This window comes from Bradyrhizobium lablabi (assembly GCF_018129385.1).
GTDB lineage: Bacteria > Pseudomonadota > Alphaproteobacteria > Rhizobiales > Xanthobacteraceae > Bradyrhizobium > Bradyrhizobium lablabi_C.
The window spans coordinates 1-56947 of sequence record NZ_JAFCLN010000027.1; the positions used below are offsets into that span (position 1 = coordinate 1).

General features: G+C 63.6%; 53 protein-coding genes, 1 tRNA gene, 1 other RNA gene and 1 pseudogene (1 of these 56 cut by a window edge). 36 read left to right on the plus strand and 20 right to left on the minus strand.

The genetic code is table 11. The features are described from left to right. The first annotated feature begins 437 nt into the window (after positions 1–437). The 4 genes from JQ628_RS31670 (at position 438) to JQ628_RS31685 (ending at position 4998) form a co-directional block, all read left to right on the plus strand. Entirely contained in the window at positions 438–1451 is a 1014-nt protein-coding gene (locus tag JQ628_RS31670; RefSeq protein ID WP_212229755.1) for a zinc-dependent alcohol dehydrogenase family protein, read from the plus strand. A gap of 236 nt (positions 1452–1687) precedes the next feature. Continuing rightward, entirely contained in the window at positions 1688–2710 is a 1023-nt protein-coding gene (locus JQ628_RS31675) for an alpha/beta hydrolase (protein ID WP_212229763.1), read from the plus strand. A gap of 210 nt (positions 2711–2920) precedes the next feature. After that, positions 2921–4315: a selenium-binding family protein gene (locus tag JQ628_RS31680; protein WP_212229765.1), complete on the plus strand. Its 1395-nt coding sequence runs from the start codon at positions 2921–2923 to the stop codon at positions 4313–4315. Between the two features lie 38 nt (positions 4316–4353). Then, positions 4354–4998: a hypothetical protein gene (locus tag JQ628_RS31685; RefSeq protein ID WP_349628148.1), complete on the plus strand. Its 645-nt coding sequence runs from the start codon at positions 4354–4356 to the stop codon at positions 4996–4998. Here the strand turns inward: JQ628_RS31685 and JQ628_RS31690 are convergent. Beyond that, positions 4981–5712: an endonuclease/exonuclease/phosphatase family protein gene (locus tag JQ628_RS31690; protein WP_249128668.1), complete on the minus strand. Its 732-nt coding sequence runs from the start codon at positions 5710–5712 to the stop codon at positions 4981–4983. The two genes, JQ628_RS31685 and JQ628_RS31690, sit on opposite strands and share 18 nt — an antisense overlap. A gap of 17 nt (positions 5713–5729) precedes the next feature. Continuing rightward, positions 5730–7766, minus strand: coding sequence for a VTT domain-containing protein (locus JQ628_RS31695; RefSeq protein ID WP_349628149.1), 2037 nt, complete (start codon positions 7764–7766; stop codon positions 5730–5732). A 242-nt stretch (positions 7767–8008) separates the two neighbouring features. On the opposite strand from JQ628_RS31695, the gene JQ628_RS31700 reads away from it, so the two are divergent. The 6 genes from JQ628_RS31700 to JQ628_RS31725 all read left to right on the plus strand — a co-directional run bounded on the left by JQ628_RS31700 (position 8009) and on the right by JQ628_RS31725 (position 13565). Next, positions 8009–9073, plus strand: a complete 1065-nt coding sequence (locus tag JQ628_RS31700) for a ketopantoate reductase family protein (RefSeq protein ID WP_212229769.1) — start codon at positions 8009–8011, stop codon at positions 9071–9073. A gap of 140 nt (positions 9074–9213) precedes the next feature. Beyond that, positions 9214–9909, plus strand: coding sequence for a hypothetical protein (locus JQ628_RS31705; RefSeq protein ID WP_212229771.1), 696 nt, complete (start codon positions 9214–9216; stop codon positions 9907–9909). Between the two features lie 49 nt (positions 9910–9958). Next, positions 9959–11038, plus strand: coding sequence for a M48 family metalloprotease (locus JQ628_RS31710; protein WP_212229773.1), 1080 nt, complete (start codon positions 9959–9961; stop codon positions 11036–11038). A 95-nt stretch (positions 11039–11133) separates the two neighbouring features. After that, a complete protein-coding gene (locus JQ628_RS31715; protein WP_212229775.1) occupies positions 11134–12861 on the plus strand; it encodes an ATP-dependent Clp protease adaptor ClpS in 1728 nt (575 codons plus the stop codon). A gap of 69 nt (positions 12862–12930) precedes the next feature. Then, positions 12931–13167: an antitoxin gene (locus JQ628_RS31720; RefSeq protein ID WP_212229959.1), complete on the plus strand. Its 237-nt coding sequence runs from the start codon at positions 12931–12933 to the stop codon at positions 13165–13167. Beyond that, on the plus strand, positions 13164–13565 hold the full coding sequence (locus JQ628_RS31725; protein ID WP_212229777.1) for a type II toxin-antitoxin system VapC family toxin: 402 nt from the start codon (positions 13164–13166) through the stop codon (positions 13563–13565). The genes JQ628_RS31720 and JQ628_RS31725 overlap by 4 nt, the downstream gene beginning before the upstream one ends. A 60-nt stretch (positions 13566–13625) precedes the next feature. On the opposite strand, the gene JQ628_RS31730 is transcribed toward JQ628_RS31725, so the two are convergent. Next, positions 13626–14231, minus strand: coding sequence for a hypothetical protein (locus JQ628_RS31730; protein ID WP_212229778.1), 606 nt, complete (start codon positions 14229–14231; stop codon positions 13626–13628). Between the two features lie 175 nt (positions 14232–14406). Between JQ628_RS31730 and JQ628_RS31735 the strand changes: the two genes are divergently transcribed. Both JQ628_RS31735 and JQ628_RS31740 read left to right on the plus strand, forming a co-directional pair. Further along, the gene (locus JQ628_RS31735; RefSeq protein WP_212229780.1) at positions 14407–14868 is read left to right on the plus strand and encodes a hypothetical protein; all 462 of its coding nucleotides are present in this window, start codon (positions 14407–14409) and stop codon (positions 14866–14868) included. After that, the gene (locus JQ628_RS31740) at positions 14865–15056 is read left to right on the plus strand and encodes a hypothetical protein (RefSeq protein ID WP_212229782.1); all 192 of its coding nucleotides are present in this window, start codon (positions 14865–14867) and stop codon (positions 15054–15056) included. The genes JQ628_RS31735 and JQ628_RS31740 overlap by 4 nt, the downstream gene beginning before the upstream one ends. Before the next feature lie 146 nt (positions 15057–15202). Here JQ628_RS31740 and JQ628_RS31745 read toward each other — a convergent pair. After that, positions 15203–15279: transfer RNA gene (locus JQ628_RS31745), tRNA-Arg, on the minus strand. A gap of 236 nt (positions 15280–15515) precedes the next feature. Next, positions 15516–17006, minus strand: a complete 1491-nt coding sequence (locus JQ628_RS31750) for an ATP-binding protein (RefSeq protein WP_212229784.1) — start codon at positions 17004–17006, stop codon at positions 15516–15518. Positions 17007–17376: 370 nt separating this feature from the next. On the opposite strand from JQ628_RS31750, the gene rpmH reads away from it, so the two are divergent. The 11 genes from rpmH (at position 17377) to JQ628_RS31805 (ending at position 27676) form a co-directional block, all read left to right on the plus strand. Further along, positions 17377–17511, plus strand: coding sequence for a 50S ribosomal protein L34 (gene rpmH, locus JQ628_RS31755; RefSeq protein WP_008542748.1), 135 nt, complete (start codon positions 17377–17379; stop codon positions 17509–17511). Between the two features lie 28 nt (positions 17512–17539). Beyond that, entirely contained in the window at positions 17540–17968 is a 429-nt protein-coding gene (gene rnpA / locus JQ628_RS31760; RefSeq protein ID WP_212229786.1) for a ribonuclease P protein component, read from the plus strand. Then, a complete protein-coding gene (gene yidC, locus JQ628_RS31765; protein WP_212229788.1) occupies positions 17965–19848 on the plus strand; it encodes a membrane protein insertase YidC in 1884 nt (627 codons plus the stop codon). Before rnpA ends, yidC begins: the two co-directional genes overlap by 4 nt. A gap of 142 nt (positions 19849–19990) precedes the next feature. Next, positions 19991–20644: a ribosome biogenesis GTP-binding protein YihA/YsxC gene (gene yihA / locus JQ628_RS31770; RefSeq protein WP_212229790.1), complete on the plus strand. Its 654-nt coding sequence runs from the start codon at positions 19991–19993 to the stop codon at positions 20642–20644. Continuing rightward, a complete protein-coding gene (locus JQ628_RS31775; protein WP_212229792.1) occupies positions 20641–21009 on the plus strand; it encodes a DUF423 domain-containing protein in 369 nt (122 codons plus the stop codon). Before yihA ends, JQ628_RS31775 begins: the two co-directional genes overlap by 4 nt. A 216-nt stretch (positions 21010–21225) precedes the next feature. After that, a complete protein-coding gene (gene argB, locus JQ628_RS31780) occupies positions 21226–22116 on the plus strand; it encodes an acetylglutamate kinase (RefSeq protein WP_212229794.1) in 891 nt (296 codons plus the stop codon). A gap of 67 nt (positions 22117–22183) precedes the next feature. Next, on the plus strand, positions 22184–23197 hold the full coding sequence (locus tag JQ628_RS31785) for a DUF1036 domain-containing protein (RefSeq protein ID WP_212229796.1): 1014 nt from the start codon (positions 22184–22186) through the stop codon (positions 23195–23197). 142 nt (positions 23198–23339) lie between these two features. Further along, positions 23340–24026, plus strand: a complete 687-nt coding sequence (locus tag JQ628_RS31790; RefSeq protein WP_212229798.1) for a pyrimidine 5'-nucleotidase — start codon at positions 23340–23342, stop codon at positions 24024–24026. A gap of 75 nt (positions 24027–24101) precedes the next feature. Beyond that, complete coding sequence (dapD, locus tag JQ628_RS31795; RefSeq protein ID WP_212229799.1) at positions 24102–24947, plus strand: 2,3,4,5-tetrahydropyridine-2,6-dicarboxylate N-succinyltransferase; 846 nt, start codon at positions 24102–24104, stop codon at positions 24945–24947. A 264-nt stretch (positions 24948–25211) separates the two neighbouring features. Next, positions 25212–25844 carry a DUF805 domain-containing protein gene (locus JQ628_RS31800; protein WP_212229802.1) on the plus strand — a complete coding sequence of 211 codons (633 nt, stop codon included), beginning with the start codon at positions 25212–25214 and terminating at the stop codon, positions 25842–25844. 263 nt (positions 25845–26107) lie between these two features. Next, on the plus strand, positions 26108–27676 hold the full coding sequence (locus tag JQ628_RS31805) for a winged helix-turn-helix domain-containing tetratricopeptide repeat protein (RefSeq protein WP_212229809.1): 1569 nt from the start codon (positions 26108–26110) through the stop codon (positions 27674–27676). Positions 27677–27856: 180 nt separating this feature from the next. On the opposite strand, the gene JQ628_RS31810 is transcribed toward JQ628_RS31805, so the two are convergent. After that, positions 27857–28279: a GFA family protein gene (locus tag JQ628_RS31810; protein WP_212229811.1), complete on the minus strand. Its 423-nt coding sequence runs from the start codon at positions 28277–28279 to the stop codon at positions 27857–27859. 25 nt (positions 28280–28304) lie between these two features. Further along, positions 28305–29081 (minus strand): methanethiol S-methyltransferase, encoded by a 777-nt coding sequence (gene mddA / locus JQ628_RS31815; protein ID WP_212229813.1) that lies wholly within the window; start codon positions 29079–29081, stop codon positions 28305–28307. Positions 29082–29222: 141 nt separating this feature from the next. On the opposite strand from mddA, the gene JQ628_RS31820 reads away from it, so the two are divergent. From JQ628_RS31820 to dapE, 3 genes are all read left to right on the plus strand, one after another. Then, complete coding sequence (locus tag JQ628_RS31820; protein ID WP_212229815.1) at positions 29223–30776, plus strand: winged helix-turn-helix domain-containing tetratricopeptide repeat protein; 1554 nt, start codon at positions 29223–29225, stop codon at positions 30774–30776. Positions 30777–30838: 62 nt separating this feature from the next. Then, positions 30839–31480 (plus strand): DUF805 domain-containing protein, encoded by a 642-nt coding sequence (locus JQ628_RS31825; RefSeq protein WP_283815858.1) that lies wholly within the window; start codon positions 30839–30841, stop codon positions 31478–31480. Next, positions 31477–32631 (plus strand): succinyl-diaminopimelate desuccinylase, encoded by a 1155-nt coding sequence (dapE, locus tag JQ628_RS31830; protein ID WP_212229825.1) that lies wholly within the window; start codon positions 31477–31479, stop codon positions 32629–32631. The genes JQ628_RS31825 and dapE overlap by 4 nt, the downstream gene beginning before the upstream one ends. 121 nt (positions 32632–32752) lie before the next feature. On the opposite strand, the gene JQ628_RS31835 is transcribed toward dapE, so the two are convergent. The 4 genes from JQ628_RS31835 to def form a co-directional block, all read right to left on the minus strand. Next, a complete protein-coding gene (locus JQ628_RS31835; RefSeq protein WP_212229827.1) occupies positions 32753–33055 on the minus strand; it encodes a GIY-YIG nuclease family protein in 303 nt (100 codons plus the stop codon). 154 nt (positions 33056–33209) lie between these two features. Further along, positions 33210–33947, minus strand: a complete 738-nt coding sequence (gene truA / locus JQ628_RS31840) for a tRNA pseudouridine(38-40) synthase TruA (RefSeq protein ID WP_212229853.1) — start codon at positions 33945–33947, stop codon at positions 33210–33212. Further along, positions 33947–34882 carry a methionyl-tRNA formyltransferase gene (gene fmt, locus JQ628_RS31845; RefSeq protein ID WP_212229855.1) on the minus strand — a complete coding sequence of 312 codons (936 nt, stop codon included), beginning with the start codon at positions 34880–34882 and terminating at the stop codon, positions 33947–33949. The genes truA and fmt overlap by 1 nt, the downstream gene beginning before the upstream one ends. Positions 34883–35035: 153 nt before the next feature. Beyond that, positions 35036–35563 carry a peptide deformylase gene (gene def / locus JQ628_RS31850; RefSeq protein WP_212229857.1) on the minus strand — a complete coding sequence of 176 codons (528 nt, stop codon included), beginning with the start codon at positions 35561–35563 and terminating at the stop codon, positions 35036–35038. A gap of 186 nt (positions 35564–35749) precedes the next feature. On the opposite strand from def, the gene JQ628_RS31855 reads away from it, so the two are divergent. The 3 genes and pseudogenes from JQ628_RS31855 to JQ628_RS31865 all read left to right on the plus strand — a co-directional run bounded on the left by JQ628_RS31855 (position 35750) and on the right by JQ628_RS31865 (position 38815). Next, the gene (locus JQ628_RS31855) at positions 35750–36988 is read left to right on the plus strand and encodes a DNA recombination protein RmuC (RefSeq protein WP_212229859.1); all 1239 of its coding nucleotides are present in this window, start codon (positions 35750–35752) and stop codon (positions 36986–36988) included. A gap of 86 nt (positions 36989–37074) precedes the next feature. After that, a pseudogene (locus JQ628_RS31860) lies at positions 37075–37374 on the plus strand (GIY-YIG nuclease family protein); the annotation flags it as partial. Positions 37375–37453: 79 nt separating this feature from the next. Then, complete coding sequence (locus JQ628_RS31865; protein WP_212229861.1) at positions 37454–38815, plus strand: AmpG family muropeptide MFS transporter; 1362 nt, start codon at positions 37454–37456, stop codon at positions 38813–38815. A 165-nt stretch (positions 38816–38980) separates the two neighbouring features. Here JQ628_RS31865 and JQ628_RS31870 read toward each other — a convergent pair whose 3' ends face one another. The 5 genes from JQ628_RS31870 to ffs all read right to left on the minus strand — a co-directional run bounded on the left by JQ628_RS31870 (position 38981) and on the right by ffs (position 42407). Beyond that, positions 38981–39412, minus strand: coding sequence for a hypothetical protein (locus tag JQ628_RS31870; protein WP_212229863.1), 432 nt, complete (start codon positions 39410–39412; stop codon positions 38981–38983). A gap of 24 nt (positions 39413–39436) precedes the next feature. Next, the gene (gene recR, locus JQ628_RS31875) at positions 39437–40039 is read right to left on the minus strand and encodes a recombination mediator RecR (protein WP_212229865.1); all 603 of its coding nucleotides are present in this window, start codon (positions 40037–40039) and stop codon (positions 39437–39439) included. 2 nt (positions 40040–40041) lie between these two features. Beyond that, a complete protein-coding gene (locus JQ628_RS31880; protein WP_212229867.1) occupies positions 40042–40362 on the minus strand; it encodes a YbaB/EbfC family nucleoid-associated protein in 321 nt (106 codons plus the stop codon). Between the two features lie 17 nt (positions 40363–40379). After that, positions 40380–42209, minus strand: a complete 1830-nt coding sequence (locus JQ628_RS31885) for a DNA polymerase III subunit gamma/tau (protein WP_212229869.1) — start codon at positions 42207–42209, stop codon at positions 40380–40382. Positions 42210–42310: 101 nt separating this feature from the next. Further along, positions 42311–42407: signal recognition particle sRNA small type (gene ffs / locus JQ628_RS31890), an RNA gene on the minus strand. Between the two features lie 182 nt (positions 42408–42589). On the opposite strand from ffs, the gene JQ628_RS31895 reads away from it, so the two are divergent. The 4 genes from JQ628_RS31895 (at position 42590) to JQ628_RS31910 (ending at position 45566) form a co-directional block, all read left to right on the plus strand. Beyond that, positions 42590–43009 carry an HIT domain-containing protein gene (locus JQ628_RS31895; RefSeq protein WP_212229872.1) on the plus strand — a complete coding sequence of 140 codons (420 nt, stop codon included), beginning with the start codon at positions 42590–42592 and terminating at the stop codon, positions 43007–43009. A gap of 10 nt (positions 43010–43019) precedes the next feature. Continuing rightward, positions 43020–43970 carry an NAD(+) diphosphatase gene (nudC, locus tag JQ628_RS31900; RefSeq protein ID WP_212229874.1) on the plus strand — a complete coding sequence of 317 codons (951 nt, stop codon included), beginning with the start codon at positions 43020–43022 and terminating at the stop codon, positions 43968–43970. 45 nt (positions 43971–44015) lie between these two features. After that, complete coding sequence (locus JQ628_RS31905; protein ID WP_433996179.1) at positions 44016–44993, plus strand: sugar kinase; 978 nt, start codon at positions 44016–44018, stop codon at positions 44991–44993. A 66-nt stretch (positions 44994–45059) separates the two neighbouring features. Beyond that, complete coding sequence (locus tag JQ628_RS31910; RefSeq protein ID WP_212229876.1) at positions 45060–45566, plus strand: Lrp/AsnC family transcriptional regulator; 507 nt, start codon at positions 45060–45062, stop codon at positions 45564–45566. Positions 45567–45717: 151 nt separating this feature from the next. On the opposite strand, the gene JQ628_RS31915 is transcribed toward JQ628_RS31910, so the two are convergent. From JQ628_RS31915 to JQ628_RS31930, 4 genes are all read right to left on the minus strand, one after another. Continuing rightward, the gene (locus JQ628_RS31915; protein ID WP_212229884.1) at positions 45718–47217 is read right to left on the minus strand and encodes a phosphomannomutase/phosphoglucomutase; all 1500 of its coding nucleotides are present in this window, start codon (positions 47215–47217) and stop codon (positions 45718–45720) included. Between the two features lie 123 nt (positions 47218–47340). After that, on the minus strand, positions 47341–47856 hold the full coding sequence (locus JQ628_RS31920; protein ID WP_212229886.1) for a TIGR02281 family clan AA aspartic protease: 516 nt from the start codon (positions 47854–47856) through the stop codon (positions 47341–47343). 336 nt (positions 47857–48192) lie between these two features. After that, entirely contained in the window at positions 48193–50667 is a 2475-nt protein-coding gene (gene hrpB, locus JQ628_RS31925; RefSeq protein ID WP_212229888.1) for an ATP-dependent helicase HrpB, read from the minus strand. Positions 50668–50787: 120 nt separating this feature from the next. Then, positions 50788–52107 (minus strand): UDP-glucose dehydrogenase family protein, encoded by a 1320-nt coding sequence (locus tag JQ628_RS31930; protein ID WP_212229890.1) that lies wholly within the window; start codon positions 52105–52107, stop codon positions 50788–50790. Positions 52108–52275: 168 nt separating this feature from the next. Here JQ628_RS31930 and JQ628_RS31935 point away from each other — a divergent pair, with 168 nt between their 5' ends. The 3 genes from JQ628_RS31935 to JQ628_RS31945 all read left to right on the plus strand — a co-directional run. Then, complete coding sequence (locus JQ628_RS31935; RefSeq protein WP_212229899.1) at positions 52276–53334, plus strand: acyltransferase family protein; 1059 nt, start codon at positions 52276–52278, stop codon at positions 53332–53334. A gap of 239 nt (positions 53335–53573) precedes the next feature. Beyond that, entirely contained in the window at positions 53574–56651 is a 3078-nt protein-coding gene (gene polA / locus JQ628_RS31940) for a DNA polymerase I (protein WP_212229907.1), read from the plus strand. 45 nt (positions 56652–56696) lie between these two features. Beyond that, a protein-coding gene (locus tag JQ628_RS31945; RefSeq protein ID WP_212229909.1) for a LysE family translocator crosses the window boundary here: on the plus strand, positions 56697–56947 show its beginning. 382 nt of this gene lie beyond the right edge of the window; only the first 251 of its 633 coding nucleotides appear in the window; the start codon lies at positions 56697–56699; its stop codon lies off the right edge, out of view.

The following is a 56947-nucleotide window of genomic DNA, read 5'->3' on the forward strand; positions in this document are numbered from 1 at the left end:
ACTTCGCCGTACGCCCTTGCTCAGTCGTCTGCTGAACAAGCGCGTCCACCGCATCCCATCCCAACGTTTGGTGGCGATGGCCAACGCCCCTCCTCGGGGATGAGGTGACGAAACTTATATTTCGGGTTTTCCGAATTAGCAAGTGAAATATTTTTGCACGGCGGTCTGGACAGGTTTTTGCTGATTTGCCCGTCGTGTTGAATTTGTCACACCACCGGCTCTCTCCCCTCATGGTGAGGAGGCGCGCAAGCGCCGTTTCGAACCATGCAGGCCCTGTCTCGTCCGCGGCCGTCCTTCGAGACGCGCGCAAGAGCGCGCTCCTCAGGATGAGGGCGGAGGGTGTGGCTCCCCAACACATGGCTGACTGCTTACCCGTCAACCACAAATCCGCTAGCCTGCATTCAAATGACGCGTGTGCGCCGCAGGGAGAAAACAAATTGAAAGCCTGGGAATTACAGGGACCCGCCGGATTCGACGACATGAAGCTGGTGGAAAAGCCTGTGCCGGTGCCGGGTCCCGGCCAGGTGCTGGTGAAGCTGAAGGCAGCGACGATCAATTACCGCGATTTGCTGACGGTGAAGGGCGGCTACGGTTCGCGGCAAAAGTTTCCGCTGATTCCACTGTCCGATGGCGCGGGCGTAGTCGAAAGCGTCGGCGCCGGCGTGGCGGCCTTCAAGCCTGGTGATCGGGTGACCGGCAGCTTTTTCGAGGGCTGGTTGGGGGGCGAGCCGAGCGAAGCCAAAATGCGCAGCAATCTCGGCGGCGCGCTCGACGGCGTGCTGTGCGAATACCGGGTATGGCCGGCGGCCGCGGTGGTACGTACGCCCGAACATCTGCGCGATGTCGAAGCGGCCTCGTTGCCGTGCGCCGGGCTGACGGCGTGGAGCGCGGTGGTGAAGCTGGGCAACATCAGGCCGGGACAGACGGTGCTGACGCAGGGCTCGGGCGGCGTTTCGCTGTTCGCGCTGCAATTTGCAAAGATGAGCGGCGCGCGCGTGATCGCGACGTCATCCAGCGATGCCAAGATCGAGCGGCTGAAGCAGCTCGGCGCCGACATCACCATCAACTACAAGACCAATCCGGAATGGGGCAAACTCGTGCGGCAGCAGACCGGCATCGGCGTCGACCTCGTCGTCGAAGTCGGCGGCGTCGGCACGCTGAACGAATCGATCCGCGCCGTCAGGATCGGCGGCACCATCGCCTTCATCGGCGTGCTGGCGGGCAAGCCCGATTCCGAATCCCGCCTGCCGCTGATGGTGATGCAGCAGCAGCGGCTGCAGGGCGTCACCGTCGGCTCGGTCGAGGATCTTCAGGCAATGGCAAACGCGATCGCCGCCAACCGGATGAGGCCGGTAGTGGACCGGACGTTTGCGTTCGAGGAGGCAAAGGCCGCATTCGCCCACATGGCGAGCGGTGCGCATTTCGGGAAGGTCGCGATCGAGATCGGGTGAGGCACCGCTCGCCGTCAAGAACTTGATCGTCAGGAACCGGCCGCCGGAGACAGCCGCCCGCGACCACTCAGCCGACGGCGGGTTTCGGATCGTATCCATGCGCGTTGTGCTTCTGTTCGAACTCGTGATGCGATCACGGCTGCGTCGGGTGGGTTCGCCCGCCCTCTTCTCGCCGCCATTCTCTCTCAAGGAACGAGCCGGGGCGTTCAACATGACAGTGTTCCCGAAGGTTCCATGTGATCGTCCAACGTTTGCTGCAACATGCGACGAATGTATCCCGCCGTGGGTTCCTGCGCGGGCTTGCCTCCACAGGCAGCGTGCTCACGCTTGGCGGATGCGCCGGTATGGCCGCGACAGGCACGAGCTTCGATGGTTCGTCGCTCGCAGGTGATCCCTCATTAATCGTCGCAACCACACGCAAGCGGGTGAACGGCGGGCGAGCCAAGCCCTGGTTCGGTCCGGAGCGGGCTTCTGCAATGACTGTTGCGCGGGCGAAGCTGGTGCCGCCCGGCGATGGCCGCCTCACTCTCACCGCCGTCGGACTTGGCGATTGGAGCCTTGATGCAGTTGAGCCCGTGCCGGGCGAGGTCAGCGACCTCTTGGCGCAAGCCGGCGGCGGAGGCGACATCCTGATCTACGTGCACGGTTTCAAGCAGACCTTCGAAACGGCGGCGCTCGATGCCGCGCGCCTCTCCGATGGCATCAGGTTCCGCGGCCGGACGGTGGTGTTCTCGTGGCCCTCCAAGGCCGGGCTGTTCGACTACGCTTATGACCGCGACAGCGCGATGTGGTCGCGCGATCAATTCGAGCGCATGCTCAATTCCATCGTCGCGGCGCCGGGCGGCGGTCGAGTCCACATCGTTGCGCACAGCATGGGAACCATGCTGACGCTCGAAGGCCTGCGTCAGTTCCATGCGCGATATGGCGACAGCGTCGCGGACAGGATCGGCTCCGTGGTGTTCGCCGCGCCCGACATCGACATGGACGTGTTCTCGGCCTCGATCACCCGCATCGGTCCCCTCACCCGCAAGATCACCGTCATCGCCGCGACGAACGATCGCGCGCTGGCGCTGTCGGGGAAACTCGCCGGGGGAATGACGCGGGTTGGCGCCGCCGAGAAGGCCGCCATCGAACGGCTCGGGGTGCGCGTGACCGACGCTTCCGAGGAAGGTTGGGGGATCATCAACCACGATCTGTTTTTGTCGAATGCGGAGGTGCGGCGGACCATACGCCGCTCGATCGATACGACGGCCGCGTGAGCTAGCCGCGGCCTTACTTGAGCAGTGCCAGCAACTTGCAGAGCCGGCGGGCGCAAATCGCCGACACGGCAATTTTTCCTCCGCGATACCCCGCGTTCGGCTAAGATCGTGCCGGGGAAGACTGCCCGATGAAATGCTCCGCGGCCTTTGCAGCTACTTTGGGGCGACCGCGGTTCTCGTTGTTCGACGGATCAAAACCGGGAGCACCGCATGGCAAACTGGAAACCCGACCCCAGCTTCTACCCTTCCCCGCGCATGGCTGCGAAGGCCGCGCCGGAAACCGTGGCTTACGTCGCCGCGTTCGATCCGGACCGCAAGACGCCCGACGCGATCGCGGTTGTCGATGTCGATCCTGCGTCAAGTTCCTATTCAAAGATCATACATACGACGGCGATGCCGAATGCCGGCGATGAGTTGCATCATTTCGGCTGGAACGCCTGCTCCTCCTGCCTGTGTCCCAATGCGCCGCATCCGCATGTCGAGCGCCGCTATCTGGTGGTGCCGGGCTTGCGATCCTCGCGCATTCACATCCTCGACACGAAGCCCGACCCGCGGGCGCCCAAAATCGTCAAGGTGATCGAGCCGGAGGAGGTCGCCGACAAGGCGGGCTACACGCGTCCGCACACGGTGCATTGTGGCCCGGAAGGAATTTACGTCGCCGCGCTCGGCAACCGCGAGGGCAAGGGACCGGGCGGCATCTTCCTGATGGATCACGAGAGCTTTGACGTGCGCGGCCAGTGGGAGATGGACCGCGGCCCGCAATATTTCGCCTATGACGCCTGGTGGCATCTTGGCCACGACACGCTGGTCACCAGCGAGTGGGGTACGCCCGACACGTTCGAGAACGGGCTGATCCCGGAGGTTTTGCTTGGCGCCAGATACGGCCGGCGGCTGCATTTCTGGGATCTGCACAAGCGCAAGCACCTACAGACGATCGACTTCGGCGACAAATATCAGCTCGTCTTTGAGCTGCGGCCGGCGCACAACCCGATCAATGCCTATGGCTTCGTCAACTGCGTGATCAGCCTGGAGAATCTCTCATCCTCGATCTGGACCTGGTACCGCGACGGCGACAAATGGGCGGTGAAGAAAGTGATCGAGATCCCGGCCGAACCCGCCAGCGAGGATGATCTTCCTCCCGTGCTCAAGGGGTTCAAGGCCTGCCCGCCGCTGGTCACCGACATCGACCTGTCGATGGACGACAGGTTCCTCTATGTCGCGTGCTGGGGCACCGGCGACCTCCAGCAATACGACGTCTCCGATCCGTTCAAGCCAAAACTGACCGGCAAGGTGCGCATCGGCGGCATCGTGTCGAAGGCAACGCATCCCGGCGCCAAGAACGGCGGACTCAGCGGCGGGCCGCAGATGGTGGAGATCAGCCGCGACGGGAGGCGCGTCTACTTCACCAATTCGCTGTACGGCGCCATCGATCCGCAATTCTACCCTGATGGCATCGAGGGATGGATGGTCAAGCTCGATGCCGATCCGAAGGGCGGTATCGCCTTCGATCCAAAGTTCTTTGTCGATTGGCCGGCCTCGCACCGGCCGCACCAGGTGCGCCTCGAGGGCGGTGACTGCTCGTCGGACTCCTATTGCTATCCGTGAGCAAACGGCGCCGACGTGAACGCACACGGCCTTGACCGGTGAGTGCCCAGAACGAAGTCTGGCCAATTGTCTGGCCCTGGCTCGCACTCGCCGGCCTTGGGGCGTTTCACGGCCTCAACCCCGCGATGGGCTGGCTGTTCGCCGTTGCGCTGGGGCTTCATCGCCACAGCCGGCGCATGGTGTGGCTTTCGCCGCTGCCCATTGCATTGGGCCACGCGTTCTCGATTGCGGTTCTGGCCGGCGCCTTCGTGCTGGCGGGCCTTGCGATCGACCTGCGTGCCGTCCGCATCGGCGCCGGCCTGATCCTGATCGGCTGGGCACTTTATTATTGGCGCTACGGGCACCGGCATCGCGTGCGCACCGGCATGCAGGCGGGACTGGCGGGGCTTGCCGTGTGGTCGTTCCTCATGGCCAGCGCGCACGGCGCCGGCCTGATGCTATGGCCGGTGCTGATGCCGCTTTGTTTTTCGGGAGGGCCGGAGCCATTTGCCGGCGGCGCATTACCGACTGCCCTGCTCGCGATTGCGGTTCACACCGTGGCAATGCTGATCGTCACCACGGCGATTGCGGTCGCGGTGTATGAATGGATCGGACTCGAAGTCCTCCGCCGCGCGTGGCTCAACGTTGATCTCATCTGGACGCTGGCGATCTTCCTGGCCGGCGGCCTATTGCTGTTCGGCTGAATCCGCTGGGCGCGGAGCAATGCTGCCGTTGCAACGAGGGACGGGGCCGGCAACCCGGGAAAACGCGATGTCGGCGATGACGGGCAGATGGTCCGAATAGGCCCTCGCCTCCCTGTCGGTCCATGCCTTCAGGATGTCGCCGCGCTCGGTGACGTAAATGCGATCGAGCCGAAGGATCGGCAGCCGCGACGGAAACGTGCGCAGCCGCGTACGCACCGGGCAGCGGCCAGCCAGCGCACGCCGCACGGTTTTCACCCAGAACCAGTCGTTGAAGTCGCCGACCACGATCGTGCAGGGATTATCGACCAGTTCGGCGATCGCCCGCGCCTGCGCATGGCGCTCGTGGACGGAGAGGCCCAGATGCGTGGCCACGACAGTGACCTCACCGATCGGCGTATCGATGCGCGCGGTGATCGCGCGGCGCGGCTCCCGTTCCTGATAGGAGACGTCCGTGATCACCGGCTTGGCCGCGAATGGAAATTTGCTGAGCAGCACCTGGCCGTAGCCGCCATCCCGGGTGACGATCGATCGCGCTTCGGCGCGATGCTGGCCCACCACTTCGGCGAGTTTCGCAAAGGGATCGTCGGTGCGGCCGCGCGAATCGACCTCCTGCAAGGCGACGACATCGGGCGACCATTTTTCGATTGTAGCGCTGACGCCTTCGAGATCGAAGTCGGGATTGAGATGGAACGTGCCATGCACGTTCCACGTCATGACACGGATCGTTTCCATCACCGGCCGCGCCCCGCGAGCCATGTCACGACAAACTGCGCACCGAGGCAGACGCCGATCCAGGCCACGATGATCAGGCCCAGCAGCAGCGCGCTCGACCAGGATGCGTTGCGGGCAAAATCCGCGATCTGCGCGCCGAGCGCCGCCATCGTGATGATGCCGGGCGACATTCCGAGCAGGGTGCCGACCATAAAATCGCGCAGGCTCAACTGACTTGCTCCAGCGAGCACGTTGACGAGCGAGAACGGGGCGATCGGCACCATCCGGATCAGCGCGACGGCGACGATTCCCTTGCCGACGATGCGGTTTTGAACACGCAGCGCGCGCTTGCCCAGCAGCGATTGCAGCCGCCGGTGTCCGAGAAAACGGCCGATCATGAACAACAGCAGCGAACTGAGCGTGACGCCGGCGATGGCGCTTACAAAGCCGAGCCAGGGGCCGAGCGCCGCCGCGGTGGCGGCAATGAGCACCAGCACGGGAAACACCACCAGCCCGCCCAGTACGAACGCCGCTACCGCATACAGCGGGGCAAATTGCGATTGCGCCTCGCGCGAGAAGACGCCGGTCATAAAGCCGATATCGGCGTAGGATTTCAGGCCGGTATATTGCCACGCCAACGCGAGGCCGACGAGCGATGCGACGATCGCAGATATCGCCAGCACGGTCCGCACCGTCCACATCTTCTTCGCCGCATGCGTGAGATTGAGCGGCCGCTTCGGGTCGGCGATCGGCTGCACGATTTCGGTCATGGCGCGGATCGAGGCGTTTTCCGGCTCGATCGGAAGGAGCGTTTTGGCGGCGCCGGATGCGGCGTGGCGATCGACGAAGCCGAGCAGATCATGCTCGTCGGCTGCGATCTCCTGCTCGTCAACCCCGCAAAAATGGCCGATCAGCCGGCGGCGGACGCCGCGGATGAATTCGCGGTGCTGTTCGGAGGCGGCCTCGAAAGCGAGATCGCATTCGGAATCGGCGCCCATTGAGCGGTTATTGATGTTGGCCGAACCTATCCGCAAGAAATCGTCGTCGACCATCATGACCTTGCTGTGGACCATGATAGCGGCCGGGCCGGACTCTGGTTCAGTCGTCGAAGGATAGAGAATACGCAACCTGTCGGTTACGCCGGCGGACACGAACGGCACGACAAAGCCGCCACGGCCGCCCTGCATGGCTTGCGATTCAAACCAGGACGAATGCGACCGTGGCGTGACGATCAGAACTTTCAGCGAGGGCACGTCGACCATCCGCTGCGCGAGCGTGCGCGCGATGTCCGCGGCGCTGGTGAACTGGTTCTCGATGTAGATCAGCCGGTTTGCCTTTCCGATCGAGGCTTTGAACAGCCGGAAAATTTCGGTTACCGCGGGCCGGGCAACGGTTGCCACCTCGGTTCTGGCGATGCCGGTCGTGACGTCGCGCGCCTGAACCGCAACCGAGGCCGGCCAGCGATCCCCGCGGGCCGGCTCGCCATGCAGCGGCGTGCAGCCTGCGGCTTCCCACCTTGCGCGGACGATCTCGCCCAGCGCGACCGCCGCCTCGCCGTCGACCATGCATTGAACGTCGTGAAAGGGCGCATAGGGCGCGCCGTGGTGATCGATACGGAGCGGATGGCTGGCGCGATGCTCGCTGGTGTCCCAGCGGCGCACCGTAAGATCGAGGCCGCCCGAAAAAGCCACCGCATTGTCGATGACGACGATCTTCTGGTGCTGCGCCGAGCCGAGCGGAAGGCTGTCATCGAGGCAGAAGCGGATGCGCCCATCGCTTCCTGCGGTGAACTTGTCCAGTGAATTCCATTCGCGTTCGGCGGCATAGAGCGCTGCGAAATTCCAGGACAGGATGTTGATGCGCAACGCGGGCTTGGCCGCGAGCAGCGCCTTGAGAAACGGCCCGAGCGCGATGGGAAATCCGTCGTCAGCCTGACCTGAAGAACCCACCAGGCATGTTTCGCTATGGATGTCCCATCCGATGATTTCCACCTGCCGCTCCGCGAGCAGGAGCGCTGCCCTCAGCGCCGCAAAATATTCGGCAGCATCGTTCAGCACCGCGATGCGGTTTGCCTTGCATCTTCGCCAGACGGTGTCGCCGGGGATGAGGATGGGTGACGTCGTGAGCAGTGATCGCCTGGATGTCCGGGTTGGCCAGCGTTAGCCGGGGAGTTTTCCTCAACGCGCCGCCCTACTCCCGGTTCCTTTTCTGGTATACCAGATGTTGTCATGCCAGCCGACATGCGATAGACACGCCCGCCTTTTAGGGAAATCCAGACATCGTCTGTGAAAGAGAGAGCATGGCGCGCAACATTCTGATCCTTGGGGCCTCGTACGGCTCCCTGCTGGGGACCAAGCTTCTGATGGCCGGTCACAAGGTGACCCTGGTCTGCCGCAAGAAGACGGCCGAGCTCATCAACCGCGACGGCACCGAGGTTCGCATCAAGCTGCGCGACGAGGCGGTGCACCGCGCGATCTTTTCGCGGGACTTGCCGGGCAAGCTGGACGCCACCGAGCCCGGCAATGTCGACATCAAGCGCTACGATCTGGTGGCGCTCGCGATGCAGGAGCCGCAATACACCAACCATACGGTGCGCGTGCTGATGGTGAAGATCGCGGCCGCCGGCCTGCCGTGCCTCTCCATCATGAACATGCCGCCGCTGCCGTATCTGAAGCGGATCCCTTCGCTGGCCGACATGGATCTCGAGGAAGCCTATACCAACGCCTCGGTGTGGGAGCGCTTCAAGCCGGGACTGGTGACGCTCTGCTCGCCCGATCCGCAGGCGTTCCGGCCGCCGGAAGAGGCGGCGAACGTCCTGCATGTGGGCTTGCCGACCAATTTCAAGGCGTCGGCCTTCGAGGACGAAAAACACAACGCGCTGCTGCGCGAGCTGGAAGCCGATATCGACGCGGTGAAGCTCGACGGTCAGGACGTTCCAGTGAAGCTGAAGGTGTTCTCTTCGCTGTTCGTGCCGCTGGCAAAGTGGTCGATGCTGCTGACCGGCAATTATCGCTGCATCACGCCGCACGAGCCGCAGTCGATCCGCGACGCCGTGCACGGCGACCTCAAACAGTCGCAGGCGATCTACGACCATGTTGACGGCATCGCCCGGCAGCTCGGCGCCGACCCGCAGGACCAGGTGCCGTTCGAGAAATACGCCAAGGCGGCGCAGAGCCTGCTCAAGCCGTCATCGGCGGCCCGCGCGGTGGCGAGCGGCGCGCCCTTCATCGAACGCGTGGATTTGCTGGTGAAGCTGATCTCGCATCAACTCGGCACGCCGAACGCCGAGATCGACCGCACGGTCGACATCGTCGACCAGAAGCTGAACGAGAAGATCGTGCAGGGCGGCTCGGGGGCGAACTGAGCATCGCGACCACGCCGCCGAAGTCGCTGCGCCTTCCTTGCACCAGATCAGGAGCCGCCGACCCTTGATCCTGCTTGCACGCCGGGGTTGCGTGTGCTCTGTCCAGCGCTGGCGATCTATGCCGTTTCCGGAGGCTCGGGATGGGATTGTTCGACTGGCTGAAGCCCAAGACACAAAAGCACGGGCCGACTCCGGAGGGGCTTTACGGGGCATTGCCTAAGGGCGCGCATTGGGTGGGCGGGGCCGACCCTGCGGGAGCCCCCGATAAATTCGTCCCCGAGTCCGACGCCTACGTGTTCGATATCGCGGAATGGAGATGGGACACGCAGCTTTGGATCAAAGCTGCAACCGGTTCAGGCGGCAATCCGGCGGGGTTCGGTCTCGTTGTCGCATTATCCGACGGCAGCAATACCGATGCCGTCGAGCTTTGGCAGAGCGGCAGTCGGGGGCCGGTTTTGAAGGAACGCCAGGAATGGACCATTCCTCCTGGCCATCCGACGCGGGAAATGGCGTTGGTCTCGCATGGCGAACAAACCACTCAGCTGCTCCGCAAGCTGGAGCAATGCTTCGGCTATCAGCCGATGACTCATCCGGCCTTGCCCGACAAGAGCGCGGTGATCTGCCAGTTGCTCATGTTGCGGGGGATGGTCGTCCCTGCCGGGGGGCGCTTCACCGCGCGAATGAAGGTTGTGCTTCCGGAGCAGAATGGCTGGGCTTACGCCGAATTTTTCCTGAACATCAATTCTGTCCGCAAACAGATCTGGCTATCGGAAAAATCCAGCGAGTATCGGATTGCAATATTGACGCGGATTTCCGGCGCCGGCGGGGCGGCATGAGTATCCTCTTGCCGAAGCGAACCGGGTTTCGGTTATCCCGTCATTCCCCATGAGACGCCTCGTCCTCAAGGCCATCTTGCGTCTTGGTCGCTACGCAGTCCTTCCCATCGTGGCGGTAGCCGGCGCAGTTTTCGTCGTTTGGCTGATGGCCATCGACCGCTATACGATTCTTGCGCTGGCGACGGCGCCGATCGTTCTCTCCGCAACGCCGGCCGCCATCGCACTTGCGCTTGGAATCCTGTTGCTGCCTTCCCGGAAGGATCGGAGCTTCAAGGCCGACGAAGCGGCTGCTCCGGGCTTGTGGTCGATCTGGAAAGAGCTCGATCACGCGTTTGCCCGGCCGGACCGCACGCTCGTGATCGATGCCAATTTCAACGCGTCGATCCAGGAAGAGAGCCGCTACGCCGGGCTGTTCAGGCGACATGTCACGATGACCGTCGGCCTGCCGCTGCTGATCATTCTGGACGAACGCGCGATCCGCGCCGTCATCGCCCATGAGGTTGCGCATGCACGGCTTCAGCATACGTCGGGAGGCAGCAACCTGTTCGACTTCATCGCGGCGTCGGAGAACGTTCTTTACTACGCCGACCCGGATCGGACGATCACGGGGCGCATCGCCGATGCTCTCCTCCACTCCCTGCTGGAATGGCTTTGGAAGGAATACCTCACGCTGTCACGCGAGAACGAGCTTCAAGCCGATGGAGGCGCGGCGGAGCAGGTCGGACGTGACGAGATGGCACGCGCACTCGTGCTTATGGAGGGCTGCGGCGCACGTCTGTCAGATCTCGTGTACACGCCTTTGGAGAAGGAGATGCTGGGCGCAATCAGGGCGCCGACGCCGCCGCTTCAGCGAATTTTCCGTCATCTGGCAGATATCCGGGCGCCCGACCAACTTCCGGCGGCTGCGGCCGCCGGAAGCCAGAAGCATGAGCAGGAGCCGGACTCGACGCATCCGCCTTTGGGCAAGCGGCTGGCCAACCTCGGATTCAGCGACATCCCGCCATTAGACAAGGTGGAGAGCTCCGCTATCGACCAGCTTCTCTCGCCGGAGGCCGCCAAAGAGCTGCGCACGCGCTTCGACGACGAGTGGGGCAAGAAGGTGGCGCAGTTGGTCGGCGTCGGGGTGTGATGGCCAGCTCGCGGCGTGTCTGGATGCCGAGCGCTTGACTCGGCTTGCCGACCATGTTCTCTTTTTGTTCTTTGGAGTAATACAAGGGTCTTTTCATGCACGAAATTCATGCTGATGCCGGCTCCATCAAGCTGATTATTCATGATGACGAAGATACCCCGATAGAGTTCGTCAGGCTGCTTCTGTGCACAGTGTTCGGCAAGTCGGAGCGGGAAGCCTTCGAATTCACCGCGCGGCTCGAGGACGGAGCGGAGAAAGTCGTCTGCGGTCCTTATCCTGCACCGGTCGCCAGCGCGCTTCTGGAAGCGGCACGCCAGAGTATCGATGCGGCCGGACACGGTTTGCTGATCACGAGCGAGGCGGTGACGGCGAAAGGCGGTTGCGATCTTTGCGGTGAGCCGACGACGAACAAGGAAATCGAGCTTCCCGGCACCGCGGCATGCCTGTGCGACAATTGCCTGTTTGTTGTCAGGCAGGCGTCGGAGGAGATAACGGGCGACCGGTTCAAATTCGTCTGCGTGGCACTGGACTGGCACTTTGCCGGAATTCCGCAGAACCAGCTGGTGACGCGATCCCGGCAATTTCCCGGCCACATGCGCGCCGACGTCCAGGTCGCGATCGACAAATTGTTCGCCTCGCCGCTGCACTTCTTCGGCATTCACGAAGAGTACCGCTACGAGACGCTGGCATTCGCAGCCTTGTGGAAGCAGGGCCGCAACGCGCCCACCATTGCAGCGCCGCAATATCACGACGTGGATATCGGCGAAGCGCAGCCGGTGAAATGCCTGCATAATGGATTGTGGCTCTGCCGCGCCGGCGAGCTCCGCTACGCGATACTGGTATCCTCCCATCGGGAATACGAGCGCGAGGCCGCCCTGCGCATCGAGATGGCAGTACCTGTTGGCGCCGAGGGAGATGCGCTCGTGCAACGCTCGTTCGCCGAGTTGGAAGCCGCGGTGCACGCCGCCCGCTCATACCGCGGCAAGATCCTCTCGCTGGAAGGCGGAGCCGAATATCGGGGCCGCTCGCGGGGAATCACGGTGCACCGGCTGCTGACGGTCGGACGCGACGAGGTGGTCCTACCCGGACAGACACTGAAGCTGCTCGATCGCAATGCGGTGGACTTCGTCTGCAACCGCGAGGCGCTGCGCAAGCTCGGCCAGTCGACGCGCAAGGGCATTTTGCTCTACGGGCCGCCCGGCACCGGCAAGACGCACACGATCCGCTACCTCGCCACCAATCTGCCCGGGCATACGACACTGATCATCACCGCCGAGCAGATCGGCCTGCTCGGCGCCTACATGAATCTGGCGCGGCTGCTACAGCCGACGATGGTGGTGATCGAGGACGTCGATCTGATTGCGCGCGACCGCGAAGAGATGGGCTCCTGCGAAGAGCCGCTGCTCAACAAGCTGCTCAACGAGATGGACGGGCTGAAGGAAGACGCCGACATCCTGTTCGTGCTCACCACCAACCGGCCGGGGCAGCTCGAGAGTGCGCTGGCCGGCCGGCCCGGCCGCATCGACCAGGCGATCGAGGTGCCGCTGCCCGACGAGGTCGGCCGCAGCAAGCTTGTTCGGCTCTACGGCAAGGGCCTATCTCTGAATGCAACGCTCATCGAAGAAACCGTGCGCCGCACCGGCGGCGTCAGCGCCGCCTTCATCAAGGAGTTGATGCGGCGTATCGCGCAAGCCAGCATTTTGCGGGACGGCGGTTCGACGGTCGAAGTGGCCGATCTCGACGAGGCGCTCGACGACATGCTGTTCACCGGCGGCAGGCTTAACGTCAAGCTGCTCGGCGGCGCGCAGAAAATGGCGGATTAACGGTTGAAGTCGGCTTGCAAGATGGGCCTGAATGGCATATGTGTGCGGCATATGCCATTGGAGAGCGGCATGTCGGAACAGAGGCACGTCAGATTATTTCGCAATGGGCGCAACCAGGCAGTCCGCATTCCCGTCGAATTCGAACTGCCGGGCAATGAAGCCATCATGCACCGGGACGGCGATCGCTTGGTGATCGAACCGGTGCGCAAGCGCGGACTGGTTGCTCTTCTCAAATCGATGCAGCCTCTGGCCGAAGAGTTTCCCGAGATCGACGATCCCCCGCCGGCGCGGGAGCGGGCGCTTTGACGCGCTACTTGCTCGACACCAACATCATTTCCGATCTGATCCGGAATCCGCAGGGCAAGGCCGCGAAACGAATCGCCAGGATTGGCGAGGACAACATCTGCACCAGCATCATCGTGGCGGCCGAGTTGCGCTACGGATGCGCAAAGAGCGGCTCGAAGCGATTACTCGATGCGGTCGAGGATCTGCTGGGCGAGATCGAGGTGCTGCCGTTCGATGTTCCCGCCGATGTCGAATATGGCGCCATCCGCACGGAGCTGGAAACAGCAGGAATGCCAATCGGCGGCAACGATCTGTTGATTGCCGCCCACGCCCTCACGGCCGGCGCGACGGTGGTGACCGCCAATGCGGACGAGTTCAAACGTATCCAGGGCCTGAAGGTCGAGAACTGGCTTGCTTAAGGCAAAGCCGGCTGCGCCAGCCTTTCGCGGCGAGCGCGTCCGGTGCAAGATGTGACCGGCTCAGGACGCCAGTTCGAAGTCGAACGCGCCTTCGCCGAGAACCTTTCGCAAGTGTTCGATCCGCCGCCGAGCCAGGGTTACGGATTCGGTCGGGCCGGGAATATAAAAAGGCCGGCCTTCGCATCCAAACTCGAAGACCGCATCGCTTGCGTCGGCGTTCGCATCGCCAAATATCCGCTCCACCGCGGCGAAGTCCCGGTGCGGCGCGAAACCAATCGAATGCGACCAAGCGACAAGATCGCGCAACAGCTTGCGGGCGTAGCCGGGATCGACGGCAACAACCGGCGATGCGGCATCGGCCGCATCCATGTACATCTCGAAGACTTTGCCCTCGATCGATTCGAACATCACATCCTTGACGCCGAGACAGAATACGTCGAGCAGGAACGAGGCCAGTTCGAGCCGGTAAGGGTTAGCGCCTCGCGCCAGAACCAAAGTCCCCATGCCATCGTCGAATACCGATTCGGTAAGGAAGCAATACTGGACAGGCAATTGGGCTGCGTGAAGCACGCGGGCGGGCAAGCTGCTCTCCAACGCCTCTTCGCGTCGCTTCCGCGCCAGTGCCTGGGCTTTCTTCGCGCGCTTCAACGCCATGTTCACCGCCATCGCCCGCTCCCTTTGTGATTCGGAGTGATTCGGTACTTGCGTATGGTAGGAACAACAATTCGGCTGGTAGAGTGGCAAAGTGCAAGAATTCTGGGGGCAACGCCCTCATCGAATTTGAAAAGCGGCATATGTTCCGGCGATTCCACCGTGAACCCAATCGTTTGAGTTGGCGGCGATGAGCGTTTCGGCCGACGCCCTCTACAAAATGTCCGACGTCGCGTTGCTGGCGGCTTATGTCGAGGCGCGGCAACAGTTCGTCGAAAGGAAGTTCGCGCGTGATACGCAGCGGGCGCGACTGGACTGGCTCAGGGCAAAAATGTTCGTCGGCAGCCCGGGCGGGGTCACCGAGCGCAACATGGCGATCGACGTTTCCGAGGAAATCGCGCGCAAGGGCCAGGAGCTGCGCGAGATGACGCGAGAGCTCGATCTGCTGAAGGTCGATGTCGACGTCATCGGGATCGTCATTCGATCCCGCGGCACGACGGCACCGGTCGCCACCCAAGCGGAAGATGGAGTTCACGGCGACGCCGAGCGAAGGCCATTGAGGCGCCTGAGGCATCCTTTGGACGTCAGAGCTCTATGGCCGTCGCATGGGAGCAGGTATCGAGTTGGCTATCTGCGGAAACGGTCTGGGTGACCGAGCCGACGGAGCGCCACGCCGCTGTTCTAGGCAAACTCCTGGCGCTTCCCGGCATCTACGGGAATCTGGTTCCGGATGTACATCTTGCAGCGCTCGCCATCGAGCACAGGCTCACCTTGTGTTTCACCGATGGAGGCTTTGCACGATTCCCGAGCCTGACCTGGCTCAATCCCATTGCTGCGTGAGTGCGGCCCGCCGAAGACCGAGGACGCTTCAATGCCGCTTCGAGGCACACGCTCTTACAACCGGGGAGGTCAGGTCGGCGTGACCCTGCCGCTCCATATTACGGTTCGCGGAGCAGTGCTCCCGGTTTTGTGCTGGATGGCGGAAGTGGCGCGCCCGAAAGGATTCGAACCTCTGACCCCCAGATTCGTAGTCTGGTGCTCTATCCAGCTGAGCTACGGGCGCGTTTTCACGAGGGTAGCGGGCTTGAACGCCCGATGCATCCGATAAAAGGGTCGGAAGACGTCGCGAAAGAGGGCCCTAGCTACCGGCTTCCGGGCTGGTTTGCAAGGTCTGGGTGGCGGCAAAATGCCCATTCGAGGGATACCGGGTGCGTGCGGCGGGCCCGGTAAAATCTCATTCAAATCGCTTCGGGATTCCGCCTTCATCGCTGCGCGATGCCCCGGAATGACGACTGGGCCTTACGCCCGTTGTCGCTCGTTCCGGACGCTCAAAAGTTCCACCGGGCGGTCGGGGATCACGATGCGGAAGGTGGCGCCGATGGTGCCTTCGACGAGCTGGATGCCCCCGCCATGGGCGCGGACCAATTCGGCCGCGATCGCAAGGCCAAGGCCGCTGCCGCCGGGGCGGCCGGAGCTCTGGAACGCCTCGAACAGGTGCTCGCGCGCCTTGGCCGGAACGCCCGGGCCGGTGTCGGCGACTTCCAGGATCGCGACCGAGCCTTCGCGGCGGCCGGTGATGCGGATCTGGAGCGTGGCGGCATCGCTTTTCGGACGGCTCTCCAGCGCCTGTACCGCGTTGCGCACGAGGTTGAGCAGCACGCGGAAAAGCTGGTCGGGATCGGCATCGACGGTCAGCCCGCGCTCGATCGCACTGACCCAGGTGATGGAAGCATCCGCCGCGAGCCCTGCGGATTCGCGCACTTCGGCGGCCACCGGCTCGACCAGCATCATGCGGCGGTCCGGCGAGGCCTCCTGCGCGCGGCCGTAGGACAGCGTCGACTGGCAGAAGTCGATCGCGCGCTCGAGCGAGCGCATCAGCTTTGGCGCAAAGCGCTGCACCCTGGGATCGGGCACGCTGGCGAGCTGGTCGGACAATAGCTGCGAGGACGCCAGCAAATTGCGCAGATCGTGATTGATCTTGGAGACGGCAAGACCAAGCGCCGCGAGCCGGCTCTTCTGCGACAGCATCGAGACAAGGTCGCGCTGCATGTCCGACAATTCGCGCTCGGCGACGCCGATCTCGTCGCCGCGCTGGCTCGGCACGATGATGTGCGCCGAACTCTCCGGGTTTTCGTGGAAGCCGACGAGACTCGCAGTGAGGCGCCGCATCGGCCGCACGAACAGATAATGCAGGGCGAGATAGACGAGCGCGGAGGTGATGCCCGCGATCAGCAGGGAGACCACCAGCACATTGCGGGAAAAGCGATACATCGCCTGCCGCAGCGGCTGCTCGTCGATCACGACTTCGATGAATTGTGCGCTGCCCGGCGCCGGCCCGACGACGCGGATCGCCTGATTGCCGCGCTCCAGCATCACCTCGAACGCGTCCATGATCGCCGACCACGCGCTCATGTCGCGCAGATCGATGTCGCGGTCGATCTTCGGCGGCAGGTCGGCGCTGGCGAGCATGCGGCGCTGCTGGCCCATCTTGATCGCGACGGCGCGCGCACCAATTGAAGTGAGGATCTGCCGCGACAGCGATTCGGGCACCATGCCGAGCGGCGCGGCATCCAGCACCAGCGCGGCGGTGTTGGCCGCAGCGAGGCGGTCGTTGAGACGGTTGACGTGGAAGTTGGCGATGGCGGGCACATAGATCAGCATCCCGGCGATCATCGCCAGCGGGATGGTCAGGAGCAGCAGCTTGCCGGACAGGCCAAGCCGGTGCGGCGCCCTGACGGACGGGTTTGGCCGCGGCGCTTCACCGGACGGCTGATTGTCGTTCTCTGACACGATATCTGCCCTTGATATCCTGATTCAGAGGATGCGGTTGGCCCCCGAACCGGTCAAATTACGGATCGCTAATGTGCGTCCGAAGCCTGATCTAGTGCGGCGTCAGGCCAGCCGCCATGTTCGCCGATTAAAACAACTGTTAATCAGCGTATTGGACACAATTGCGCCCTTTCGAAGAAGCGGAACTGAGGCAACCCGCAACGTTGACGAAAACGGGGCGCTCCCGTATAAGCCGCGCCAATTGTCCGCGATGGCCCGGTTTGACCGGGGGCGGCTCATTTGGGGCCGGAACCGGCCCGTTTGGGTGGCCAGCATCACCGGACTTCATCTCAATTCAGCGGCAGATTGCCTTCTCAGCGGAGTACGACCCGTGAAGCGGACTTATCAACCCAGCAAACTGGTGCGCAAGCGCCGCCACGGCTTCCGCGCCCGCCTGGCCACCGCCGGCGGCCGCAAGGTGCTGGCCGCGCGCCGCGCGCGGGGCCGCAAGCGTCTGAGCGCCTGAGCCGGACTGCCCTCTTAGGACACACCTCATGGATCGGCTGAGGCAGCGGGCGGACTTTATCGCCGTTGCCAATGGTGCGCGGGCGAACACCAGCGCGTTCACCCTGCAAAGCCGGCGCCGTGACGATTTTGGCCCTGCCCGGGTCGGGTTCACCGTCACCAAGAAGAACGGAACCGCCACCGAGCGCAACCGCATCCGCCGCCGCCTGCGCGCCCTGGTGCGGCAGGGTGACGTCATACCCATGCGACCGCACCATGATTATGTGCTAGTCGGCCGCCGGGACGCGCTGACCCGTGATTTCGCCGCCATGCTGGAAGACCTTCGCTCCGCGCTCGCCCGGCTCGACCGGGCCAAGGCGTTTACGAGCGAAGCGGGCGCCGGCTCGCGTAAAGAAAACGCGTCAAGAAAGAATCCGACGGCGCGGAAGAACCCTGACAACGAGACCGTAAAGAGATGACCGACAACCGCAACACCATCATCGCCGTCATCCTGTCCGGCCTCGTGCTGATCGCCTGGCAATATTTCTACAACGTGCCGCAGATGGAGAAGCAGCGGCAGGAAGCCCAGAAGCAGGCCGAGCTCGCCAAACCTTCGCCTCAGGCGACGCCCGGCAGCACCGCGCCGCAGCCGGGCGCGGCGCCCTCCGCCGGCGGCACGCCGTCGACCGCCACCCCGCCGACCGCCCAGGGTCCCATCATCAGCCGCAACGCCGCGCTGGAAGCGAGCCCGCGCATCAAGGTCGAGAGCCCGCGCATCACCGGCAGCATCTCGCTGAAGGGCGCGCGCATCGACGACGTCGCACTCACCCAGTTCCGCGAAACCGTTGACCCGAAATCTCCCCCCATCATCCTGTTCTCGCCCTCGCAGACCGCGCACCCCTATTACGCCGAATTCGGCTGGGTGCCGGCGACCGGCTCGACGATAAGGATGCCCGACCAGAACACGATGTGGCAGCAGGAAGGCTCCGGCGCGCTGACGCCGTCGAGCCCGGTGACGCTGAAATACGACAATGGCGAAGGCCTCGTCTTCAAGCGCACCATCTCGATCGACGACCGCTACCTCTTCACCATCAAGGACGATGTCAGCAATATCGGCAACACGCCGGCATCGCTCTATCCGTTCGCGCTGATCTCGCGCCACGGCGCGCCGGAGGTTTCCGGCTACTACATCCTGCATGAAGGCCTGATCGGCTATCTCGGCGAGAAGGGCTTGCAGGAATATTCCTACAAGTCGATCGACGAAGCCAAGCAGGTGAACTTCAACGTCACCAATGCGTGGATGGGCATCACCGACAAGTACTGGGCCTCGGCCCTGCTGCCGGACACCACCGCCAAGCTACAGGCCCGCTTCTCGTCCAACCAGGTCGGCAAGATCAGGACCTACCAGACCGATTATCTCGGCGAAGCACAGACCGTTCCGATCGGCGGCAGCGTCTCCTACAATGCGCGGCTGTTCGCCGGCGCCAAGGAAGCCGGCGTGGTCGGCATCAATTTTCCGCTGGTCGGTCTCGGCGGCTACAACAAGCAGCTTGGGCTGAACCACTTCGATCTTCTCATCGACTGGGGCTGGTTCTACTTCATCACCAAGCCGATGTTCCTGGCGCTCGACTATTTCTATCACCTGGTCGGCAATTTCGGCTACTCGATCCTGATCGTCACTCTCATCATCAAGCTGCTGTTCTTCCCGCTCGCCAACAAGTCCTACGCCTCGATGGCGAAGATGAAGGCGGTGCAGCCGCAGCTCACCGCGCTGAAGGAGCGCTATCCCGACGACAAGGTGAAGCAGCAGCAGGAGATGATGGAAATCTACAAGAAGGAGAAGATCAACCCGATCGCCGGTTGTCTTCCCGTGCTGTTGCAGATCCCGGTGTTCTTCTCGCTCTACAAGGTGCTGTTCGTCACCATCGAGATGCGGCACGCGCCGTTTATCGGCTGGATCAAGGACCTCTCGGCGCCCGATCCGACCACGATCTTCAACCTGTTCGGGCTGATCCCGTTCGATCCAATCGCCGTGCTCGGCCACGGCATCGGCGCGTACCTCATGCTGGGCGTCTGGCCGATCATCATGGGCATCACGATGTGGTTCCAGATGAAGCTCAATCCGACGCCGCCGGATCCGACGCAGAAGATGATCTTCGACTGGATGCCGCTGATCTTCACCTTCATGCTGGCCGGCTTCCCGGCGGGCCTCGTGATCTACTGGGCCTGGAACAACCTGCTCTCGGTGGCGCAGCAGAGCTACATCATGCGCAAGAACGGCGTGAAGGTGGAACTGCTGGACAACATCAAGTCGACATTCCTGCCGAAGAGGGCCGAGAAGGCGGAATCGAAGACTTAAAGCCTCTCGCACCAGCGCTCGTCATTGCGAGCGAAGCGAAGCAATCCAGCTTTGCCGCAATAAGAAAGCTGGATTGCTTCGTCGCTTCGCTCCTCGCAATGACGGGAGAGCCACCGTCGCTCGCTCACGGATGCCCTCGCACATGACCACCGAACCTGATGCGAGGCTGATCGAGGCGGGCCGAAAACTGTTTGCCGGCGACTGGCATTTCATCTGGGCTTCGCCCTCGATCGAGACGCTGCCGCCGATGGCGGGCCTCGAGGTCGCCTTCGCCGGCCGCTCCAATGTCGGCAAATCCAGCCTGATCAACGCACTGACCGGCCGTAACGGCCTCGCACGCACCTCGCACACGCCCGGCCGCACCCAGGAGCTGATCTTTTTCGAAGGACCAGACAAGGACGGGCTGCGCCTCGTCGACATGCCCGGCTATGGCTACGCCTCCGCGCCAAAGACGCAGGTCGCCTCATGGACGGCGCTGATCCATAAATTCCTTCAGGGTCGCGCAAGTCTGGCGCGCGTCTACGTGCTGATCGACGCCCGCCACGGATTGAAGGACGTCGATCAGGACGTGCTGAAGACGCTTGATAAGTCGGCGGTGAGCTATCAGGTCGTGCTGACCAAGGCCGATCAGGTGAAGGCGTCCGAGCTCAACACGCGCATCGCGGAGACGAAGGAGGCGCTGGCAAAGCATCCGGCGGCGTTTCCGGAGGTGCTGGTGACCTCCTCGCGCAGCGGCGGCGGCATGCCGGAATTGCGCGCGGCGATGGTGCGGCTGCTGGAGGAGCGCGGCAAATGACACCTGCCTTTCGCATTCTCATCGTGCTCGCTGCGATCATGGGCGCCGACGGCGTCATCCTCGCCGCGGCATCCGCGCATCAGGCGGATGCCAGTCGGCTTGCTTCCGCTTCATCGATGCTGCTGTTTCATGCCAGCGCGGTGCTCGCGGCGGTGGCGCTGGCCGAGCGCGCCATGATCAATGCGCGCATCGGCCTTGCCGCGGCGTTCGGCTTTGTCATCGCAGCGTCACTGTTCGCGGGCGATCTGGCCTTGCGGCAATATGCCGGCCATGGGCTGTTTCCGATGGCAGCGCCGACGGGCGGCACGCTGATGATTGTGAGCTGGCTGCTGCTGGCGGTCGCGGCAGCCTGGCCGAGGCAGTGAATCTTCCTTCTCCCCTTGTGGGAGAAGGTGGCGCGGACGCAGTCCGCGACGGATGAGGGGTTGCCAGCCCCGAGCACTGCCGTTGCGGAGACAACCCCTCACCCGCCTTCGCTGCGCGAAGGCACCCTCTCTCACAAGGGGAGAGGGGAAGAACTTTGCGCCCTGCCCGGCAATCGGATAGAAACCGGCCCGACCTTTCCTTTGCGAGACCGCTTCATGACCGATCACATCAGCCCGCTCGATCAGGCCCGCATCCTGTCCGAGGCGCTGCCGCATATGCAGCAATATGACGAGGAAACCATCGTCATCAAATATGGCGGCCATGCCATGGGCGCAGAAGAAACCGCAAAGGCTTTTGCGCGCGACATCGTGCTCTTGGAGCAGACCGCGATCAATCCGGTCGTGGTGCACGGCGGCGGGCCGCAGATCGCGACCATGCTCAAGCGCCTCGGCATCGTCTCGGAATTCGCCGCGGGCCTTCGCATCACCGACGCCGCAACAATAGAGATCGTCGAGATGGTGCTGGCGGGCTCGGTGAACAAGCAGCTGGTCGGCTACATCAACGAAGCCGGCGGCAAGGCCGTGGGCTTGTCCGGCAAGGACGGCAACATGGTGAAGGCGTCGAAGACGACGCGCACCATGGTCGATCCGGATTCCAACATCGAGAAGGCGATCGACCTCGGCTTCGTCGGCGACCCCGACAAGGTCGACCTCACGCTGCTCAACCAGTTGATCGGCTATGAGCTGATCCCGGTGCTGGCGCCGCTGGCGACTTCCGCCGACGGCCAGACGCTCAACGTCAACGCCGACACCTTTGCCGGCGCGGTGGCCGGCGCGCTGAAGGCCAAACGCCTGCTGCTGCTCACCGACGTGCCCGGCGTGCTCGACAAGTCGAAGAAGCTGATTCCGGAATTGTCGGTGAAGGACGCCCGAAAACTGATCGCCGACGGCACCATTTCGGGCGGCATGATCCCGAAGGTCGAGACCTGCATTTATGCGCTGGAGCAGGGCGTGCAGGGCGTCGTCATCATCGACGGCAAGATGCAGCATGCGGTATTGTTGGAGCTGTTCACGAATCAGGGCACCGGTACGCTGATCCACAAGTGACGCTGATCGACAGGTGATACGCGCGCAATACCCGACTCCCAGGATAAGGCGCAGATTCCGTGCGCGCATGCGCCGGTATGCGCGGCGCACGGTATTGTCGCTGCCGGCGGCAGCGATTTCGTTTCTGGTTTCCTCTGCGCCGGCCTTTGCCGACCTGAAGCTTTGCAACCGCATGAGCTACGTGGTCGAGGCCGCGATCGGCATCGACGACAAGGCGGCGACCGCCACGCGCGGCTGGTTCCGGATCGATCCCGCCACCTGCCGCGTGGTGGCGCAGGGCACACTGACCGCCGACCGCATCCTGCTGCATGCCCGCGCGCTCGGCCTCTACGGCTCCTCGCCGATCCCGCAAGGCGGCGGCGACACGCTGTGCATCGCACCGGAGAATTTTGTGATCGCGGCAGCGCGCCAGTGTCGCGGCAACCAGACGCCGGCGCCGTTCACCCAGATCACCCCGACGCAGACTGATGACGGCAACCTCGTCGCGTACCTCGCCGAGGATTCCGAATATGACGACGAGCAGGCGCGGCTGGCCGGCATCCAGCGGCTGCTCGTCATAGCCGGCTACGATGCCTCGCCGATCGATGGCGTCGACGGGCCGAAAACGCAGGCCGCGCTCAATGCCTTCCTGAAAAGCCGCGGGCTGAGCGCCGATGCGGTGCAATCGCAAAATTTCTTCACCACCATGATCGATGCCGTGCAAAAACCGTCCGCCACCGGACTGACCTGGTGCAACGACACCCCGCACAGGATCATGGCGGCGGTGGCGACCGACGACGGCAAGACCGTGACCAGCCGCGGCTGGTACCGCATCGATCCCGGCAAATGCCTGCATCCTGACGTGACCGGCCAGCCGAAGCAGATTTTCAGCTTTGCCGAAGCCGTCGACGCCGAGAACCGCGCGATCAAGGTCAAGGAGAAGCCGCTGAACTGGGGCGGCGCGACGCCGCTCTGCACGCGCGAGAGCAAATTCGAGGTCAACGAACAGGGCGATTGCTCCACGCGCGGCCTTGCCGCCATCGGTTTTGCGCCGGTCGACATGTCCAGCGGCGGCAAGACGCTCCGATTTGCGATGCCGTGATGAGGTTCGAGCCACACCCACAACTGTCGTCACCCGCGCAGGCGGGTGATCCAGTATTCCAGAGACGTTCGTTGTTGAGCCGAGAGGCCGCGGCGTACTGGATCGCCCGGTCAAGCCGGGCGATGACAGCTGGGGGAATACAATGAATTCCCCCCGCCCCTTCACGCATATCGACACCTGGGTGTTCGACCTCGACAACACGCTGTATCCGCATCACGTCAATCTGTGGCAGCAGGTCGATGCGCGGATCGGGGAATATATCGGCAGCTTCCTGAAGGTCTCGCCGGAAGAGGCGCGGCGCATCCAGAAGGATTATTACCTGCGCTACGGCACCAGCATGCGCGGGATGATGACCGAGCACGGCATCAGCGCCGACGAATATCTCGCCTACGTGCACAAGATCGATCATTCGCCGCTGGAGCCCAATCCGGCGATGGGCACGGCGATCGCAAAACTTCCGGGCCGCAAGCTGATCCTGACCAACGGCTCGACCGACCACGCCGGCGCCGTGCTGGCACGGCTTGGTTTTGCCGATCATTTCGAGGCGGTGTTCGACATCATCGCCGCCGAGCTCGAGCCGAAGCCGGCGCCGCAGACCTATCAGAAATTCCTCACCCTGCACGGCGTCGACCCGTCGCGCGCGGCGATGTTTGAGGACCTCGCCCGCAACCTCGTGGTGCCGCACCAGCTCGGCATGACCACCGTGCTGGTGGTGCCTGATGGCACGAAGGAAGTGGTGCGCGAGGATTGGGAGCTGGAAGGGCGTGATGCCGCGCATGTCGATCACGTCACGGATGATCTGACCGGGTTCTTGCAGCGGCTGCTGTAACTGTCATCCCGGCCTTGACTCCTTGCGCCCATTTCCCGAAAAAGCGCCGTCAAAAGAAGCCTGCAAGGAAACCCCATGTCCCTCGCCGCCCTCGAAACCACCGTCAACTCCGCGTTCGATGCCCGCGACGGCATCTCGACCGCGACCAAAGGCGAGGTGCGCGATGCCGTGGATCACGCGCTCGAACTGCTCGACAAGGGCGAGGCGCGCGTCGCCGAGCGCGAGACCAGCGGCAAGTGGAAGGTCAATCAGTGGCTGAAGAAGGCGGTGCTGCTGTCGTTCCGCCTCAACGATATGGGCCAGATCGCCGGCGGTCCCGGCAAGGCCTCGTGGTGGGACAAGGTGCCGTCGAAATTCGACGGCTGGGGCGAGAACCGTTTCCGCGACGCCGGTTTTCGCGCCGTGCCGGGCGCAATTGTCCGCCGCTCCGCCTTCATCGCCCGCAACGTCGTGCTGATGCCCTCCTTCGTCAATCTCGGCGCCTATGTCGATGAAGCCACCATGATCGACACCTGGTCGACCGTCGGCTCCTGCGCCCAGATCGGCAAGCGCGTGCACATTTCCGGCGGCGTCGGCATCGGCGGCGTGCTGGAGCCGCTCCAGGCAGAGCCAGTGATCGTCGAGGACGATTGCTTCATCGGTGCGCGCAGCGAAGTCGCCGAAGGCGTAATCGTGCGCAAGGGCGCGGTGCTGGCGATGGGCGTGTTTTTGGGCGCTTCCACCAAGATCGTCGACCGCGAGACCGGCGAGACCTTTGTCGGCGAGGTGCCGGAATATGCGGTCGTGGTGCCCGGCACGCTGCCGCCCAAGCCGATGAAGAACGGCCAGCCCGGCCCTGCCACCGCCTGCGCCGTCATCGTCAAGCGCGTCGACGAACGCACCCGCGCCAAGACCAGCATCAACGAGCTGCTGCGCGACTGACGGGGCCTCGTGGTTCGAGACGCGCGGCGTTGCCGCGCTCCTCACCATGAGGGTCTTCGTCATTGCGAGCGACAGCGACGCAATCCAGCTTTGCCGCGAGAAGAAAGCTGGATTGCTTCGTCGCTTTGCTCCTCGCAATGACGACCAGGCCTAAGACCCTCATCCTGAGGAGCGGCCGCTTGGCCGCGTCTCGAAGGATGAAGGCTCCGATCGAACCCCGGGACGCCCCGGCGCGACAAAACCGGGTCCGCCCCGGAGTTTGTCATGGACTGGATCCGCCATCTCTTCAGCTTTGACGGCCGCTTCAACCGCGCCAAATTCCTGCTTGTGGTGCTGATCACCTTTGGCTGGCATTTCTACTGGGCGGTAGCGGGTGTCGTCCTCAGCGACGTCTTCGGCCTGACGACGAATCCGATCGCCAAAGCCATCTTGCCGATTCCATTTTCGTTCGAATTCGAAGGCAGCCACTCGCTCTGGAAGACGGCGATATTCACCCTCGTCGCCACGCTTCCGATCAACATCGCGCCGCTGTGGGTCGCCGCCGCGAGCTGGGTCAAGCGGCTTCACGACCGCAACAAGAGCGGCTGGTGGGCCATCCCGCTGTGCGGCGTGCCGTATCTTTATCTCCACACCATCCTGATTTGCGCCAGTCTCAACATCTCGATCGCAACGCCAACCCTGATCGCACTCCTGACAGTACCCGTTTGCCTGCTGTCGGCCTGGGCCCTGATCGAACTGTACTTCATGCCAGGCACCGAAGGGCGCAACCGGTTCGGCGCTGACCCGCTGTCGCGAGCGGCCAACGGCGCTCCTATCGCCACAGGTCCGGTCACGCATGGCGTGCCGGCGTTCCTGGTGCAGAGCACGAGCGCTCGCGAAGCGCGCACTCAATCGTGACTTTCGCACGCCAGGTCGACCTTCAGTTCGGCCACATTCAACAGCGATGATGGCTGCCATTAGCGGCAAGCATCACCGTGCGTCATGTCACTGTCGGACTTTCTCCCAGAGGAAATATTCGGTGTCCGGAATCGGACAGTGCCGGTTTGCGGCGCGGTGAACCATCGGCGAGCTGCACAGACTCAACTAATCGACGGATGAAATGGCCTGCCTTCAGGCCAGCTTTAGATTTTCTTCAGAATCTCTTTAGGGTCGCGTGAGGGATGAAGTTTTTCTTTTCGAATCAGATACTTGATACTGACACGCGGGAGCTGAGCCGGGAGAATATGCCGGTCTCGCTCGAGCCGCAGGTGTTCGATCTGGTTGTCCATCTCATGGAGAACCGCGATCGCGTCGTCAGCAAGGAAGAATTGATCGAAAAAATCTGGAAGGGACGACATGTCGCAGAGTCGACCCTGACCAGCCGGATCAACGCCGCCCGCAAGGCGGTCGGCGACAGCGGCAGCGCGCAGGCGATGATTCGTACGGTGGCGCGAAAGGGATTCCGGTTCGTCGGAACCGTGCAAACCGGAGCACGAGGCGCGACGCCGGCCGAGCCGGCGATGCCGCGTCGCGACGAGACGCCGGCGCCGATGGTGCCGCTCGGCGACCGTCCCGCCATTGCCGTGCTGCCCTTCATGAACATGAGCGGCGACCGCGCCCAGGAGTATTTTTCCGACGGGATCAGCGAGGACATCATCGCTGCGCTGTCGAAGCTGCGCTGGTTCTTCGTGATCGCGCGCAATTCCTCGTTTGCCTACAAGGGCCGCTGCGTGCACATCAACGAAATGGCGCGCGAGCTCGGCGTCCGCTATGTGGTCGAAGGCAGCGTTCGCCGCAGCGGCGAGCGGGTGCGCATCTCCGCGCAGCTCAATGATGTCTCCACCGGGAGCCATCTGTGGGCGGAACGGTACGACCGCGACATCGCCGATGTGTTCGCCGTGCAGGATGAGATCACCGAGGCGATCGTTGCCGCGATCGAGCCGCATCTTTATGCCGCCGAGAGTTTTCGCGCACAGCAGAAGCCGCCGGGCAGCCTCGATGCCTGGGATCTCGTGATGCGCGCGCTGTCGCACTACTGGCGCGTGACGCGGCAGGACAACACGGTGGCGCAGGCGCTGCTGGAAAAGGCGATCGAGATCGATCCGCATTACGGCAAGGCGCTCGGCTTGCTGGCGACTAGCCGGATCTTCGGCGCCCATATGGGCTGGGCCAATATGGCCGGCGTCATGGCGGATGCCACGCGCGAGGCGCACGCCGCCGTCGAGGCCGACAGTGAAGATGCCTGGGCTCATCTTGGCCTCGGCTATTCCTATTTGTTTGCGCGGCGATTCGACGACTCGATCGCCGAGTTCGAATTGGCGCTGCGCCTCAACCCCAATTTCGCTCTATCGCAAGCCTTTTATGCCGTGACGCTGTGCTATGCCGGACACTACCGGGAAGGCGACGTTGCGATCCGCCGCGCATTGCGGCTCAGTCCGCGCGACCCGCTGGCGGGAATCTATTCAGGGGTTGGCGCCTACATCCAGTTCGCCGCACGGCGGTACGACGAAGCCATCCAGTTTGCGCGCGAATCGCTCAGGCAGCGGAGCGATTTTGTCGGCGCCCATCGCGTGCTGACCGCAGCCGCCGGCATGTCCGGCGACCGCGAACTTGCCGCCATCGCGTTGCAAGGCCTGCAACAGGTGCAGCCGAATATTTCGCTGGCCTGGATCGCCCGCGAGCTGCCGATGAAGCAGGCGGAAGACCGCGAACATTATCTCGAAGGCCTGCGCCGCGCAGGCTTGCAGTAGACACTCCTGTAGACGACGAGGCGCGCCTGTTGCCTTCCGTCATGCCCGGCCTTGTGCCGGGCATCCACGTCTTGATGGTCGCTCGGCAAGAAAGACGTGGATGGCCGGGACATAGGCGAGCGGAAGCGACGCCGTCCTTCAGGCGGCTATGCCCGGCCATGACGAAGGTGAGGTCCCGATCTATTCGGACATCATCTCGCCGCTGCCGCCCAATTCCGCAGGAAAATCCTTCAGCTTCGGAAGACCGTCCCGCATCGGCAGGACGGTCTCGGCATAGTTGACGTGAACCGCCGGTGCGAAGGCGAGCGTCGGAATGGTCGCGGCAAAGACATCGATCAGGCTGATCGGCGGATGACTGGTCATCAAATGGCCGCCGCACTTCCGGCAGTATTTCCGCTTGCTGAGCGGTGTCTTGGTGAAGGTCGCGACGTATTCCTCGCCGGCGGTGATGCGCACCGCCTCCGGCTTCCAGAGGCTGAAGGCGTTCACCGGGCCGCCCGACCACGAGCGACACGAGCGGCAGTGACAATAACCCATTCCTTCCGGCGCGCCGCTGACCTCGATCTCCACGGCTCCGCAAAAGCAGTTACCGACATGATTCATCTGTCACACTCCCTTTCGTTCCTGCTCACCAGGTTGGACGCCATGGAATGAGCATCGAGACGCGCAGCCTGTACTCGCGATACTGATCGCCGAACGCCGCGATCAGATCCTTCTCCTCGAGATAGATGCCGAGCAGGATGTAGATCGTGGTGACGGCAGCAAACATCAGGTGGCCCACGGTCATGACCGGCGCCGCCCAGAAGGCGATGATAAACCCGAGATAGAGCGGGTGGCGAACAAACTTGTAGAGCAGCGGCGTATAGAAGCGCGCCGCCGGCACCGGCTTGTCGGCGAGATGATGGACGACCTGCGACAGCCCGAACAACTCGAAATGGTTGATCATGAACGTGCTCACGAACACCAGCACCCAGCCGGCGAGCGAGATCATGGCGACTGTCACCGCAAGGTGCGGATCGGTGATCTCCCACACGATGGCGGGCATCGGCCGCCACTGCCAGAACAACAGCAACAGGCACAGGCTCGCCAGCAGCACGTAGGTGGAGCGCTCGATCGGCTTGGGGACGTATTGCGTCCACCAGGCCTTGAAGCGCTGCCGCGCCATCACGCTGTGTTGTACGGCGAACAGCGTCAGCAGAAGTAGATTGATAACGATGGCTTCGACCACGGACGAATCGGTGCCAGTGTCGATGGTCTTCGGCACGACGAGGCCCATCACAAAGCCGATGGCATAGAGAATGGTGCCGAAGAAAACGAGGTATGATGCCATCCCGTACAGGAAGGCGAAGACCTTGAATATGCGGGAGCCCGAAACATCCGGGCCGATGGTATGTATTTGGGTCATGGGCAGCTCCATTGGGCCGATGGCTTCGGCTAATCACCGCTGCAAAATGCCGTATTGAGCGAATTAAGACTTTTGCGGATGGTTGCCCTTTGCATGAGATATCGCTGATTTTTTCTTGAGAAGCGGAGGTTGGGTTCGCGCTTGCGATTTCGCTTTGAAAATCATGAACTTGACGGCGAGCTGCGCGAGCTGACCCGTGACGGTGTTCGTATTCCCCTGCAACCTCAGGTATTCGATTTGCTGCTTTTTCTGGTGGAGCAGCGCGACCGCCTCGTCAGCAAGGACGATCTGATCGGAAAGGTGTGGGGCAACCGGGCGATTTCCGACTCCGCGCTCAACAGCCGGATCAACGCCGCGCGCGCGGCCATCGGCGACGACGGCAAGACGCAAAGAGCCATCCGCACCATCCCGCGAAAGGGGTTTCGGTTTGTCGCCGAATGCGAGGAGGTCTCGCCCGCCGGTCAGCCCGCACCGGTCAGGCCCGATCCGGTGCGCGCGGCTGCCGCCTCCGACCGGCCGGCCATCGCCGTGATGGCGTTCAACAACATGAGCGACGATCCGGACCAGGACTATTTTTGCGACGGAATCAGCGAGGACATCCTGACCGCGCTTTCGAAAGTGCGCTGGTTCCTGGTGATCGCCCGCAACTCGTCCTTCACCTACAAGGGCCGGAGTGTTCACATCCGTCAGGTCGCGGAAGAGCTCGGGGTTCGCTATGTGGTCGAAGGCAGCGTGCGCAAGGCCGGCGGCCGCGTGCGGATCACCGCGCAGTTGAACGATGCCACGACCGGCAGTCACCTCTGGGCCGAGCATTACGACCGCGACCTCGTCGACGTGTTTGCCGTGCAGGACGAGATCACCAATTCGATCGTGGCCGCCATCGAGCCGCAAATCTATGCGGCGGAAAATTTCCGCGCCCGGCGCAAGCCGCCGGCGAGCCTCGATGCCTGGGATCTCTTGATGCGCGGGCTCTCGCACTACTGGCGCGTGACGCGCGAGGATCATGTGGTGGCGCAAGCGCTGCTGCAAAAAGCGATCGGGATCGACCCGAATTATGGCCAGGCTCTCGCGGTGCTGGCCGCAAGCCACATGTTCGGCGTGCATCTCGGCTGGGCCGATCTGGCGACGGCGGCTCCGATCGCCGAGCGCGCGGCGGCTCAGGCCGTGCAACTGGATCACGAGGACGCCTGGTCGCATGCGGCGCTCGGCAGCGTCTATTTCTCCACGCGCCGGCTGGCCGACGCGCTGTCCGAATTCGAGACTGCGCTGCGCATGAATCCCAATTTTTGCCTGGTGCAGGGATATTACGCGCTGGCGCTGTCCTACGCCGGACGCACCGAGGATTCCTTCGAAGCGGCGCAGCGTGCCATTCGTCTGAGCCCGCGCGACCCTTCGCTTGCGATCTACTACGGCATTGCCGCCTATGCCCGTTTCATGACGCGGCAATATGACGAGGCGATCGCACTGGCGCGCGAGGCGATCCGCCATCGCGGCGATCTCACCGGCGCCTACCGCGTCCTTGCCGTGTCGGCCGGAATGACCGGCGACGGGGAGACGGCGGCGGTGGCGCTCACAGAACTTCGCCGAACGCAGCCGAACATTTCGCTTGCCTGGATCGCGACCCAACTCCCCTGGCGGAGCGAGGAAGACCGGGACCACTACCTGGAAGGGTTTCGGCGGGCGGGATTGACGTGAACCGGCTTGGTGCCGCAGCCGACTAACGGCGAGGCGGCCGATGCCGCCGGAGCTGTCTTGCCATGGACTGCACGTCATATCTGTTCGGCTTCAAAGGCCGCATCAACCGCGCCAGATACTGGATGGCGGGACTGATTGTTCTGTGCTGGATGCTGTTCCTCGCGCTCCTGTTGATCCTGCCGCTCGGCTATTTCTTCGGCTCGCCCGTCAACATCAGCTTCAGCATTGAAAATCTGCTCGTGATCTTCGACCCGGCGGCGCTTGGCGCGAAATCCCGGTCCGAGATCGCCGTAATCGTTGTGAACGTTCTCACCATGCCGCTATTCCTGTGGGTGTGCGTGGCGACGTCGGTGAAACGCCTGCACGACCGCGACAAGAGCGGCTGGTGGCTGGTCCTGTTCTTTGTCGTCCCCAGCCTCTACGGGCGGCTGGAAGAGTACCTGCCCGACTCCTACTGGGTTCTGCCGCTGGCGCTGATTGCCTTCGCGCTGTCCGTCTGGGGCTTCGTCGAACTGCTGTTCCTGCGCGGCACCAAATGGACCAATCGCTTTGGACCGAATCCACTGGGCAAGGAGCAGATGCGCGCGCGCAGTGCGCAGGCCAGGCAGCGCGCGACGCCGCCCTGGGACCAAGAGAGCGAGATCGAAATGGTACCGCACAAAGCTAGCCCGCCGCCGGTTTGGCGTGTTAAGCCCGGGGCATGATCGACGCCCTCTCCATTACCCAAGCCCTCATCCGCTGCCCTTCCGTCACCCCCGCCGACGCCGGCGCGCTCGGCGTGCTCGAAGACCTGCTAAAAGCGAACGGGTTCGAGACCCATCGCGTCACCTTCGGCGAGCCCGGCACTGCCGATATCGACAACCTCTATGCGCGGATCGGCGAGGCCGCGCCGCACATCACCTTTGCCGGCCATACCGACGTGGTGCCGGCCGGCGACGAAAGCGCCTGGAGCCATGGCGCGTTTTCCGGCGATGTGAAGGACGGCATGCTGTACGGCCGCGGCGCAGTCGACATGAAGGGCGGCATCGCCTGTAGCGTCGCCGCGGTGCTGCAATATCTCACTGACAATGGCGGGAGACCGAAGGGTTCGATCTCGTTTTTGATCACCGGCGACGAGGAAGACATTTCTGTCAACGGCACGATCAAGCTTTTGCAATGGGTGGCCGCGCGCGGCGAAAAGTTTGACCATTGCGTGCTCGGCGAACCGTCGAATGTCGAGGTGCTGGGAGACTGCATAAAAGTCGGCCGCCGCGGTTCGCAGTCCGGCACGCTGCATGTCGAGGGTGTGCAGGGCCATGTCGCCTACCCGCATCGCGCCTCCAATCCGGTGCCGGACATTTCGCGGCTGATCGTGGCGCTGGGCGAGGAGCCGCTCGACCATGGCAGCGCGCAATTCCAGGCGTCCAACCTGGAATTCACCTCCGTCGATGTCGGCAACACCGCCAGCAACGTCATCCCGGGACAGGCGCGCGCCAAGTTCAATATCCGCTACAACGACCTGCACACGCAGCAGAGCCTGCGCGACCTCGTCGACGCGCGGCTGGCCAAAGCCTGCGGCAACCGCATCAGGGCGAAGATCGTGTGGGAGCCGTCGAACTCGAACGTGTTCGTGACCAAGCCGGGCGCCTTCACCGATCTGGCGGTGGCCGCGATCGAGGAGGTCACCGGCCGCAAGCCCGAGCTTTCCACCAGCGGCGGCACCTCGGACGCGCGTTTCATCGCGAGCTATTGTCCGGTGATCGAGTTCGGCCTCGTCGGCCAGACCATGCACCAGATCGACGAGCGCACGCCGGTCGCCGATCTGGAGAAGCTGACCAAGGTGTATCGCGGGATATTGGACAGGTATTTCGGGTAGTTGGGCCACACCCTCCGCCGTCATCGTCCGCGAAGGCGGACGATCCAGTACTCCGTGACGTCTCGGTCAATCACAACTGCCGCGGAGTACTGGATGCCCGCCTTCGCGGGCATGACGACGACTACGGCGGGCCGGCTATGCCCGGATACAGATCGTCCCAATTTGGATTGTTCTCTTCGATCAGTCGAATTTTCCAGGCTCGATTCCATTTCTTGAGGCGTTTCTCTCGCGTGATCGCATTCTCGGCATCGTCAAACTGCTCGAAGTAAACGAGCCGGATCACGTCGTACTTCTCGGTGAAGCCTTCGACCAACTTCAAGCGATGCTCGGCGACACGGCGAATGAGATCATTCGTTACGCCGATGTAGAGCGTTCCGCCTACGCTGCTGGCGAGAATGTAGACGTAGAAGTGCCGTGGCTGCATCCTTTGAGTGTGAGAATGCCGAGGCCGTGCGTCAAGCTCACCGTCATCGTCCGCGAAGGCGGACGATCCAGTACGCCGTGATATCTCGATTGATCACAGTCGCCGCGGAGTACTGGATGCCCCGCCTTCGCGGGGCATGACGACGGGTGTGTGGCTAATAATCCACCCGCACCAGATACAGCCCCTCCGGCGGCGCTACCGGGCCGCAGGCGGCGCGGTTGCGGGCGGCGAGGGCTGCGGCGAGATCGTCGGCGCTCCAGCGGCCTTCGCCGACCCACACCAGCGAGCCCACCATCGAGCGCACCTGGCTGTGCAGGAACGAGCGCGCCGAGGTGACGATGCGCACTTCGTCGCCCTCGCGCGTGACATCGAGCTGGTCGAGCGTCTTTTCCGGCGATTTGGCCTGACACTCGGTATCGCGAAAGGTCGTAAAATCGTGCTTGCCGAGCAGGCGTTTTGCGGCAGCGTGCATGGCCTCCGCGTCGAGCGCGCGCGGCACGCGCCAGGTGCGGCCGATGTTGAGCGCGAGGTTCGCGCGGTGGTTGGTGATGCGATAGAGATAATGCCGCTTCCTGGCCGAGAAGCGCGCCTCGAAATCGTCGGGCACGACATCCGCCGACAGCACGCCGATCGGGTGCGGGCGCAGATGCGCGTTCAGCCCGTCGCGAAAGCGGCCGGGCACGAAATGCTTTGCGATGTCGCAATGCGCGACCTGGCCCAACGCATGCACGCCGGCATCGGTACGGCCGGCGCCGTGCACGCGCACGTCCTCGCCGCAGATCGCCTTCACAGCGGCTTCCAGCGCGCCCTGCACGGTCGTGCCGTTCTCCTGGATCTGCCAGCCGGAGAATGGCGTGCCGTCATATTCGATAGTGAGCTTGTAGCGGGGCATCAGGCTAGCCGCAGCTGCGGTTTCAGCGGGGTGCCGCGCAAAAATTCGTCCGCCTTCATTGGCCCCTTGCCGGCGCGCTGTAGTTCGAGAATGCGGATCGCGCCGTCGTTGCAGGCGATGGTGAGGCGTTTGTCCAGCAACGCACCGGGGACGCCTGAGCCGGTCGCCAGCTCACAACGCAAAATCTTCACCCGTGCCGGTTCGCCATCGATTGGCATCTCGCACCACGCGCCGGGAAACGGCGACAGGCCGTGGATGTGCCGCAGCACGTCGCGCGCGGGCCTGTTCCAGTCGATCCGCGCTTCCGCCTTCTCGATCTTGGCCGCGTAGGTGACGCCGGCTTCGCTCTGCTTCGTAAGCTGCAACGCGCCGCGCTCCAGTGCGCCCATCGCACGCACCATCAGATCGGCCCCGAGCGGAGCCAGCGCGTCATGCAGGTCGGATGCGGTCATCCGGTCCGTGATGGCAAGACGCTCGGCCATCGCGACATCGCCGGTATCGAGCCCGACATCCATCTTCATCACCATCACCCCGGTTTCAGCATCGCCCGCCATGATCGCGCGGTTGATGGGGGCGGCGCCGCGCCAGCGCGGCAGCAGCGAGGCGTGCAGGTTGAAGCAGCCGAGCTTTGGCGCATCGAGAATGGCCTGCGGCAGGATCATGCCGTAAGCAACGACGACGGCGGCATCGGCATCGTGCGAGGCAAATTCTGCGAGCGCTTCCGGCGTCTTCAGCGTGGTTGGCGTCAGCACGGGGATGTTGAGCCGCCGCGCCTCCTGCTCCACCGGCGTCGGCTGCAACTGGAGGCCGCGACGGCCGCCCGGCTTGGGCGCGCGGGTGTAGACGGCCGCGATCTCGTGGCCGTGGGCCACAAGCTCCAGCAGCGTCGGCACCGCGAAATCGGGCGTGCCCATGAAGATCAGGCGGAGGGACATGTACTGAGAACCGATGTTTTGCGATGTCTCTACATACTCGTCATGGCCGGGCTTGTCCCGGCCATCCACGTCTTTGGCGCGGTGCGGAAGAAAAGCAAGACGTGGGTGCCCGGGACAAGCCCGGGCATGACGGAGGAGAGAGACGCGCGAACCCTACTCCGCGGCCCTCTTCGCGGCCTTCTGAAACTTCTTCAGCACGCGGTCGCGCTTGAGCTTTGACAGATAATCGACGAACAACACGCCGTTGAGGTGATCGATCTCGTGCTGGATGCAGGTGGCGTAGAGGCCTTCGGCGTCCTCTTCATGCACCTTGCCGTCGAGATCGGTGAAACGCACGCGCACGCGCGCCGGCCGCTCGACCTCCTCGTAATATTCCGGGATCGACAGGCAGCCCTCTTCGTAAACCGACATCTCCTCGGATTTCGCGATGATCTCCGGATTGATGAACACGCGCGGCCTGGGCGTAGTTTCGCCGTTCTCGTCCTTCTTGGCGAGATCCATGGTGATCAGCCGCAGCGGCTGTGCGACCTGGATGGCGGCAAGGCCAATGCCGGGCGCGTCGTACATGGTCTCCAGCATATCGTCGGCGAGCTTGCGGATGTCCGCCGTCACCTTCTCGATCGGCTTTGAGACCAGACGCAACTGCTTGTCCGGCAGGATGATGATTTCTCTGAGGGCCATGTTTTTCCAGCTATCTGCGGGCGATTTAAGCGGTTGATTTGGTACGGTCAATCCGATCGGGAGCGCGTTAACCCCCGCTTAACCATGATTTTTAAGGCGGGCTTAACCATAAAAATCAGCCTTTCGTTAACCATAAATGTTCCCTCTTCGTTCGCGTCCGCCGGCGAATCGGATACACAGGACGGCATGAACGAGATTCTTTTCCTGATCGGCGACTGGCCGGTCCATATCGTCGACGTGCTGATCGCCTTTGGCGTCCTCGCCCTCGTCCTGTTGCTCATCCTGGCCGTCGTGATCGCGCGGTCGGGCCGGCGCGGCGCGGAACTCGCGATGGCGCAGGCGATCCGCGCCGACGAACTGGAAGAACGGCTGAGCCAGATTTTGCTGGCGCAGAGCGAGCAGAGCGGCCGCCAGGCGGAAATGGCACAGACGCTCGCTGGTCGCCAGGCAGAAATGGCCCAGGCGCTGGCCGGACGGCAAGCCGAACTGGCACGCGCGGTCAACGAGCGGCTCGATTCGGTGACCCATCGCGTCGGCCAGTCGATGGAAGCGACCACGCGCAACACCATGGACTCGCTCCGCGTGCTGCATGAGCGGCTCGGCATCATCGACAACGCACACAAGAACCTTACCGACCTGACCTCGCAGGTGACGACCCTGCGCGACGTGCTCGCCAACAAGCAGTCGCGCGGCGCGTTCGGACAGGCGCGGATGGAGGCCATCGTCCAGGACGGCATACCGAAGGGCAGTTACGAATTCCAGTTCACGCTCTCGACCGGAAAGCGGCCGGATTGCGTGGTGTTCCTGCCGGATCAGCGCCCGCTCTGCATCGACGCAAAATTTCCGCTGGAAGCGATGACGGCGCTGCACGATGCGCGCACGGATGAGGCGCGGCGGATTGCCGCCCAGCGCCTGCGTGCCGACATCATGAAGCATGTCGCCGACATCGCGGAAAAATACCTGATCACCGGCGAGACCCAGGATACCGCGCTGATGTTCGTGCCGTCGGAATCGGTTTATGCCGAAATCCACGACGGCTTTGACGACGTGATCCAGAAAGCCTATCGCGCCCGCGTCGTGCTGGTGTCCCCCTCGCTTTTGATGCTGGCGATCCAGGTGATGCAGCAGATCCTCAAGGACGCCCGCATCCGCGACGCCGCCGACCAGATCCGCAACGAAGTGATGCATCTCGGCGACGACCTCGGCCGCTTGCGCGATCGCGTGCTGAAGCTGCAAAAGCACTTTGGCGACGTCAACGAGGACGTCCGCCAGATCCTGATCTCCGCCGACAAGATCGAAAAGCGCGCCGGCCGCATCGAGGAACTGGATTTTTCCAAAGAGCCGCCGGTTGAAGCGCCACGGCTGGTGAAGGGTGCGACCGAGCTGTTCCCGCTGCCGCCGCGCAAGCTACAGGCGGGGGAGTGAACTTGCGACGAATTGAACTGGGTCACCACGCATTCACACGTCATCGCCCGGCTTGACCGGGCGACCCAGTATTCCAGAGGCGGCAGATGAAGGCACGCCAGTTCTACGTCTACGTCCTCGCCAACCGCATCGGTGGCACACTCTACATCGGCGTCACGAACGATCTCATTCGCCGTGTCGGCGAGCATAAGCTCAAGATTGCCGAGAGCTTCACCAAGCGTCACGACATAACCCGGCTGGTGTACTTCGAGGTCTTCGATCAGATCGAACCGGCTATTCAACGTGAGAAGCGGCTCAAGAAATGGCCACGATCGTGGAAGATATCGCTCATTGAGAAGGACAATCCTAACTGGATTGATCTTTACCCGGAGATAGCTGATAGGCCTCTGGAATACTGGGTCGCCCGGTCAAGGCCGGGCGATGACGAGTTTTATTGTGGCTGGCAGAATCTGCTAATACCGCTCCATGACCGCACCGGATACATCAGTCGAAACCGCCGCCCCTGCCCGCACCTCCTGGCGCGACGGCTGGGCCGTGTACTTGCAGCCCCGCGTGCTCATCGTGCTGATGCTCGGCTTTTCGTCCGGGCTGCCGCTGGCGCTGTCGGGATCGACGCTGCTGGTGTGGATGCGCGAGGCCGGGGTCGATCTCGGCACCATCGGGCTGTTCGCGCTGGTCGGCACGCCCTACACGTTGAAATTCATCTGGGCACCGCTGGTCGATGCGCTGCATGTGCCGTTGTTCACGCGCGCCTTCGGCCGCCGCCGCGGCTGGCTGGTGTTCTCGCAACTGCTGCTGATCGCCGCGATCCTGCTGCTGGCGCTGACCGACCCGGCGCGCTCGCCGCTGTTCGTGGCGCTCGGCGCGCTGCTGGTCGCAACGATGTCCTCGACCCAGGACATCGTGGTCGATGCGTTCCGCATCGAGAGCTTGCCCGAGAACGAGCAGGCCGCCGGCATGGCCGCCTATGTCGCGGCCTATCGCATCGGTATGCTGGTCTCAACCGCCGGCGTATTGTTCCTGGTGACGGCCTTCGAATCCACCGGCATCGGGCGCACCTCGGCGTGGATGTGGGGCTATGTCGCGATGGCCGCGCTGGTGCTGATCGGCACGGTGACGGCGCTGGCGGCGACCGAACCCGAGCAATCGGTTCGCGCGGAACAGGCAACCCGCTCGGAGAGCGCCTTCTCGCGCGTGATGCACGCCGCGGTCCACGCCTTCTCGGAATTCCTGACCCGCAGGAATGCGCTCACGGCCCTCGCCTTTGTGGTGCTCTACAAGTTCACCGACGCATTTTCCGGCACCATGACCGCGCCGTTCGTGATCGATCTCGGTTTCACCCGCAACGATTATGCGGCGATCGTGAAAGGCGTTGGCCTGATGGCGACGCTGGTCGGCGGCTTTGCCGGCGGCTATGTGGCGCGGCGCTATTCGCTGGCCGCGAGCCTGTGGATCGGCGGCATCCTACAGGCCGCGTCCAACCTGGTGTTCTCCTGGCTCGCCTTTGTCGGCGTCAATCAATGGGCGCTGGCCGTCGCCATCACGGCGGAGAATTTCACCGGCGCGATCGGCACGGTGATCTTCGTCGCGTACATCTCCGCGCTATGCCAGAATCCGCTGCACACCGCGACCCAATATGCGCTGCTCACCGCGCTTTCCGCGATCGGGCGCACGTACCTGTCCTCCGGCGCCGGCTTCGTGGCGGAGACGACGGGCTGGCAGCTCTTCTTCGTGATCTCGGTGATCGTCGCGGTGCCGAGCCTGATCCTGCTGGCCTGGCTACAGCAGCGCGGGCATTTTGAGGAGCTCGGGCCGGTGAAGGTGTAGCGACGGCTCTACGAGAGCGCCGCATCATCCTCACTCGTCATCCCCGCGAAGGCGGGGATCCAGTATTCCAGAGACGTCAGTGATTGAATCGAGAAGCTGCGGCGTACTGGATCGCCCGGTCGAGCCGGGCGATGACGGCGGAGGGTGTGGCAAGCGCTCGCCCCATCAATGCTTCGTCACCACGCTCCATTTGGTGATGACCGCCTCGCTCATCTGGCCGGCGTCCTGCGCGCAGGAAACCTCATCCACCTTGACGGAGATTTCCTTGCCGACGAATCCCTTCAATTGCGCGGCCTGGGCGTCGCTGGTCGTGACGAGCTGGAAGGTTTCGGGGCCGGTCTCCAGATTGCACAGCCCGTTCGGCGGCGGCAGGCGGCGGGGCTCCGACGTGATCTGGTAGGAGGCGGTCTTCTTGCCCTTCTTGCCGCCGCGCACCTTCATCGTGTTGAGTTCCCCGGACAGCACCTCGCCCATATTGATCAGCTTGCCGGGCTTTGCGACCGGTTCCGTCTGCTGCGCCGACGCCGAAGGGTGGGCGCACACCGCCGTCATGAAAACCGCAAAAGCCAAGCGCCCGGCGAATCGTCGTTTCGTCATTTCCAGTTCCATGTCTATGAAGAATCAGAACAGCGTCCGCTGCCGCATGGCAGCCGATAGCGTACCTTCATCGAGGTAATCAAGCTCGCCGCCGACCGGCACGCCATGCGCTAGCCGCGTCACCCTGACATTGGCTTCCCCGAGCAGATCGGTGATGTAGTGAGCCGTGGTCTGGCCATCGACGGTGGCATTGAGGGCGAGGATGATTTCCGAAACCTGCGGATCATGCGCGCGCGCGACCAGCGCATCGATGGTCAGATCCTGCGGACCGACGCCATCGAGTGGCGACAGCGTCGCGCCCAGCACGTGATAGCGGCCATTAGTCGCATTCGCCCGCTCCAGCGCCCAGAGATCGGCGACATCGGCGACGACGACGATGATCGAGGGATCGCGGCGCGGATCGGTACAAACCGTGCAGGGATTTTGCGTATCGATATTGCCGCAGGTCTTGCAGACCTGGATCTTTTCGATCGCGACCTGTAGCGCGCTGGTCAGCGGCGTCATCAAAGCTTCACGCTTCTTGATCAGGTGCAGCGCCGCGCGCCGCGCCGAGCGGGGACCCAAGCCCGGCAGGCGCGCCAGAAGCTGGATCAGGCGTTCGATTTCAGGGCCGGCAGTGGCAGCCATGTTCAGGAGAAGCCCAGCCCCGGGGGCAGGCCGAGGCCGCCCGTGAGAGCCTGCATCTTCTCCTGCATCGCGAGTTCCGCCTTGCGGCGCGCGTCCGCATGCGCCGTCACCAGGAGATCCTCGAGGATTTCGCGCTCTTCCGGCTTGATCAGCGACGGATCGATCTTGACGCTCTTTACTTCCATCTTGGCGGTCATGCGCACGGTGACGAGGCCGCCGCCGGAAATGCCCTCGACCTCGACATTGCCGAGCTCGTTCTGCATCTCCTGCATCTTCGATTGCAGTTGCGCCGCCTGCTTCATCATGCCGAGAAAATCAGCCATGGGGCTTCCTTCGGGTATCAATCGTCGTCGTTGTCGGAAATTTCCATCGGGTCTTCGCCGATAATATCGGATTCCGGCGGCTCGGCGGCAAGGCGGCGCACCTCGATAATCCTGGTGCCGGGAAAGCGGGCCAGCACTTCCTGCACGCGTGGATCGGCCTCGGCGGCGCGCTCGCGCGCGCTCTTCTCGGCCAGGTTTTGCGAGCGGATGGTCGGTAGCCCGGCTTCGTTGGAGACAACCACGGTCCAGCGCCGCCCGGTCCATTGTTCGAGCTTGCGCGAAAGGTCGGTGACGAGGCCGCGCGAGGCGTTCGGTTCCAGCGCGATCTCGAGCTTGCCGTCCTCGATGCGGACCAGCCGCATGTCGGCTTCCAGCGCGCCCTTGGTCAGGAGATCGCGTTTTTCGCCGGCGAGCGCGATGAGCTGCGGAAAGCTGGTGATGCGGAGCGTCGGCGCCGATTGCGGCCCGGGGGCGACGACGGCATGCGGGCGAGCCGAGGCTTCAGCTCCGGCCCGTGGCGCCGACGGCATGCGCACCGGCGCGGATGGCATGGCGGATGCCGAAGGCCCCGGAGCTGCGCGCGATGGCGCCGCGCTGCTGGCGACCACAGGCGAAGCGCCGCCGTTCTGCTCCAGCATCCTGATCGCCTCATCCGGCGTCGGCAAATCGGCGACATAGGCGATCCGCACCAGCACCATCTCGGCGGCCGCCGCGGGCCGCGTCGCGGCCTGCACCTCGGCGATGCCCTTGAGCAGCATCTGCCACATCCGCGACAGCACCCGCATCGAAAGCTTTGCGGCGAATTCGCGGGCGCGGACACGCTCGGTCTCGCCGAATGCGACGTTGTCGGCGGTGGCCGGCACGACCTTCACGCGGGTGACGAAATTGACGAATTCGGCGAGATCGCTCAGCACCACGATCGGATCGGCGCCGACGTCATATTGCTCGCGGAATTCCCGGAAGGCGCTGGCGATGTCGCCACGCGCCAGCGAATCGAACAGATCGATCACGCGTGTGCGGTCGGCAAGGCCCAGCATCTGCCGCACGGCATCGGCCTTCACGAGGCCCGCCGCATGCGCGATCGCCTGGTCGAATAGCGACAGCGAATCGCGCACCGAGCCTTCGGCGGCGCGCGCGATGATGCCGAGCGCTTCGCCCTCAACCTCGACGCCCTCCTTCTTCGCGATGTTGGAGAGATGGCCCATCAGCACATCGGCCTCGACCCGGCGCAGGTCAAAACGCTGGCAGCGCGACAGCACCGTGACCGGCACTTTGCGGATTTCGGTGGTGGCGAACACGAATTTGGCGTGCTCCGGCGGCTCCTCCAGCGTCTTCAGAAACGCGTTGAACGCCGCGGTCGACAGCATGTGGACTTCGTCGATGATGTAGACCTTGTAGCGTGCGCTGGCCGGCGCATAGCGCACGCTGTCATTGATCTGGCGCACGTCGTCGACGCCGGTGTGGGACGCCGCGTCCATCTCCAGCACGTCCATGTGCCGGCTTTCCATGATCGCCCGGCAATGCACGCCGAGATCAGGCATGTGGATGGTCGGCCCCTTCACCGAGCCGTCCGGCTTCTCGTAGTTGAGTGCGCGGGCGAGAATACGCGCAGTGGTGGTCTTGCCGACCCCGCGCACGCCGGTGAGGATCCAGGCCTGCGGAATGCGCCCGGTCTCGAATGCATTCGAGACGGTGCGGACCATCGCCTCCTGGCCGATCAAATCCTCGAAACTGGAGGGACGGTATTTGCGCGCCAGCACACGATAGGGCTTTGCGGCGTCCGATCCGCCGAGGTCGAAACCGCCCTGATCCGCTTGGTCTGGAGGGGGAGCGCCAGCGTCGGTCATCGGTCGATCCGCAATTGATTGTCTCTCACGGCCGGCCTGCGGAAAGGAGCGAATGCAAGCGCTCGGGCGGGCTCCCGCCCCGCGATTCGCTCGGAAAACAGGTAGGAGACTGACGAGCGACCCGATCCGGACCTCGTTAGGGCTGCTTCCTTCCGGACCTGACCCGGTTGGCGAGTGGCTCGTCCACCGCCAATCTCCCGGTCCCTATTTGGGGCCAAAAGGGCCGGAAAGCAAGCGGGTTGGGAAGCCTGTTCCGGTGACGAAAACCGCTGTCCGGCCATCCTGCAAAAAAGCGTGGATGATCGGCCCAAAGCCGGGCATGAGAGGTGTTGTTTGCGGGCCAAGTCTCTGCAACGCTACAGCAACGAACAGAGAAGACGATGTCCGCCCCCGCCTGGTCCCTGCACTCTCGCCTCAAGGAAGACACCATCGACATCGGCGATCTGCCGCTGTGCAAGGTGCTCGTGATCAAGGACGCCAACTACCCCTGGCTGTTGCTGGTGCCGCGCCGCGAGGGAGCCATCGAGCTCATCGACCTCGATGAGGTCGAACAGGCCCAATTGATGACCGAGACCTCGCGCGTCGCGCGCGCGCTCAAAGAGATTACCAAATGCGACAAGCTGAACATTGCAGCGCTCGGAAATGTCGTGCCGCAACTACATGTCCATGTCATTGCCCGCCGTACCTCCGATGCGGCCTGGCCGCGCCCGGTCTGGGGCGTGGTGCCGCCGCTCGCGCATGACGCCGCAGAGGTGCAGAATTTCATCAGCGCGCTTCGCCGCAAAATCTGGCTAGGTTGAGATAAGAGAAATGTCGCCATTCGAAAGATATCCGTTGGGCCAGCCGGCCTTCATCAGCCATCCGCTGGATCGCGCCGCGCATCTGCGCACCAATGACGAAAAGCTGTTTGCGCTCGAAGGCCGGCCAGATGCCCGCGCCTATGTGGTCTATCGCGACTCGCTGGTGACCAGGCAGGAAGAGAGCGGCCCACGCGTGCTGCTCTCGATCAAGGAAGCGCTTGGCTTCGGCGCCAATCCCGGCACGATCTTTCTCGGCCTGCGCGACGGCGCGCCGGTTTTCGGCATGGGCATGTCGCCGGCGGCGGCGGAAGGTTTGATCGGCCGCAATGATGTTGCGATCACCGAACTGCGCGGCATGGCGATGCAGGGCTTGCTGCCGCTCGAACAATTGTCGGCAATCGCGATGGCGAAATCGCTGGTGAACTGGCACCAGCGTCACGGGTTCTGCGCCAATTGCGGCCAGCGCACCTCCATGACGGAAGGCGGCTGGAAGCGCGTGTGCGGAAGCTGCAAGGCCGAGCATTTCCCGCGCACCGACCCGGTCGTGATCATGTTCGTGAGTTCGGGAGACAGGGCGCTGCTGGGCCGGCAGAAGCAGTTCATGCCCGGCATGTATTCCTGCCTCGCCGGCTTCGTCGAAGCTGCGGAGACCATCGAGGATGCCGTCCGCCGCGAGATTTTCGAGGAGAGCGGCATTCGCGTGACCGACGTGAATTACTACATGACGCAGCCCTGGCCCTATCCGTCATCCCTGATGATCGGATGCACCGCGCGTGCGACCAATGAGGATATCATTGTGGACCGCTCGGAGCTGGAGGATGCGCGCTGGTTCGACCGCGCGGAACTCACTCTTATGCACAGGCGTCAGCACCCTGAAGGGCTATTTGCCGCGCACCCGTTTGCAATCGCCCATCATTTGATCGGCCAGTGGCTGCATGGCGGAACGGAACGCGGCGCATAGCGTGGAACCCGCGCATGTCTGCTTCATTAGCAAGGGACCCCGGGCATGACGGACTCTCGCATGAACTTCCACGACAAGGCGCCGAAAATCTCGCCGCGCATCCTGTGCATCGGCATGCCGGTGCGCGATCTCACCTTCAATACGCCGGGCATTCCCGCGCGCGGTTCCAAGGAGAACGCGACCGGTTTTGGCGAAATCTGCGGCGGCAATGCGCTCAATGGCGCGATCGGCATCGTTCGGCTGGGCGGCCGCGCCTCGATCTGCGGACCGATGGGGGATTCCAAGGAAACCTCCAGCCGCTTCATCTTTGATCAGATGGCCCATGAGGGCATCGAGACCAAGCACCTCATTCACATGCCCGGCCTGGTGACGCCGATCTCGGCTGTCATGATCGACCCCTCGGGCGAGCGCACCATCGTCACCTTCCGCGACCCGAAATTGTGGCACGTCAAACTCCAGAACTTCGACACGCTGCTCGATGATTGCCATGCCATCCTCACCGAGAGCCGCTGCGCGGAATTCTGCACTGATCTCTGCGCCGAAGCGGTGCGGCGGGGCATTCCCGTCATCGTCGACGTCGACCGCGCGATGTCGCTGCGCGAGGGGCTGCTGCACGCCTCGACGCACCTGATCTTTTCGAGCGAGCCGCTACAGGAAACCGCAGATGTCACCGACGACGCGCAGGCGCTGAAGAAGATCGCAAAGCTGACGAAGTCGTTCCTTGCCGGCACGCGCGGACCGCGGGGGACGATCTGGCTCGACGAGCAGGGCAATATCCAGGAGACCCCCGCCTTCCCGGTCCATACCGTGGATACGCTCGGCGCCGGCGATGTCTTTCACGGCGCGTTCGCGCTCGCCATCACCGAGGGACAGGAACTGCGGCAGGCGCTGCGGTTCGCCTCGGCCGCCGCAGCGCTGAAATGCACCCGCTTTGGGGGCGCCTTTGCCGCCCCGCAACGTGCTGAAGTCATGGAGCTTTTGGGCGACGGCCAAGGGACGAGCCCGGCCCCGACCGTCAAATAGCGGCTTGCATTAGAATTTTTTTCTATATATGAAGCTTGCAAAGCCTTCATATGGAACATTCTTCTCATGACCGACCTCGCCACCGCCGCGCCGCCGCTTGAGGCCAACCGCCGGCTCGATGCCATCGACCGGAAAATCCTGACCGTACTCCAGGAGGACGCTTCGCTGTCCGTCGCCGAGATCGGCGACCGGGTCGGCCTGTCCTCGACGCCCTGCTGGAAGCGCATCCAGCGCCTGGAGGCCGACGGCGTGATCCTGCGCCGGGTCGCACTCGTCGACCAGAACAAGATCGGGCTCGGCATTTCCGTGTTCGTCTCGGTCGAGAGTTCAGACCATTCGGAAGCCTGGCTGCGCAAATTCGCCGATGCCGTCAGCGCCATGCCGGAGGTGATGGAATTTTACCGGATGGCCGGCGACGTCGACTACATGCTGCGCGTCGTGGTCGCCGACATGGCGGCCTATGACATCTTCTACAAGAAGCTGATCAGCGCCGTGCCGCTGAAGAACGTCACCTCGCGCTTTGCGATGGAGAAGATCAAGTCGGTGACCGCGCTGCCGGTGCCGGCGGCGTAGGTGCTCTGACTCCCTCGCCCCGCTCTTGCGGGGAGAGGGTTGGGGTGAGGGGCCGCTTCGACATCGGGACTCGCGGAGAGTCCCCCTCACCCGGATCGCATCTTCGATGCGATCCGACCTCTCCCCGCAAGCGGAGCGAGGTAAGAGAGCCTCAAATCTTCTGATTGTATTCGCCCACCTCAGGATGCGTGCGCAGCACCGAATCCATCGCCTCGAACATGTCGCGCATGCGCTGTTCGCTGACAGGGCTTTCGACCACCACCACCAGTTCCGGCTTGTTGGACGAAGCGCGGATCAGGCCCCAGCTTCCGTCTTCCACCGTAACACGCACACCGTTGACGGTGACGAGATCGCGGACCGGCTGGCCGGCAACCTTCTCGCCTGCCTTCTGCTTGGCCTCAAAGTGCTTCACCACCTGCTCGACGACGCCGTATTTGGCTTCGTCCGCGCAATGCGGCGACATGGTCGGCGACGACCACGTCTTTGGCAGCGCGTCCTTCAGATCCGCCATCGATTTGCCGGGCGCGCGGTCGAGCATGTCGCAGATCGCGATCGCCGAGACGAGGCCGTCGTCATAGCCGCGGCCGGACGGCTTGTTGAAGAAGAAATGGCCGGACTTTTCAAAGCCCGCCAGCGCGCCGAGCTCGTTGGTGCGGCGCTTCATGTAGGAATGGCCGGTTTTCCAGTAGGCCACCTTCGCACCCTGCTTCTGTAGCACGGGGTCGGTCACGAATAGCCCGGTCGATTTCACATCGACGACGAATTGCGCGTCCTTGTGGATCGCCGACATGTCGCGCGCCAGCATCACGCCGACCTTGTCGGCAAAAATCTCCTCGCCGGTATTATCGACCACGCCGCAACGGTCGCCGTCGCCGTCAAATCCAAGGCCGACATCGGCCTTGTGCGCCAGCACCGCGTCGCGGATCGCGTGCAGCATCTCCATGTCTTCCGGATTCGGATTGTACTTTGGAAAGGTGTGGTCGAGCTCGACATCGAGCGGAATGACCTCGCAGCCGATCGCTTCCATCACCTGCGGGGCGAAGGCGCCAGCGGTGCCGTTGCCGCAGGCGATCACGACTTTCAGCTTGCGCTTCAGTTTCGGGCGACTGGTGAGATCGGCAATGTAGCGCGCAGGATAATTCTCGTGGAATTGGTAGGAGCCGCCCACCTTGTTCTTGAACTCGGCGTTCAGCACGATTTCCTTCAGCCGCGTCATCTCGTCGGGACCGAAGGTGAGCGGACGATTGGCGCCCATCTTCACGCCGGTCCAGCCGTTGTCGTTATGCGACGCCGTCACCATCGCAACACAAGGCACGTCGAGATCGAACTGCGCGAAGTAGGCCATCGGCGTTACCGCAAGGCCAATGTCATGCACCTTGCAGCCCGAAGCGAGCAGACCGGAGATCAGCGCATATTTGATCGAAGCCGAATAGCCGCGGAAATCGTGCCCGGTGACGATCTCCTGCTTGACGCCGAGTTCAGCAATCAATGCGCCGAGCCCCATGCCCAGCGCCTGAATGCCCATCAGGTTGATTTCCTTGCCGAACAGCCAGCGCGCGTCATATTCGCGAAAGCCGGTTGCCTTCACCATCGGCTCGGATTCGTAAGCATAGGTGTTTGGAACCAGCGCGGATTTCGGCTTGGGAAACATACAGTGTATCTCGTCGTGGCATGGCGGATGGAACCGCAGCCTTAGCGAATACGCAGGCATTGCGGAAGGCGGGAACGACGGATTTGGCAGCCAATTGCGGCGGATTGGTAACCGCTGATAGCCTTACTGCTCCAGCACCAGCTTGCCGTTGGCGTATTCGAAACGACGGAGTTTCGACAGGAACGACAGGCCGAGCAGATTTTCCGACAGGGCCTCGTCGGGCAGCACCATCGCATCGACGTCGCGCACGATCAGTTCGCCGACTTCCATCCGGGCGATGCGGATGCGGGCGGCCTTGATGGTGCCATTGGCGGTCGAGACGGTCGCGGTGTAATCGGACTCCCGGGGACGCTGGCCGAACTTCGCCGCGGATTTTTCGTTCAGCGCGACGACGGAGGCGCCGGTGTCGACCATGAAGCCCATGCGCTGGCCGTCGATCCGGCCGTCGGTCTGGAAATGACCGCGGGCATCGCGCGCAATGCTGATGCTGCGGACGCCGGGCTGCGCGACAGGCTGAACAGGAGCTGATTGCTGCGCGGGAGCCTTCGCCATTGCGAGCGACATCTTGCGGTCGGCCGTCTGCAACATGAAGAGGCCGAGGCCGATGGCGACGGCCGCAAAAAGCATGATGTTACGCATGACGCTACTCAAACAGCTATTGTTTGAGCATGATCTTGTTCGGAAAACCGGTACCCACTTTTCGCTGCGCGCCGTTCCGGTCCGGATCATGCTCTGAAAACCCGCCGATATCACCACACGCGCCGCCAAGCTGCGACTAACGGCGCGGATGGAGCTGGTCATTTCGGTGAAAAGGATGAGTGAAGTGTTAACGCCACTTCAGAGGGTCGCACACCTGCGGGAAGAGCCTGGACTCAAAATATCGAAAACAACCCCATGCACAGTAGGACCGGGCGCAATTCACGCGCCCCCGCTCCGGCGCAATCGGTGAATAGATACCGTTACGCTTTTGCCCGATCACGTCCCGCGCGGCTTCACCCGGCGGGTCGGCATCGCAGTTGCCGGGTCTTCCGGCCAGGGGTGGCGGGGGTAGCGGCCGCGCAGGTCCGAGCGGACAGCGGCGTAGCTGCCGCGCCAGAATCCGGGCAGGTCGCGTGTGACCTGCACCGGACGCTGCGCGGGCGACAGCAGTTCCAGCACCAAGGGCACGGCGCCCTTGGCGATGGAGGGATGGGTGTTGAGCCCGAACAATTCCTGTAGGCGCACGGCAATGGTCGGGCCCTGCTCGGCCTCATAGTCGATCGCGAGCATGGTGCCGGTCGGCGCCTCGAAATGGGTCGGGGCCTCGCGCTCCAGCCGTGAGCGCAAGTCCCACGGCAACAGCGTCATGACGGCGTCGGAAAGATCGCCGGCAGAAAAATCCTTCAGCGAAATCTTGTCGTACAGCGCGGGCACCAGCCACGCCTCGCTCTGCGCAGCGAGCGCGGCATCCGAGAGATCGGGCCAGCCTTCGCCTTCCGCCTTGCGCAGAAACATCACGCGGTCGCGCCACTGTTTTGCGGCTTTCGACCACGGCAGTTTGTCGAGGCCAGCCGCGATCAGTCCATCGGCGAACACGCGCGCGGTCTCGGCCGACGGCGACAGCGCCATCGGCGCTTCCGACAGCGTGATCGCATGCAGCGTTCGCTTGCGGCGGGCGCGCAAGGCCATCGCGCTGCGGTCGAACGAGATTTCCTCCGTATTCTCGATCAGGTCGCCAAACTGCGCTTCGATTTCTTCCAGCGATATGCGTGCCGCCAGCAGGATGCGCCCACTCGCTGCCGTGCCGGTGAGTTCACCGACGGCGATATAGGGCGCACGCGCGAGCGAAGATGTTTGCTCCACCGCTGCGCCGCGACCATTGGCGAGCACGAAGCCGCCGTTGCCGCGATTCTTCGCCACGCGATCAGGGAAGGCAAAGGCAAGCATGATACCGGTAGAGATGTCGCCCTCGCCCTGTGCTTTCTCCGCCGACGCCACCTGTTGCGCCCAGCGGCGCGCGAGATCGCGGGCGCTCGACGCGCGTTGCGAGCGGTCGCGGCGGAACTGATCGAGCCTGACGTCGAGATCGACATTGTCGCCGCCGAGGCCGCGCTCGGTAAGGATGGCGGCGATTTCGGCAGCCTGCTCACCTGCGCCGAGGCGATTCGAATCAACAATCATGCGCGCGAGTCGTGGCGGCAGCGCCAGCGCGCGCAGGCTGTGGCCCTCGGCAGTGATGCGGCCGTCGGCGTCGAGCGCGCCGAGTTCGCCGAGCAGGCTCTTTGCCTCCTTCAGCGCCGGCGCGGGCGGCGGATCGAGGAACGCAAGGCCTGAGGGATCGGCGACGCCCCATTGCGCCAGGTCGAGCACGAGCGAGGACAGGTCGGCAGAAAGGATTTCGGGCTGGGTGTAGGCGGCGAGCGATGCGGTCTGCGGCTCGTCCCACAGGCGGTAGCAGACGCCGGGCTCGGTGCGGCCGGCACGGCCGCGGCGCTGGTCGACCGCGGCGCGCGAGGCGCGCACGGTTTCCAGCCGCGTCAGCGCGATATCAGGCTCATAGCGCGGCACCCGCGCCATGCCGGAGTCCACCACGATGCGCACGCCCTCGATGGTGAGCGAGGTTTCCGCGATCGAGGTCGCCAGCACGACCTTGCGTGTGCCCTTCGGCGCGGGCGCGATCGCCCTGTCCTGCACGGATGCATCGAGCGCGCCGAACAGCGGCACGATCTCGATCGAGGCGTCCTGCACGCGCTCCTTCAAAAAATTCTCGGTGCGGCGGATTTCGGCGGCGCCCGGCAGAAACGCCAGCACGGAGCCGGGATCGGCACGCAAGGCCGAGGCGATCGCATCTGCCATCTGCCGCTCCAGCGGCACGTCGGGCTTGCGGCCGAGATAGCGCGTCTCCACCGGAAAGGCGCGGCCTTCGCTCGCCACGACAGGTGCATCGCCCAGCAGCTTTGCGATGCGTGCGCCATCGAGCGTGGCGGACATCACGAGGATGCGGAGGTCCTCGCGCAGGCCGGTCTGCGCGTCGCGCGCCAGGGCGAGGCCGAGGTCAGCATCGAGCGAGCGTTCGTGGAATTCGTCGAACAGCACGGCGGCGATGCCATTGAGCTCTGGATCGTCGAGGATCTGTCGCGAAAAGATGCCTTCGGTGACGACCTCGATCCGCGTCGCGCGCGAGATTTTTGAGCCGAAGCGGACGCGATAGCCGACGGTATCGCCGGCACGCTCGCCCAGCGTTTTTGCCATCCGCTCGGCGCTGGCGCGCGCCGCGATCCGCCGCGGCTCCAGCATAATGATCTTCTTGCCCTTGGCCCAGGGCGCATCGAGCAGCGTCAGCGGCACCCGCGTGGTCTTGCCGGCGCCGGGTGGGGCCACCAGCACGCCGGCATTGCCGCGTTCGAGCGTGGCCGACAATTCGTCGAGCACGGCGTCGATAGGGAGTGGGCTGTCGAAAGTTCTGGGCAACGGTCTAACCACTTGTCATGCCCGGGCTTGGCCCGGGCATCCACGTCTTCGCCAGACAGGAAACAAGACGTGGATAGCCGGGACAAGCCCGGCCATGACGGCTTCACCGCTGTTTGGACATCAAATCGCCGGCTCGGGCGAGCGGCCGACGCTTTCGTAGATGAAGCCGTGCGCTTCCATATCCGCCGTTCGGTAAATGTTGCGCAGGTCGACCACGACCGGGCGGGCCATCTCAGCCTTCAGGCGTTCGAGATCAAGCGTGCGGTAATGCACCCACTCCGTCACCACGACCATGGCGTCGGCGCCCTTCACGCAGGCGTAAGCGTCGTCGCAATATTCGATATCGGGCAGTTCCTTGCGCGCCTGTTCCATGCCGACCGGATCGTGCGCGCGCACTTTTGCACCCATGTCGAGCAGGCCGGTCACCAACGGGATCGACGGCGCTTCGCGCATGTCGTCGGTGTCGGGCTTGAAGGTGAGGCCGAGCACGGCAACCGTCTTGCCGCGCAGGCTGCCGCCGGCGGCGTTCGACACCTTGCGCGCCATCGCGCGCTTGCGGTTGTCGTTGACGCCCAGCACGGCCTCGACGATGCGCAAATTCACATCATGGTCCTGCGCGATCTTCACCAGCGCGCGGGTGTCCTTCGGAAAACACGAGCCGCCGAAGCCGGGGCCGGCATGCAAAAATTTCGAACCGATGCGGTTGTCGAGACCGATGCCGCGGGCGACTTCCTGCACGTCGGCGCCGACCTTTTCCGCGAGATCCGCGATCTCGTTGATGAAGGTGATTTTTGTGGCGAGGAAGGCGTTCGCAGCGTATTTGATCAATTCCGCGGTCCGGCGCTCCGTGTACATCAGCGGCGCCTGGTTGAGCGACAGCGGCCGGTAGATATCGCCGAGCACTTTTCGTGCACGCTCATCTGATGTGCCGACCACGATGCGGTCGGGGAACTTGAAATCGCGGATCGCGGCGCCCTCGCGCAAGAATTCCGGATTGGAGGCGACGACGAAATCGGCGGACGAATTGGTCTCGCGGATGATCCGCTCGACCTCGTCGCCGGTGCCGACCGGGACGGTCGATTTTGTCACCACCACGGTGAAGCCGGAGATCGCGCCGGCGATCTCGCGCGCGGCGGCGTGGACGTAGCTCAAATCGGCATGACCGTCGCCACGGCGCGACGGCGTGCCGACCGCGATGAAGACCGCACCGGCTTCCGCCACCGGCGCCTTCAGGTCGGTCGTAAAGTTGAGGCGGCCCGCCTTCGCGTTGGACGCCACCAGCGCATCGAGGCCGGGCTCGAAGATCGGGATCTCGCCGCGCAACAGGGCTGCGATCTTGCTGTCGTCCTTGTCGACGCAGGTGACCTGGTGGCCGAAATCGGCAAAGCAGGCGCCGGACACCAGCCCCACATAGCCCGTGCCAATCATGGCAATTCGCATGAATCAACCTGCCGTATTTGATGGTTAACGCGACCGCCTCTTAGGACATTTTGCAGGCGGAGGGAAAGGGGCAGGTTCCGAAAAACCGGCACATCATTTGTATGAATAAAGGAGAAAGAAACCGATGGGGCCGATGATGCGCCCGTCACGCACCGAAACAGGACAGCGATGAACGTTAACGGCACATCCTCCGGCCCTGGGCGTCCCGCGGGCGGACGCATCGATTGGGTGGACTACGCCAAGGGCATCTGCATCGTAATGGTGGTCATGATGCATTCGGTGCTGGGCGTGGAGGCCGCCGCCGGCCAGACCGGTTTCATGCATGCGCTGGTGGCCTTCGCAAAACCCTTCAGAATGCCGGATTTCTTCCTGATTTCGGGGCTTTTCCTGGCGGTGGTGATCGACCGCGACTGGCGCACCTATCTCGACCGCAAGGTGGTGCATTTCGTCTATTTCTATGTGCTGTGGGTGACCATCCAGTTCGGCTTCAAGGCGCCCGGCTTTGCCGCGGAGAGCGGCTGGCGGCACGTCGGCTATCTGTACCTGGAATCCTTTATCGAGCCGTTCGGCACGCTGTGGTTCATTTATCTGCTGCCGGTGTTTTTCGTTGTCACAAAACTGACACGTAACGCGCCGCCGCTTGCGATCTTTGCGGCGGCCGCGGCGCTCGAGATGATGCATGTCGCAACGGGCTGGACCGTGATCGACGAGTTCTGCGCGCGATTTGTCTATTTCTATTCCGGCTACTGGCTTGCTTCCTCAGTGTTCGCCCTGTCGGATCGCGCGCGGGCGCGACCCCTGCTGGCGATCGCAGGGCTGGCGACGTGGGCGCTCGTCAACGGCGCGCTGGTGGAATCGGGATACAGCGAATGGCCGCTGATCTCGCTGGCGCTCGGGCTCGCCGGCGCCGGTGCGATCATCGTCACCGGGACGCTGCTGGCGCGGATGCAGTGGCTGAACTTTCTGCGTTTTTGCGGCGAGCATTCGATCGTCATTTATCTGGCCTTCTTCCTGCCAATGGCAACGACACGTGCGGTGCTGCTGAAGACCGGCGTGATCCCCGACATCGGCACGATTTCGCTGATCGTCACCGTCGCCGGTGTCGCCGGTGCGCTCCTGATCTGGCGCGTGGCGCTGATGGCCGGCGCGCGCTTCCTGTTCGAACGGCCCGATGCATTCTGGATCGCGCCGCGGAAGGCGGGAGCGCGGTTGCAGGCGGCGGAGTAGCACTCTTTCCACCACAACACTCGTCATCGCCCGGCTTGACCGGGCGATCCAGTACGCTGCGGCTTCTCGGCTCAAACTCGGGTCTCTGGAATACTGGATCCCCGCCTTCGCGGGGATGACGGCGGAAGACGCCGCAACGATGGAGAAGTACCGGAACGCCAGTGGATAGAGGTGGCAGCATCGCCAGATTCCCGTCCCGCGAGGCTGTCAATCTGCGCAAAAATCCCTAAATTTCGGCCATGCCGAAAACAGCCCCCAAGAAACCGTCCGAGCCCGCCAAAGCCGTTGCCGCCGCGAAAACGGCTGAAACGCCCGCCGCGGCAAAACCCGCCGCAAAACCTGTCGCCGCCGCAGGCATCGCCAAGGGCGACCACGTCTTCCTGGTCGACGGTTCCTCCTACATTTTTCGCGCCTATCACGCGCTGCCGCCGCTCAACCGCAAATCCGACGGGTTGCAGGTCAATGCCGTGCTCGGCTTCTGCAACATGTTGTGGAAGCTGCTCCGCGACATGCCGCCGGACAACCGGCCGACGCATCTGGCCATCGTGTTCGACAAGTCGGAAGTCACCTTCCGCAACAAGCTCTATCCCGACTACAAGGCGCACCGGCCGCCGGCGCCCGACGATCTGATCCCGCAGTTCCCGCTGATCCGCCAGGCGGTGCACGCCTTCGACCTGCCCTGCCTGGAACAGGACGGTTTTGAGGCCGACGATCTGATCGCTACCTATGTCCGGCAGGCCTGCGAGAGCGGCGCCAGCGCCACCATCGTGTCCTCGGACAAGGATTTGATGCAGCTCGTCACCGACTGCGTCTACATGTACGACACCATGAAGGACCGCCGCATCGGCATTCCCGAGGTGATCGAAAAGTTCGGCGTGCCGCCGGAAAAGGTGGTGGAGGTGCAGGCGCTGGCCGGCGATTCCACCGACAACGTGCCCGGCGTGCCCGGCATCGGCGTCAAGACCGCCGCGCAATTGATTGTCGAGTACGGCGACCTCGAGACGCTGCTGCTCCGCGCCGGCGAGATCAAGCAGCCGAAACGGCGCGAGGCGCTGATCGAGAACGCCGAGAAGGCGCGCATCTCGCGCCAGCTCGTGCTGCTCGACGACAAGGTCGATCTTCAAGTGCCGATCGGCGACCTCGCGGTGCAGGAGCCCGATGCGCGCAAGCTGATCGCATTCCTCAAAGCGATGGAATTTTCCGCCCTCACCCGCCGCGTCGCCGATTATTCGCAGATCGACCCCTCGGACGTCGAGGCGGATGCCGGCAAGGGCGGGACGGCGGCAAAAGCCGCGGCTGGCGCGCCCACGGAGGCAAAATCCGCAGCAGCAGCCGGCGATCTCTTTGCAGGGACCGCCGCGCAGCCTGCGAAAAAGGGCGGCAAGGAGGATAAATCCTCCAGCCTCAAGGGCACGCCGATCTCGCTCGCCCACGCGCGCGCCGAGGCGGTCCGCAAGATTCCGTTCGACCGCAAGAAATACGAGACCATCCGCAGCCTCGACCAGCTCAAGGCCTGGCTTGCGCGGGTGCATGATGTCGGCCATTTCGCGATCGAGGCGATGTCGGACTCGATCGATCCGATGCAGGCCGAGATGAGTGGCATCGCGCTGGCGCTGGCGCCGAACGATGCCTGCTACGTCCCGCTCGGCCACAAGCAATCCGGCAGCGGCGCCGGCCTGTTCGATGCCGGCCTCGCGCCGGACCAGATCAAGGCTGGCGATGCGCTGGCCGCGCTGAAGCCGCTGGTGGAATCGTCCGGCATCTTGAAGATCGGCTTCAACGTCAAGTTCAGCGCCGTGATGCTGGCCCAGCACGGCCTCACCTTGCGCAACTATGACGATGCGCAGTTGATGTCCTATGCGCTCGATGCCGGCCGCAACGCGCATGGGATCGAAGGGCTGACCGAACGCTGGCTCGGGCATGCCGTGGTGAACTATGGCGGCCTCATCGGCAGCGGCAAAGGCAAGCTTTCGTTCGACCAGGTCGCGATCGACAAGGCGGCGGAATATTCGGCCGAAAGCGCCGACGCGGCCTTGCGGCTGTGGCGGGTGTTCAAACCGCGCCTCGTCGCCGAGCGCATGACCGCCGTTTACGAGACGCTGGAGCGGCCGCTGGTTTCCGTGCTGGCGCGGATGGAGCGGCGCGGTATCTCGATCGACCGTCAGGTGCTGTCGCGGCTATCGGGCGACTTTGCCCAGACCGCGGCGCGGGTCGAGGCCGAGCTACAGGAGCTCGCGGGCGAGCCGATCAATGTCGGCAGCCCGAAGCAGATCGGCGACATCATCTTCGGCAAGATGGGACTACCGGGCGGCAGCAAGACCAAGACCGGCGCATGGTCGACCTCGGCGCAAATTCTCGACGAACTCGCCGAGCAAGGTCACGAATTCCCGAAGAAGATTCTGGAGTGGCGGCAAGTCTCGAAGCTGAAATCGACCTATACCGACGCGCTGCCGAATTACGTGCATCCGCAGACCCATCGCGTGCACACGACCTACGCGCTGGCGGCGACTACCACGGGGCGGCTATCGTCGAACGAGCCGAACCTGCAGAACATCCCGGTGCGCACCGAGGACGGCCGAAAAATCCGTCGCGCCTTCATCGCAACGCCCGGGCACAAGCTGGTCTCTGCCGACTATTCGCAGATCGAATTGCGGTTGCTGGCCGAGATCGCCGACGTCCCCGTGTTGAGGCAGGCGTTCCGCGACGGCCTCGACATTCACGCCATGACGGCCTCCGAGATGTTCGGCGTGCCGATCAAGGACATGCCGGGCGAAGTGCGCCGCCGCGCCAAGGCGATCAATTTCGGCATCATCTACGGCATCTCGGCGTTTGGTCTTGCCAACCAGCTCGGCATCGCGCGCGAGGAAGCCTCCGCCTACATCAAGAAATATTTTGAGCGATTCCCCGGCATCCGCGACTACATGGACCAGACCAAGGAATTTTGCCGCAAGCACGGCTATGTCGAGACGCTGTTCGGGCGCAAATGCCACTACCCCGAGATCAAGGCAAGCAACGCCTCGGTGCGCTCCTTCAACGAACGCGCCGCGATCAACGCCCGCCTGCAAGGCACCGCCGCCGACATCATCCGCCGCGCCATGATCCGCATCGAGGACGCGCTGACGGCGAAGAAGCTGTCGGCGCAGATGCTGCTACAGGTGCACGACGAACTGATCTTTGAGGTGCCCGACGACGAGGTGGCCGCCACGCTGCCGGTGGTGCAGCACACCATGCAGGACGCGCCCTTCCCGGCCGTGCTGCTGTCACTGCCGCTCCAGGTCGACGCGCGCGCGGCGAACAATTGGGAAGAGGCGCATTGATACGGCGCAATGCCGCGGCCGTCCAATGGCAGTACGGCCGCGCGCATGACTGACATCAATCCCCTTCTTGCCTTCGCGCTGACGTCGCTGATCATCGAGATCACGCCCGGCCCGAACATGACCTATCTCGCAGCGCTCTCGCTGTCGGGCGGCATGCGTACCGGCTTTGCGGCGGTGGCCGGGATTGCCATCGGGTTGATGACCTACGGGATCATCGCCGCGCTGGGACTGGCGGCGGTGATCGACAATTCGCCGCTGCTCTATGGCACTTTGCGCTGGGCCGGTGTCGCCTATCT

Excerpts from the sequence above, each read along its gene's own strand:
- polA (WP_212229907.1), top strand. The coding sequence starts at position 53,574 with ATGCCGAAAACAGCCCCCAAGAAACCGTCCGAGCCCGCCAAAGCCGTT.
- nudC (WP_212229874.1), top strand. The coding sequence starts at position 43,020 with ATGTCGCCATTCGAAAGATATCCGTTGGGCCAGCCGGCCTTCATCAGC.
- JQ628_RS31810 (WP_212229811.1), bottom strand. The coding sequence starts at position 28,279 with ATGAATCATGTCGGTAACTGCTTTTGCGGAGCCGTGGAGATCGAGGTC.
- JQ628_RS31870 (WP_212229863.1), bottom strand. The coding sequence starts at position 39,412 with ATGACGAAACGACGATTCGCCGGGCGCTTGGCTTTTGCGGTTTTCATG.
- JQ628_RS31855 (WP_212229859.1), top strand. The coding sequence starts at position 35,750 with ATGAACGAGATTCTTTTCCTGATCGGCGACTGGCCGGTCCATATCGTC.
- JQ628_RS31905 (WP_433996179.1), top strand. The coding sequence starts at position 44,016 with ATGACGGACTCTCGCATGAACTTCCACGACAAGGCGCCGAAAATCTCG.
- JQ628_RS31805 (WP_212229809.1), top strand. The coding sequence starts at position 26,108 with ATGAAGTTTTTCTTTTCGAATCAGATACTTGATACTGACACGCGGGAG.
- recR (WP_212229865.1), bottom strand. The coding sequence starts at position 40,039 with ATGGCTGCCACTGCCGGCCCTGAAATCGAACGCCTGATCCAGCTTCTG.
- dapD (WP_212229799.1), top strand. The coding sequence starts at position 24,102 with ATGTCCCTCGCCGCCCTCGAAACCACCGTCAACTCCGCGTTCGATGCC.
- JQ628_RS31690 (WP_249128668.1), bottom strand. The coding sequence starts at position 5,712 with ATGACGTGGAACGTGCATGGCACGTTCCATCTCAATCCCGACTTCGAT.
- JQ628_RS31790 (WP_212229798.1), top strand. The coding sequence starts at position 23,340 with ATGAATTCCCCCCGCCCCTTCACGCATATCGACACCTGGGTGTTCGAC.
- JQ628_RS31910 (WP_212229876.1), top strand. The coding sequence starts at position 45,060 with ATGACCGACCTCGCCACCGCCGCGCCGCCGCTTGAGGCCAACCGCCGG.
- JQ628_RS31785 (WP_212229796.1), top strand. The coding sequence starts at position 22,184 with ATGCGCCGGTATGCGCGGCGCACGGTATTGTCGCTGCCGGCGGCAGCG.
- JQ628_RS31700 (WP_212229769.1), top strand. The coding sequence starts at position 8,009 with ATGGCGCGCAACATTCTGATCCTTGGGGCCTCGTACGGCTCCCTGCTG.
- JQ628_RS31835 (WP_212229827.1), bottom strand. The coding sequence starts at position 33,055 with ATGCAGCCACGGCACTTCTACGTCTACATTCTCGCCAGCAGCGTAGGC.
- def (WP_212229857.1), bottom strand. The coding sequence starts at position 35,563 with ATGGCCCTCAGAGAAATCATCATCCTGCCGGACAAGCAGTTGCGTCTG.
- JQ628_RS31710 (WP_212229773.1), top strand. The coding sequence starts at position 9,959 with ATGAGACGCCTCGTCCTCAAGGCCATCTTGCGTCTTGGTCGCTACGCA.
- JQ628_RS31800 (WP_212229802.1), top strand. The coding sequence starts at position 25,212 with ATGGACTGGATCCGCCATCTCTTCAGCTTTGACGGCCGCTTCAACCGC.
- JQ628_RS31720 (WP_212229959.1), top strand. The coding sequence starts at position 12,931 with ATGTCGGAACAGAGGCACGTCAGATTATTTCGCAATGGGCGCAACCAG.
- truA (WP_212229853.1), bottom strand. The coding sequence starts at position 33,947 with ATGCCCCGCTACAAGCTCACTATCGAATATGACGGCACGCCATTCTCC.
- rnpA (WP_212229786.1), top strand. The coding sequence starts at position 17,540 with ATGGATCGGCTGAGGCAGCGGGCGGACTTTATCGCCGTTGCCAATGGT.
- JQ628_RS31930 (WP_212229890.1), bottom strand. The coding sequence starts at position 52,107 with ATGCGAATTGCCATGATTGGCACGGGCTATGTGGGGCTGGTGTCCGGC.
- JQ628_RS31915 (WP_212229884.1), bottom strand. The coding sequence starts at position 47,217 with ATGTTTCCCAAGCCGAAATCCGCGCTGGTTCCAAACACCTATGCTTAC.
- mddA (WP_212229813.1), bottom strand. The coding sequence starts at position 29,081 with ATGACCCAAATACATACCATCGGCCCGGATGTTTCGGGCTCCCGCATA.
- JQ628_RS31680 (WP_212229765.1), top strand. The coding sequence starts at position 2,921 with ATGGCAAACTGGAAACCCGACCCCAGCTTCTACCCTTCCCCGCGCATG.
- JQ628_RS31935 (WP_212229899.1), top strand. The coding sequence starts at position 52,276 with ATGAACGTTAACGGCACATCCTCCGGCCCTGGGCGTCCCGCGGGCGGA.
- JQ628_RS31735 (WP_212229780.1), top strand. The coding sequence starts at position 14,407 with ATGAGCGTTTCGGCCGACGCCCTCTACAAAATGTCCGACGTCGCGTTG.
- JQ628_RS31730 (WP_212229778.1), bottom strand. The coding sequence starts at position 14,231 with ATGGCGGTGAACATGGCGTTGAAGCGCGCGAAGAAAGCCCAGGCACTG.
- yidC (WP_212229788.1), top strand. The coding sequence starts at position 17,965 with ATGACCGACAACCGCAACACCATCATCGCCGTCATCCTGTCCGGCCTC.
- JQ628_RS31705 (WP_212229771.1), top strand. The coding sequence starts at position 9,214 with ATGGGATTGTTCGACTGGCTGAAGCCCAAGACACAAAAGCACGGGCCG.
- fmt (WP_212229855.1), bottom strand. The coding sequence starts at position 34,882 with ATGTCCCTCCGCCTGATCTTCATGGGCACGCCCGATTTCGCGGTGCCG.
- dapE (WP_212229825.1), top strand. The coding sequence starts at position 31,477 with ATGATCGACGCCCTCTCCATTACCCAAGCCCTCATCCGCTGCCCTTCC.
- JQ628_RS31865 (WP_212229861.1), top strand. The coding sequence starts at position 37,454 with ATGACCGCACCGGATACATCAGTCGAAACCGCCGCCCCTGCCCGCACC.
- JQ628_RS31895 (WP_212229872.1), top strand. The coding sequence starts at position 42,590 with ATGTCCGCCCCCGCCTGGTCCCTGCACTCTCGCCTCAAGGAAGACACC.
- JQ628_RS31825 (WP_283815858.1), top strand. The coding sequence starts at position 30,839 with ATGGACTGCACGTCATATCTGTTCGGCTTCAAAGGCCGCATCAACCGC.
- yihA (WP_212229790.1), top strand. The coding sequence starts at position 19,991 with ATGACCACCGAACCTGATGCGAGGCTGATCGAGGCGGGCCGAAAACTG.
- JQ628_RS31715 (WP_212229775.1), top strand. The coding sequence starts at position 11,134 with ATGCACGAAATTCATGCTGATGCCGGCTCCATCAAGCTGATTATTCAT.
- argB (WP_212229794.1), top strand. The coding sequence starts at position 21,226 with ATGACCGATCACATCAGCCCGCTCGATCAGGCCCGCATCCTGTCCGAG.
- JQ628_RS31880 (WP_212229867.1), bottom strand. The coding sequence starts at position 40,362 with ATGGCTGATTTTCTCGGCATGATGAAGCAGGCGGCGCAACTGCAATCG.
- JQ628_RS31920 (WP_212229886.1), bottom strand. The coding sequence starts at position 47,856 with ATGCGTAACATCATGCTTTTTGCGGCCGTCGCCATCGGCCTCGGCCTC.
- JQ628_RS31775 (WP_212229792.1), top strand. The coding sequence starts at position 20,641 with ATGACACCTGCCTTTCGCATTCTCATCGTGCTCGCTGCGATCATGGGC.
- JQ628_RS31885 (WP_212229869.1), bottom strand. The coding sequence starts at position 42,209 with ATGACCGACGCTGGCGCTCCCCCTCCAGACCAAGCGGATCAGGGCGGT.